This is a genomic window from Pseudosporangium ferrugineum (genome assembly GCF_003002065.1).
Lineage (GTDB): Bacteria > Actinomycetota > Actinomycetes > Mycobacteriales > Micromonosporaceae > Actinoplanes > Actinoplanes ferrugineus_A.
The window spans coordinates 287,794-343,840 of sequence record NZ_PVZG01000008.1 but is presented as its reverse complement, the minus strand read 5'-3'; the positions used below and the strand labels follow the sequence as shown (position 1 = coordinate 343,840).

The 56,047-nt window shown below is 71.9% G+C and carries 52 protein-coding genes and 3 pseudogenes (1 of these 55 cut by a window edge); 33 read left to right on the top strand and 22 right to left on the bottom strand.

Annotated elements, in window-relative coordinates; all coding sequences use genetic code 11:
• Positions 1 to 15: 15 nt before the first annotated feature.
• A complete protein-coding gene (gene phoU, locus CLV70_RS19445) occupies positions 16 to 666 on the bottom strand; it encodes a phosphate signaling complex protein PhoU (RefSeq protein WP_106127928.1) in 651 nt (216 codons plus the stop codon).
• Positions 667 to 1,023: 357 nt separating this feature from the next.
• Here phoU and CLV70_RS19440 point away from each other — a divergent pair, with 357 nt between their 5' ends.
• Together CLV70_RS19440 and CLV70_RS19435 are read left to right on the top strand one after the other, a co-directional pair.
• The gene (locus CLV70_RS19440) at positions 1,024 to 2,178 is read left to right on the top strand and encodes a sensor histidine kinase (RefSeq protein ID WP_425440186.1); all 1,155 of its coding nucleotides are present in this window, start codon (positions 1,024 to 1,026) and stop codon (positions 2,176 to 2,178) included.
• A 28-nt stretch (positions 2,179 to 2,206) separates the two neighbouring features.
• Positions 2,207 to 2,890 carry a response regulator transcription factor gene (locus CLV70_RS19435; protein ID WP_106127927.1) on the top strand — a complete coding sequence of 228 codons (684 nt, stop codon included), beginning with the start codon at positions 2,207 to 2,209 and terminating at the stop codon, positions 2,888 to 2,890.
• Between the two features lie 228 nt (positions 2,891 to 3,118).
• Here the strand turns inward: CLV70_RS19435 and CLV70_RS19430 are convergent, their stop codons facing one another.
• Entirely contained in the window at positions 3,119 to 3,961 is an 843-nt protein-coding gene (locus tag CLV70_RS19430; protein ID WP_106127926.1) for a DUF3109 family protein, read from the bottom strand.
• A 143-nt stretch (positions 3,962 to 4,104) separates the two neighbouring features.
• Between CLV70_RS19430 and CLV70_RS19425 the strand changes: the two genes are divergently transcribed.
• A complete protein-coding gene (locus CLV70_RS19425; RefSeq protein WP_106127925.1) occupies positions 4,105 to 4,926 on the top strand; it encodes a sugar phosphate isomerase/epimerase family protein in 822 nt (273 codons plus the stop codon).
• A gap of 116 nt (positions 4,927 to 5,042) precedes the next feature.
• Here the strand turns inward: CLV70_RS19425 and CLV70_RS19420 are convergent, their stop codons facing one another.
• Positions 5,043 to 5,579, bottom strand: a complete 537-nt coding sequence (locus CLV70_RS19420; protein WP_106127924.1) for a CGNR zinc finger domain-containing protein — start codon at positions 5,577 to 5,579, stop codon at positions 5,043 to 5,045.
• Between the two features lie 95 nt (positions 5,580 to 5,674).
• Between CLV70_RS19420 and CLV70_RS19415 the strand changes: the two genes are divergently transcribed.
• The 5 genes from CLV70_RS19415 (at position 5,675) to CLV70_RS19395 (ending at position 9,903) form a co-directional block, all read left to right on the top strand.
• Positions 5,675 to 6,595: a proline dehydrogenase family protein gene (locus CLV70_RS19415; RefSeq protein WP_106127923.1), complete on the top strand. Its 921-nt coding sequence runs from the start codon at positions 5,675 to 5,677 to the stop codon at positions 6,593 to 6,595.
• Positions 6,596 to 6,773: 178 nt separating this feature from the next.
• Positions 6,774 to 6,986 carry a helix-turn-helix domain-containing protein gene (locus tag CLV70_RS19410; RefSeq protein WP_106127922.1) on the top strand — a complete coding sequence of 71 codons (213 nt, stop codon included), beginning with the start codon at positions 6,774 to 6,776 and terminating at the stop codon, positions 6,984 to 6,986.
• Between the two features lie 203 nt (positions 6,987 to 7,189).
• The gene (locus tag CLV70_RS19405) at positions 7,190 to 7,291 is read left to right on the top strand and encodes a 30S ribosomal protein bS22 (protein ID WP_007465623.1); all 102 of its coding nucleotides are present in this window, start codon (positions 7,190 to 7,192) and stop codon (positions 7,289 to 7,291) included.
• Between the two features lie 72 nt (positions 7,292 to 7,363).
• Entirely contained in the window at positions 7,364 to 8,512 is a 1,149-nt protein-coding gene (locus CLV70_RS19400; protein ID WP_106127921.1) for an NAD-dependent epimerase/dehydratase family protein, read from the top strand.
• A gap of 398 nt (positions 8,513 to 8,910) precedes the next feature.
• Positions 8,911 to 9,903 (top strand): lysophospholipid acyltransferase family protein, encoded by a 993-nt coding sequence (locus CLV70_RS19395; protein WP_245908330.1) that lies wholly within the window; start codon positions 8,911 to 8,913, stop codon positions 9,901 to 9,903.
• A gap of 409 nt (positions 9,904 to 10,312) precedes the next feature.
• On the opposite strand, the pseudogene CLV70_RS19390 reads toward CLV70_RS19395, so the two are convergent.
• Both CLV70_RS19390 and CLV70_RS19385 read right to left on the bottom strand, forming a co-directional pair.
• Positions 10,313 to 11,167 (bottom strand): annotated as a pseudogene (locus CLV70_RS19390) (DUF5667 domain-containing protein); the annotation flags it as partial.
• A gap of 181 nt (positions 11,168 to 11,348) precedes the next feature.
• Positions 11,349 to 12,281 carry an ECF subfamily RNA polymerase sigma factor, BldN family gene (locus CLV70_RS19385; RefSeq protein ID WP_106127919.1) on the bottom strand — a complete coding sequence of 311 codons (933 nt, stop codon included), beginning with the start codon at positions 12,279 to 12,281 and terminating at the stop codon, positions 11,349 to 11,351.
• Between the two features lie 311 nt (positions 12,282 to 12,592).
• Here CLV70_RS19385 and CLV70_RS19380 point away from each other — a divergent pair, with 311 nt between their 5' ends.
• From CLV70_RS19380 to hemB, 8 genes are all read left to right on the top strand, one after another.
• The gene (locus CLV70_RS19380) at positions 12,593 to 14,110 is read left to right on the top strand and encodes an AMP-binding protein (RefSeq protein ID WP_245908319.1); all 1,518 of its coding nucleotides are present in this window, start codon (positions 12,593 to 12,595) and stop codon (positions 14,108 to 14,110) included.
• Complete coding sequence (locus CLV70_RS19375) at positions 14,107 to 14,355, top strand: glutaredoxin family protein (RefSeq protein ID WP_106127917.1); 249 nt, start codon at positions 14,107 to 14,109, stop codon at positions 14,353 to 14,355. Before CLV70_RS19380 ends, CLV70_RS19375 begins: the two co-directional genes overlap by 4 nt.
• Before the next feature lie 9 nt (positions 14,356 to 14,364).
• Positions 14,365 to 15,006 (top strand): HAD family hydrolase, encoded by a 642-nt coding sequence (locus CLV70_RS19370; RefSeq protein ID WP_106127916.1) that lies wholly within the window; start codon positions 14,365 to 14,367, stop codon positions 15,004 to 15,006.
• A gap of 245 nt (positions 15,007 to 15,251) precedes the next feature.
• Positions 15,252 to 15,992: a redox-sensing transcriptional repressor Rex gene (locus CLV70_RS19365; RefSeq protein ID WP_106127915.1), complete on the top strand. Its 741-nt coding sequence runs from the start codon at positions 15,252 to 15,254 to the stop codon at positions 15,990 to 15,992.
• A complete protein-coding gene (locus CLV70_RS19360) occupies positions 15,989 to 17,284 on the top strand; it encodes a glutamyl-tRNA reductase (RefSeq protein ID WP_106127914.1) in 1,296 nt (431 codons plus the stop codon). Before CLV70_RS19365 ends, CLV70_RS19360 begins: the two co-directional genes overlap by 4 nt.
• Positions 17,281 to 18,210, top strand: coding sequence for a hydroxymethylbilane synthase (gene hemC, locus CLV70_RS19355; protein ID WP_106127913.1), 930 nt, complete (start codon positions 17,281 to 17,283; stop codon positions 18,208 to 18,210). Before CLV70_RS19360 ends, hemC begins: the two co-directional genes overlap by 4 nt.
• Entirely contained in the window at positions 18,207 to 19,793 is a 1,587-nt protein-coding gene (locus CLV70_RS19350) for a bifunctional uroporphyrinogen-III C-methyltransferase/uroporphyrinogen-III synthase (RefSeq protein ID WP_106127912.1), read from the top strand. The genes hemC and CLV70_RS19350 overlap by 4 nt, the downstream gene beginning before the upstream one ends.
• Positions 19,794 to 19,866: 73 nt before the next feature.
• A complete protein-coding gene (hemB, locus tag CLV70_RS19345) occupies positions 19,867 to 20,856 on the top strand; it encodes a porphobilinogen synthase (RefSeq protein WP_106127911.1) in 990 nt (329 codons plus the stop codon).
• A 208-nt stretch (positions 20,857 to 21,064) separates the two neighbouring features.
• On the opposite strand, the pseudogene CLV70_RS19340 reads toward hemB, so the two are convergent.
• The 3 genes and pseudogenes from CLV70_RS19340 to CLV70_RS19330 form a co-directional block, all read right to left on the bottom strand.
• Positions 21,065 to 23,389, bottom strand: a pseudogene (locus tag CLV70_RS19340) (lamin tail domain-containing protein); the annotation flags it as partial.
• Positions 23,390 to 23,532: 143 nt separating this feature from the next.
• Positions 23,533 to 24,555 carry a GNAT family N-acetyltransferase gene (locus CLV70_RS19335; RefSeq protein WP_106127910.1) on the bottom strand — a complete coding sequence of 341 codons (1,023 nt, stop codon included), beginning with the start codon at positions 24,553 to 24,555 and terminating at the stop codon, positions 23,533 to 23,535.
• Between the two features lie 81 nt (positions 24,556 to 24,636).
• On the bottom strand, positions 24,637 to 25,932 hold the full coding sequence (locus CLV70_RS19330) for a lysozyme family protein (protein WP_106127909.1): 1,296 nt from the start codon (positions 25,930 to 25,932) through the stop codon (positions 24,637 to 24,639).
• 121 nt (positions 25,933 to 26,053) lie between these two features.
• Between CLV70_RS19330 and CLV70_RS19325 the strand changes: the two genes are divergently transcribed.
• The 3 genes and pseudogenes from CLV70_RS19325 to CLV70_RS41105 all read left to right on the top strand — a co-directional run bounded on the left by CLV70_RS19325 (position 26,054) and on the right by CLV70_RS41105 (position 30,468).
• Complete coding sequence (locus CLV70_RS19325; protein WP_106127966.1) at positions 26,054 to 26,287, top strand: FmdB family zinc ribbon protein; 234 nt, start codon at positions 26,054 to 26,056, stop codon at positions 26,285 to 26,287.
• A 599-nt stretch (positions 26,288 to 26,886) separates the two neighbouring features.
• Positions 26,887 to 27,318 (top strand): annotated as a pseudogene (locus CLV70_RS19320) (adenylate/guanylate cyclase domain-containing protein); the annotation flags it as partial.
• A 687-nt stretch (positions 27,319 to 28,005) separates the two neighbouring features.
• Positions 28,006 to 30,468 (top strand): ATP-binding protein, encoded by a 2,463-nt coding sequence (locus CLV70_RS41105; protein ID WP_245908329.1) that lies wholly within the window; start codon positions 28,006 to 28,008, stop codon positions 30,466 to 30,468.
• A gap of 270 nt (positions 30,469 to 30,738) precedes the next feature.
• Here CLV70_RS41105 and CLV70_RS19310 read toward each other — a convergent pair whose 3' ends face one another.
• Entirely contained in the window at positions 30,739 to 31,230 is a 492-nt protein-coding gene (locus CLV70_RS19310) for a phospholipase (RefSeq protein WP_106127908.1), read from the bottom strand.
• A 217-nt stretch (positions 31,231 to 31,447) separates the two neighbouring features.
• Between CLV70_RS19310 and CLV70_RS19305 the strand changes: the two genes are divergently transcribed.
• Positions 31,448 to 32,458, top strand: a complete 1,011-nt coding sequence (locus CLV70_RS19305) for a potassium channel family protein (RefSeq protein ID WP_106127907.1) — start codon at positions 31,448 to 31,450, stop codon at positions 32,456 to 32,458.
• On the opposite strand, the gene CLV70_RS19300 is transcribed toward CLV70_RS19305, so the two are convergent.
• The gene (locus CLV70_RS19300; protein WP_106127906.1) at positions 32,451 to 33,482 is read right to left on the bottom strand and encodes a 2-oxoacid:ferredoxin oxidoreductase subunit beta; all 1,032 of its coding nucleotides are present in this window, start codon (positions 33,480 to 33,482) and stop codon (positions 32,451 to 32,453) included. The genes CLV70_RS19305 and CLV70_RS19300 overlap by 8 nt on opposite strands.
• Positions 33,475 to 35,328 (bottom strand): 2-oxoacid:acceptor oxidoreductase subunit alpha, encoded by a 1,854-nt coding sequence (locus CLV70_RS19295; protein WP_106127905.1) that lies wholly within the window; start codon positions 35,326 to 35,328, stop codon positions 33,475 to 33,477. The genes CLV70_RS19300 and CLV70_RS19295 overlap by 8 nt, the downstream gene beginning before the upstream one ends.
• A gap of 200 nt (positions 35,329 to 35,528) precedes the next feature.
• On the opposite strand from CLV70_RS19295, the gene ndhC reads away from it, so the two are divergent.
• From ndhC to CLV70_RS19270, 5 genes are all read left to right on the top strand, one after another.
• Positions 35,529 to 35,906, top strand: a complete 378-nt coding sequence (gene ndhC / locus CLV70_RS19290; RefSeq protein ID WP_106127904.1) for an NADH-quinone oxidoreductase subunit A — start codon at positions 35,529 to 35,531, stop codon at positions 35,904 to 35,906.
• A 62-nt stretch (positions 35,907 to 35,968) separates the two neighbouring features.
• Positions 35,969 to 36,667, top strand: a complete 699-nt coding sequence (locus CLV70_RS19285) for a DivIVA domain-containing protein (protein WP_106127903.1) — start codon at positions 35,969 to 35,971, stop codon at positions 36,665 to 36,667.
• Positions 36,664 to 37,161 (top strand): SRPBCC family protein, encoded by a 498-nt coding sequence (locus tag CLV70_RS19280; RefSeq protein ID WP_106127902.1) that lies wholly within the window; start codon positions 36,664 to 36,666, stop codon positions 37,159 to 37,161. The genes CLV70_RS19285 and CLV70_RS19280 overlap by 4 nt, the downstream gene beginning before the upstream one ends.
• Before the next feature lie 37 nt (positions 37,162 to 37,198).
• Positions 37,199 to 37,813: a DNA-3-methyladenine glycosylase I gene (locus tag CLV70_RS19275; protein WP_106127901.1), complete on the top strand. Its 615-nt coding sequence runs from the start codon at positions 37,199 to 37,201 to the stop codon at positions 37,811 to 37,813.
• 49 nt (positions 37,814 to 37,862) lie between these two features.
• On the top strand, positions 37,863 to 38,423 hold the full coding sequence (locus CLV70_RS19270) for a hypothetical protein (RefSeq protein WP_106127900.1): 561 nt from the start codon (positions 37,863 to 37,865) through the stop codon (positions 38,421 to 38,423).
• Positions 38,424 to 38,492: 69 nt separating this feature from the next.
• Here the strand turns inward: CLV70_RS19270 and CLV70_RS19265 are convergent, their stop codons facing one another.
• The 3 genes from CLV70_RS19265 to CLV70_RS19255 form a co-directional block, all read right to left on the bottom strand.
• On the bottom strand, positions 38,493 to 39,290 hold the full coding sequence (locus CLV70_RS19265; protein WP_106127899.1) for a S1 family peptidase: 798 nt from the start codon (positions 39,288 to 39,290) through the stop codon (positions 38,493 to 38,495).
• 121 nt (positions 39,291 to 39,411) lie between these two features.
• Positions 39,412 to 40,245 carry an enoyl-CoA hydratase-related protein gene (locus CLV70_RS19260; RefSeq protein ID WP_106127898.1) on the bottom strand — a complete coding sequence of 278 codons (834 nt, stop codon included), beginning with the start codon at positions 40,243 to 40,245 and terminating at the stop codon, positions 39,412 to 39,414.
• Positions 40,242 to 41,054 (bottom strand): PaaX family transcriptional regulator, encoded by an 813-nt coding sequence (locus tag CLV70_RS19255; protein ID WP_106127897.1) that lies wholly within the window; start codon positions 41,052 to 41,054, stop codon positions 40,242 to 40,244. Before CLV70_RS19255 ends, CLV70_RS19260 begins: the two co-directional genes overlap by 4 nt.
• Positions 41,055 to 41,362: 308 nt before the next feature.
• Between CLV70_RS19255 and CLV70_RS19250 the strand changes: the two genes are divergently transcribed.
• Positions 41,363 to 41,530, top strand: a complete 168-nt coding sequence (locus tag CLV70_RS19250; RefSeq protein WP_015625691.1) for a DUF3117 domain-containing protein — start codon at positions 41,363 to 41,365, stop codon at positions 41,528 to 41,530.
• Between the two features lie 50 nt (positions 41,531 to 41,580).
• Positions 41,581 to 43,017, top strand: a complete 1,437-nt coding sequence (locus tag CLV70_RS19245) for a leucyl aminopeptidase family protein (RefSeq protein ID WP_170148634.1) — start codon at positions 41,581 to 41,583, stop codon at positions 43,015 to 43,017.
• A 67-nt stretch (positions 43,018 to 43,084) separates the two neighbouring features.
• On the opposite strand, the gene CLV70_RS19240 is transcribed toward CLV70_RS19245, so the two are convergent.
• Entirely contained in the window at positions 43,085 to 43,693 is a 609-nt protein-coding gene (locus CLV70_RS19240) for an O-methyltransferase (protein WP_106127895.1), read from the bottom strand.
• A gap of 256 nt (positions 43,694 to 43,949) precedes the next feature.
• Between CLV70_RS19240 and CLV70_RS19235 the strand changes: the two genes are divergently transcribed.
• Positions 43,950 to 45,215, top strand: a complete 1,266-nt coding sequence (locus CLV70_RS19235; RefSeq protein WP_245908318.1) for a S1C family serine protease — start codon at positions 43,950 to 43,952, stop codon at positions 45,213 to 45,215.
• A gap of 28 nt (positions 45,216 to 45,243) precedes the next feature.
• Complete coding sequence (locus CLV70_RS19230; RefSeq protein ID WP_106127893.1) at positions 45,244 to 45,660, top strand: twin-arginine translocase TatA/TatE family subunit; 417 nt, start codon at positions 45,244 to 45,246, stop codon at positions 45,658 to 45,660.
• A 419-nt stretch (positions 45,661 to 46,079) separates the two neighbouring features.
• Here the strand turns inward: CLV70_RS19230 and CLV70_RS19225 are convergent, their stop codons facing one another.
• Genes CLV70_RS19225 through CLV70_RS19215 form a run of 3 tightly spaced genes read right to left on the bottom strand, consistent with a single transcriptional unit; the run spans position 46,080 to position 49,062 of the window.
• Positions 46,080 to 47,228 (bottom strand): Mrp/NBP35 family ATP-binding protein, encoded by a 1,149-nt coding sequence (locus CLV70_RS19225; RefSeq protein WP_106127892.1) that lies wholly within the window; start codon positions 47,226 to 47,228, stop codon positions 46,080 to 46,082.
• A gap of 20 nt (positions 47,229 to 47,248) precedes the next feature.
• Positions 47,249 to 47,782, bottom strand: a complete 534-nt coding sequence (locus CLV70_RS19220) for a DUF1003 domain-containing protein (protein ID WP_106127891.1) — start codon at positions 47,780 to 47,782, stop codon at positions 47,249 to 47,251.
• Positions 47,782 to 49,062 (bottom strand): magnesium transporter MgtE N-terminal domain-containing protein, encoded by a 1,281-nt coding sequence (locus CLV70_RS19215; protein WP_106127890.1) that lies wholly within the window; start codon positions 49,060 to 49,062, stop codon positions 47,782 to 47,784. The genes CLV70_RS19220 and CLV70_RS19215 overlap by 1 nt, the downstream gene beginning before the upstream one ends.
• 69 nt (positions 49,063 to 49,131) lie before the next feature.
• Between CLV70_RS19215 and CLV70_RS19210 the strand changes: the two genes are divergently transcribed.
• Positions 49,132 to 50,010, top strand: a complete 879-nt coding sequence (locus CLV70_RS19210; RefSeq protein ID WP_106127889.1) for a PhzF family phenazine biosynthesis protein — start codon at positions 49,132 to 49,134, stop codon at positions 50,008 to 50,010.
• Positions 50,011 to 50,105: 95 nt separating this feature from the next.
• On the opposite strand, the gene CLV70_RS19205 is transcribed toward CLV70_RS19210, so the two are convergent.
• Both CLV70_RS19205 and CLV70_RS19200 read right to left on the bottom strand, forming a co-directional pair.
• A complete protein-coding gene (locus CLV70_RS19205) occupies positions 50,106 to 50,603 on the bottom strand; it encodes a hypothetical protein (protein WP_106127888.1) in 498 nt (165 codons plus the stop codon).
• 82 nt (positions 50,604 to 50,685) lie between these two features.
• Entirely contained in the window at positions 50,686 to 51,384 is a 699-nt protein-coding gene (locus CLV70_RS19200) for an HAD family hydrolase (protein ID WP_106127887.1), read from the bottom strand.
• Positions 51,385 to 51,510: 126 nt separating this feature from the next.
• Between CLV70_RS19200 and CLV70_RS19195 the strand changes: the two genes are divergently transcribed.
• Both CLV70_RS19195 and CLV70_RS19190 read left to right on the top strand, forming a co-directional pair.
• Entirely contained in the window at positions 51,511 to 52,650 is a 1,140-nt protein-coding gene (locus tag CLV70_RS19195) for a DMT family transporter (RefSeq protein WP_106127886.1), read from the top strand.
• Between the two features lie 212 nt (positions 52,651 to 52,862).
• The gene (locus CLV70_RS19190; protein WP_106127885.1) at positions 52,863 to 53,498 is read left to right on the top strand and encodes a hypothetical protein; all 636 of its coding nucleotides are present in this window, start codon (positions 52,863 to 52,865) and stop codon (positions 53,496 to 53,498) included.
• 308 nt (positions 53,499 to 53,806) lie between these two features.
• Here CLV70_RS19190 and CLV70_RS19185 read toward each other — a convergent pair whose 3' ends face one another.
• Complete coding sequence (locus tag CLV70_RS19185; protein ID WP_106127884.1) at positions 53,807 to 54,067, bottom strand: DUF4190 domain-containing protein; 261 nt, start codon at positions 54,065 to 54,067, stop codon at positions 53,807 to 53,809.
• 556 nt (positions 54,068 to 54,623) lie between these two features.
• Between CLV70_RS19185 and CLV70_RS19180 the strand changes: the two genes are divergently transcribed.
• On the top strand, positions 54,624 to 55,559 hold the full coding sequence (locus CLV70_RS19180) for an SDR family NAD(P)-dependent oxidoreductase (RefSeq protein ID WP_106127883.1): 936 nt from the start codon (positions 54,624 to 54,626) through the stop codon (positions 55,557 to 55,559).
• A 456-nt stretch (positions 55,560 to 56,015) separates the two neighbouring features.
• Here CLV70_RS19180 and CLV70_RS41740 read toward each other — a convergent pair whose 3' ends face one another.
• Positions 56,016 to 56,047 carry the final stretch of a DUF4190 domain-containing protein gene (locus tag CLV70_RS41740; protein WP_106127882.1) on the bottom strand. It continues 469 nt past the right edge of the window, so only the last 32 of its 501 coding nucleotides appear in the window; its start codon lies off the right edge, out of view — the gene reads right to left on this strand; its stop codon occupies positions 56,016 to 56,018.

Sequence of the window (56,047 nt, the reverse complement as noted above, 5' to 3'; positions counted from 1 at the left end):
TTCGATCGGTGTGGGTTAGTCCTGGGTTACGGGGTGGCCGGTGATCAGGTAGATCATCTGCTCGGCGGAGTTGACGGCGTGGTCGGCGTAGCGCTCGTAGAAGCGGCCGAGCAGGGCGCCGTCGATCGCGGTCTCGGCGCCGTAGGGCCAGTCGTCGTGGAGCAGCACCTTGAAGAGGTCGCGCTCCAGGTCGTCCATGGCGTCGTCGTCCTTCTCCAGCTCCGCCGCCAGATCGGCGTTCGGGCTGGCGAGAACCGTGGTGATCTTGTCGGCCATCCGGTCGGCGACCTCCGCCATCTGCCGGAAGACCGGCCGTAGCTCCGCCGGTACGGCCGGTGACGGGTGCCGCCGCAGCGCCGTCTTCGCCACGTGCTCGGCCAGGTCGCCCATCCGCTCCAGGTCGGCGGAGATGTGCAGGGCCGTGATCACCATCCGCAGGTCGGAGGCGACCGGCGCTTGCCGGGCGATGGTGTCGGCCACCTTCGTCTCCACCTGGCGGTAGATCTCGTCGACCTCCGCGTCGCGCGCCACCACCGACTCGGCGGCCTCGCGGTCGGCGGTCAGCAGTGCCGTCGTCGCCTTGCGCAACGCGGCGCGCACCGCCTCCGCCATCGTCACCAGCAGGCGACTGACCTCGTTGAGATCGGCCTGAAACTCCTCGCGCATGTTCTCGTCCTGAGGATTCATGGCTGACTCGACCGGGGGCCGGCAGCCGGGGTGAGCAGGGCTTGCAAGGGCCACGCTAGGAGGGTCCGGCGGCGCGGACATGAACGGCGGTGAACGACGCCGGGCCGGGTGGTGAACATTATTCGAAGCGCGCCGGATTTGTCCGGTTACCCGTACGGTCCAGGTAAACAATGACCCTACGATCGCTGCGTGGACACGGTGTACGGCCTCGCCTTCGTGATCATTGCGCTCGTGGTGGGCGTGGTGACGGGATGGCTGCTGTCCCGGGCCCGCACGCCCGGCGCGGCGGCGACGGCGGCGGAACACCCGGCCGGTCCGAGCGAGGGGGGACGAAAGATCGACATCGACGAGGAGCCGAGCGGTAAGCACGGCCTCAAGGGGCTGGGCCGCAAGAGCCTCGACTCGCTGCGGGTCGGCGTGGTCGTGCTCGACGCCGAGGACCACCCGGTGCTCGTCAACCCGGCGGCGCGGGCGATGGGGCTGCTGCGGTCCGGCGGCGCGCCGGGCACCATCGCGGCGCACCCCATCCTCCGTACGCTGGCAGGCCAGGTCCGTCGCACCGGCGTCCGCCGCGAGGTCGAGCTGGACCTGCCCCGGGGCCGCGCGGGCAACGCCCAGGCCCCGCTCGGCCTGCACCTGCGCGCGGTGGCGCTGAACTCGACCCACGTCGCGGTCGAGGCCGCCGACGTGACCGAGTCGCACCGCCTCGCCCGGGTCCGCCGCGACTTCGTGGCCAACGTCAGCCACGAGCTGAAGACCCCCATCGGCGCGCTGCAACTGCTCGCCGAGGCCCTGCTCGACGCCACCGAGCTGCCCGGGACGTCGCCGGAGGCGCAGTCGGAGGACCTGATCGCGGCGCGCCGGTTCGCCGAACGGATCCACCACGAGTCCGCCCGGATGGGCCGCCTCGTCAACGAGCTGCTCGAACTGACCCGGTTGCAGGGCGCCGAGCCGCTCCCCACGCCGGAGCCGGTCGCGCTGGACTGGGTCATCGCCGAGGTCATCGACCGCACCCGGACAACCGCGTCGGCGAAGCACATCGAGGTCGTCTACACCGGGCCCAAGGGCGCCACCGTGTACGGCAGCGACAGCCAGATGGCAACCGCCGTCACCAACCTCGTCGAGAACGCGATCGCCTACTCGGGGGAGAACACCCGGGTCGCCCTCACCATGCGTCACGACGAGGAGTGGATCGAGATCGACGTGACCGACCAGGGCATCGGCATCGCCCCGCACGACGTCGACCGCATCTTCGAACGCTTCTACCGGGCCGACCAGGCGCGCTCCCGCTCCACCGGCGGCACCGGCCTGGGCCTGGCCATCGTCAAGCACATCGCCACCAACCACGGCGGCCGGGTCGAGGTCTCCAGCACCCTCGGCGGTGGCTCGACGTTCACCCTGCGCCTACCGGCGCGACCCCCGGAGTCCCCGTTGCCGTTACCGGCTGCGATTGAGATCGAGTCCGGCGCGGCCGGGCTCCCCTCGGCCTGACGGCCGGCGGAGTAGGAAAGGAACCCCATTGGCTCGCGTGCTCGTGGTCGAGGATGAAGAGTCGTTCTCCGACGCCCTGTCGTACATGCTCCGCAAGGAGGGCTTCGAGGTCTCGGTCGCACCGACCGGCACCTCGGCGCTGACGCAGTTCGACCGGACCGGCGCCGACATCGTCCTGCTCGACCTCATGCTGCCCGAGATGTCCGGCACCGAGGTGTGCCGGCAACTGCGGCAGCGCTCGGCCGTACCGATCATCATGGTGACCGCCCGGGACAGCGAGATCGACAAGGTCGTCGGCCTCGAGATCGGCGCCGACGACTACGTCACCAAGCCGTACTCGCCGCGCGAACTCGTCGCCCGCATCCGGGCCGTGCTGCGGCGCCAGGGGGCGGAGGCGGCCGAGGTCTCCACCCCGACGCTGGCGGCCGGTCCGGTCCGGATGGACGTCGAACGGCACGTGGTGACGGTCGACGGCGCCGGCGTGCAGCTGCCGCTCAAGGAGTTCGAGCTGCTCGAGCTGCTGCTGCGCAACGCGGGGCGGGTGCTGACCCGGGGGCAGCTGATCGACCGGGTATGGGGCGCGGACTATGTCGGCGACACCAAGACGCTGGACGTGCACGTCAAGCGGTTGCGGTCCAAGGTTGAGCCTGAGCCCAGTGCTCCTCGGTACATCGTCACCGTCCGGGGGTTGGGGTACAAGTTCGAGCCCTGATCCTTTTTGGTCGCTGTGGGGGCTTCGGGGGCCGGGGATGGCCCACTCCGGGCGGTCAGGCTTGGTCCCTGCGTGGGCCATCCCCGGCCCCCGAAGCCGTTGTGGGCCGGCTGGTCGGGGTGGCTTCGGCTTGCGGGGGGGCCTGGTGTGGCTGGGCTGAGTGGGTGGGCTGCGGCTTGGGGCTTGGGCTGCGGCTTAGAGCTGGGGCTTGAGGGCTGGGGGTTGGGATCAGGTTCGGGGTGGGGTGGCGGGTTCGCGGCCTGGGCGCTTTTTGGGGGTTTGGGCTGCTTGGGCGGCCACGGTGGCGGGGTGGGGGGCGACCATGGCGGAGGCCAGGCGGTGGTCGCAGAGGCGGGTCAGTTCGGCGTACGCGTCCTGGCCGATGAGGGCGGCGAGTTCGGGGCCGTAGGACTTGTACATGGGTTCGGTGCCGACGTGGGCGTCCGGGGAGGACGTGCACCACCAGTCGAGGTCGTGACCGCCGGGACCCCAGCCGCGCCGGTCGAACTCGGTCAGGGTCGACAGCAGGTACTTCGTGCCGTCCGGGCGCTTGGTCCACTCCTGCTCGCGGCGTACGGGGAGCTGCCAGCAGACGTCCGGCTTGTACGTGAGCGGGTGCACGCCGTCGCGCAGGGCCTGGGCGTGCAGGGCGCACCCGCCGCCGCCCGCGAAGTCGGCGTCGTTCAGGAAGACGCACGGGCCGTCGCCCGCCTGGGTGGCCGTACGCCGGGCCGGCTTCGCCCCGTCGATGCTGTCCATCTCGGTGTAGTTCTTGAAGCCGCGCCGATAGTGCTGCCACGTCTCGGGGGTCAGCCGCGCCGCCGCGCGCTTCGTCCTGTTCTCGTCGTCGGCGTCGGTGAAGAAGGCGCCGTGCGAGCAGCAGCCTTCCTCCGCGCGCCCGGCGATGATGCCGTGGCAGGCCGACCCGAAGACGCACGTCCATCGGGAGAGCAGCCAGGTCAGGTCGGCGCGGACGACGTGCTGATCGTCGGCGGGGTCGGTGAACTCGATCCATTCGCGAGGGAAGTCGAGGTCGATCTCGCGGGCGCGGGCGGCGGCCGCGTCGTCCATCACGATACGAAGCTGGGTGCGGCGACTCACCTGCGACAGCGTACGCGCGCCCACCGGGAACCCGCGTGCAGCGGGCCGGGTTTGCCCCCATGTATACCGACCGAGGAAGTGGCGGGCGCGCCGGACGGGTCTACGCTTGACGCGTGACTTTCCGTGTCCCCGTACTCCTGTCCAGCTCCTCCGTCTTCCCCGAGCCGACCGCTGCCGCGTTCGAGATGGCGGCGACGGTGGGCTACGACGGTGTCGAGGTCATGGTCTGGACGGATGCCGTCAGCCAGGACGCCGGCGCCCTCGAGGGCCTGTCGAAACACTACGACGTGCCGGTGCTCTCCGTGCACGCGCCATGCCTGCTCGTCACCCAGCGGGTGTGGAGCCCGGACCCGTGGGAGCGGCTCTCCCGGGCGGCCCAGCTCGCCGAGACCCTGGGTGCGCCGACCGTGGTCGTGCACCCGCCTTTCACCTGGCAGCGTGACTACGCCCGCAACTTCGCCGCGGGGCTGGCCAAGATCCAGGCCCGTCACCCGGACACGGCCTTCGCGATCGAGAACATGTATCCCGTACGGATGGCCGGCCGCACCTTCGTGCCCTACGTGCCGGGCTGGGATCCGACCGAGGCGGGCTACGACGCGTACACGCTGGACATCTCGCACTGCGCGGCCTCCCGGACCGACTCGCTGGAGATGGCGGACCGGATGGGGTCCGCTCTGAAGCACGTCCACCTGGGCGACGGCACGGGCGAGGGCCGCGACGAACACCTCGTGCCGGGCCGCGGCAATCAGCCGTGCGCCGAGCTGCTGCGGTCGCTGTCCACCCGGGGCTTCCGGGGCTCGGTCGCGCTGGAGGTGTCGACCCGCAAGGTGACCAGCCGCGACGTGCGCGTGCAGGACCTGCGGGAGTCGCTGGAGTTCGCCCGGCGCCACCTCGCCCCGGCGGAGACCACGACCCCCGCGATCACGCGGGCGTAACTCGCGGACGCATCCCGATCTGCCTGCCGCGGCGCTCGGCCCGCGGCGCTCGGCCCGCGGCGCTCGGCCCGCGGCGCTCGGCCTGAGCCTGGCCTGGTCCGGCCTGGTCCGGCCTGTCAGGCGGGGGTGAGGGTGGCCGCGCGCTTGCGGGCACGGTGGGCGGCGACGTGGGAGCGGGTCGCGCAGCGTTCCGAGCAGAAGCGGCGGCAGTTGTTCGAGGACGTGTCGAGGTAGACGTTGCCGCAGCGTTCGTCGGCGCAGATGCCGAAGCGGGCGCTGCCGTACTCGCAGAGCCAGACCGACAGGCCCCAGACCGCGCCGGCGAGGAACTCCGCGCTGACCGAGGCGCCGCGGCTCGTCACGTGCATGTGCCAGTCGTTCGCGTCGTGGCCGGAGATGCGCGGCTGGACCGGGTAGGCCTCGAGGAGCGCGTTCAGCTCGGCGACGGCGTCGGCGTCGCGGCCGGAGGTGCCGTACTCGAAGACGTCACGCAGGCGGCGCTGCGCACGCCGGAACGGGGTGAGGTCCTTCTCGGTGACCTCCGCGCCCATCCAGGCGAGATCCTCGCCGAAGAGCGCCCGCAGCCCGTCGAGGTCGTCGAGGCCGGCGTTGACGAGCTGCACCGCCGTGCGCGCGTACGCATCGAAGTTCACCCGACAACCGTAGCCTCACCTGTCCCGCACGAACATGGTTCCGTGCCGGGCGGCTCTGTCGCGACGGCCCGCGGACCGGGCGATACGCTCGGCACATGCTCCGATCCGTCTTCCTCGCCGCCGCCGGGTCCGCCCGGATGGAGCGGCTCGTCTCCTCCGCCCCGGTCAGCAAGGGGATCGTCAAGCGGTTCGTCGCCGGCGCCAGTGTCGACGACGCGCTGCGCGCCAGCCGGGAGCTGGCCGACGACGGGCTGGGGATCAGCCTCGACCACCTCGGCGAGGACACCCTCACCACGGAGCAGGCGGTCGCCACCAAGGACCAGTACCTCACCCTTCTCGGCCGGCTCCGGGAGGCCGGGCTGACGCCGGCGGCCGAGGTCAGCCTCAAGCTCTCGGCGGTGGGGCAGAAGATCGACGAGCGGATGGCGTACGACCATGCGCACGCGATCTGTGCGGCGGCTGCCGAGGCGGGCACCACGGTGACGCTGGACGCCGAGGACCACACCACCACGGATTCGACCCTCGAGATCCTCGCCGAGCTGCGGAAGGACCACCCGGGCACGGGCGCGGTGCTACAGGCGTACCTGCGCCGCACCGAGGGGGACTGCCGGGAGCTGGCCGGCGCCGGGTCGCGGGTCAGGCTCTGCAAGGGCGCGTACGCGGAACCCGAGTCGGTCGCGTACCAGTCGGCGCTGGACGTCGACAAGGCGTACGTGCGCTGCCTCAACATCCTGATGTCCGGCGAGGGCTATCCGATGATCGCGACCCACGACCCGCGGCTGATCGCCATCGCCGAGGACCGGGCGCGCTGGTTCGACCGGCAGGCCGACGAGTTCGAGTTCCAGATGCTGTACGGCGTACGCCCGGAGGAGCAGGCCCGCCTGGCCGCCGCCGGGCACACCGTGCGGGTCTACGTCCCCTACGGCGACCAGTGGTACGGCTACCTGATGCGCCGCCTGGCCGAGCGCCCGGCGAACATCGCGTTCTTCGGCAAGGCCCTCACGAGCCGGAAGTAAGTCACCTTTCGGGATAAAACCCGCGTGTCGCCTTGACTTTTGTTGGCCATTTCACCGAACGCATCGCGCTGGTAACAGCTGTCTCGATACCGTACTGAAGACACGCGCGCCAGTCCGCCGCGGCGCAAGGCCTGTCCGGCCGCGGTGGTGGCGCCTGCGAAAGGATCGGTGCGAGGAGATGACGGGTCCAGCCCAAGCCGAGGAGCGCCTCTCCGAGGTGCGCTTTCTGACCGTGGCCGAGGTGGCCGCGCTCATGCGGGTCTCCAAGATGACCGTCTACCGGCTGGTGCACGGCGGCGAGCTGACCGCCGTACGGGTGGGCCGCTCGTTCCGGGTGCCCGAGCACGCGGTGCACGCCTACCTGCGGGGAGCCTTCTCGCAGACCGCCTGACGAGCTTCCGGACCGTTCGGAGCACTCCCGCGAGGGGCCGTGTTGGTCCCGCGCAGGCCGGGCCGCTACGCTGGAGCGGTTCGCCCCGTGATACCCGCGTGCGTTTTGGCGCCGCGGCCGAGGGGCAAACCGCTGTCAGTCCCGGTCGGCGTGGCAACGCGCGCGCATCGACCGGCTCCACATGGTTTCGAGAGGCATGACGTATGGGCTCCGTGGTCAAGAAGCGTCGCAAGCGTATGGCGAAGAAGAAGCACCGTAAGCTGCTGCGCAAGACCCGCGTCCAGCGTCGCCGTCTCGGCAAGTGACGCCCGGCCGGGTCACCGACCCGGCCCGCGTACTTGCCCTCCCCGAAGAAGCCGCACGTGAGAGGCGCGCCCGTGGTGTCGTCTGAAGTCGCGGCCCCACCGCGGGTCGTCGTGGTCACCGGGGTCAGCCGCTTCCTCGGCGCCCGGGTGGCGTCCCGGCTCGCCGCCGATCCCCGGATCGAGCGGGTCGTCGGCCTGGATCCCCACGATCCGCCGCCGGCCCTCGCGGGCCTGCTGACGGACGTCGAGCAGATCCGGGCCGACGCGCGTGCGGCGACCGCGGCCATCGCCGAGCTGAACGCCGAGGCGGTCGTCCACCTCGCGGTCACCAGCGCGCCCGACCCGCATCACGGCGGGCGGGCGGCGATGAAAGAGCAGAACGTCATCGGCACGATGCAGCTGCTCGCCGCCGCCCAGGGCGCCGGCCGGCTGCGCAAGCTCGTCGTGCGGTCGTCCACCGCCGCGTACGGCGCCTCGTTCCGGGACCCGGCCGTGTTCACCGAGGACACCGAGCCGCGTGCCGTGCCCCGCGGCTCCTTCGCGCGCGACATCCTCGACATCGAGGGGTACGTCCGCGGCTTCCGCCGGCGCCGCCCCGAGGTCTCGGCGACCGTGCTGCGGTTCGCGCCGTTCCTCAGCCAGACCGCCGAGACGACGCTGACCCGCTACTTCTCCCAGCCCGTGGTGCCGACGGTGCTCGGCCGCGACGCCCGCCTCCAGTTCGTGCACGTCGACGACGCGCTGGAGATCCTGCACCGCTCGGTCGTCGAGGACCACCCCGGCACCTTCAACGTGGCCGGGGCCGGTGTGCTCGCCCTCTCCCAGGCTGTGCGCAGGGCCGGGCGCATCTCCGTACCGTTGCCGGAGGGCACCCTGTCGACCGTCGCCGCCGTGGCCCGCAACATGGGCGTCGGCGAGATCGGGCTCGACCAGATCGACCTCTTCGTGCACGGGCGGGTGGTGGACACCGCCAAGCTCGTCAAGGAGTTCGGCTTCGCGCCGCGCAGCACAGCGGCCGTGTTCGACGACTTCATCCAGGGCCATCGCAACGGTTCGTCGCTGACCGCGGACCGGCTGGCCGCCGCGGAGCAGGCCATCCTCGACAGCATCCGCCGGGTACGCGCCGCCGCGGCCGGCTCCCCGGGCGACCCGGGCGACCCGAGCGGGTGGGCCGGTTCTCCGGGGGACCCGGCCGACGAGCGTGAGGCCGCCAAGTCATGAGTGAGGACGAGTACCACGCCGGCTTGCCGGGGCACGCCGACTTCATCCTGCCGCAGCCGGCCGCGCCGAAGCCCCTGAACGGCAAGCGGCCCATCCCGATGCCGGATCCGCCGCCCGCGGCCCGCCGTCCCCGCCGGCGTCCGCAGGCAGCCGCGGCGGCCCCGACCGAGAAGCACGAGGCGGCCGAGCCGGCGTCGGACGATTCCCACGACGGCCCGCCGCCCGCCCGCAAGCCCACCAACCGCCGCCGGGCCGCCTCGGGTGGCAGCGCCCGCACCCCGTCGACCCGCAAGCCGGCTGGCACTCCCGAGCCCGCACCCGCCGAGCCCGCACCCGCCGAGCCGGCCCGGTCCGACTCCGAAGCCGTTCCGGAATCCGCCCAGCCGGAGCCCGACGCCATCCGGCCCGAGCCGGCCCAGCCCGAGCCCGTCCAGCCGGAGGCCGTCCAGCCCGAGCCGGAGACCCGGCCCGAGACCGTTCAGGCGGAGCCCGGGGTCATTCGGCCCGAGCCGGCGGTGGTCGCGGAGCCGGGGGGCGAGCTGCACCCCGTCGACGTGTGGGATCAGCGGATCGCCCGGGGGCTCGCGTTCCTGCGTCGGCGGCTGGCCGGTGCGTACGAGGTGGACGAGTTCGGTTACGATCCCGAGCTGACCGCCGCCGTCTTCCACCCCATGCTGCGGGTGCTGTATCGGGACTGGTTCCGTACCGAGGTCTTCGGCATCGAGAACGTCGCGGACAGCGGCGGTGGGCTGGTCGTCGGGAACCATTCCGGCACGCTGGCCCTGGACGCGCTGATGCTCACCACCGCGCTGCGTGACCAGCATCCGCGCGAGCGGCATCTGCGGCTGCTCGGCGCCGATCTGGTGTTCCGCATGCCCGTGCTCTCCGAGCTGGCCCGCAAGGCCGGCGCGACCGTGGCCTGCAATCCCGACGCCGAGCGGTTGATGAGCGACGGCGAGCTGGTCGGCGTCTTCCCCGAGGGCTTCAAGGGCATCGGCAAGCGGTATTCGGAGCGGTACAAGCTTCAGCGCTTCGGCCGGGGTGGCTTCGTGTCGGCCGCGCTGCGCACCGGGACCCCGATCGTGCCGGTCGCGATCGTCGGCGCCGAGGAGATCTATCCGATCCTGGCCGACCTCAAGCCGCTCGCCCGGCTGCTCGGCATCCCGTACTTCCCGGTCACGCCGACGTTCCCGTGGCTGGGGCCGCTGGGCCTGGTGCCGCTGCCCAGCAAGTGGATGATCGAGTTCTGCCCGCCGATCCCGACGGCGCACCTCACCGAGTATGCGGACGACCCGCTGGTGGTCTACAACCTCGCCGACCAGGTCCGCGAGACGATCCAGGCGACGCTCTACTCACTTCTCGAGAAGCGGCCCGATCCGTTCGGCAGGTGAGAACCCCGTCGGAAAATGCGACAAAGAGCGCTACAGTACGCAGTGAGGGGCGGCCCCGACCTCAGTCGGCTCCGCCCCTCGCCATGTCCGCGGATGGTGCTCAGTCGCGGTTGAAGATCCCGTCGAGCAGGCCGCCGATGAGGCCCTTGTCCTCGCCGGTCGGCGGGTGCAGCGGGTCTTCCGAGATGAGCGGCGTCGGGTCCTTGGTGACCGGCGCCGAGGCGTCACCCGCGGCCGGTTCGACGGCGCTTCCGGTGGTCGCCGGTTCCGCGGCCGGGTCGGCGGAGGTGCTCGCCTTCGGCTCCGGGGACCTCTTCGTCCCGTTGGTGTCCTGCGACGACGCCGGCTTCTCGCCCTGCGCCTGGCCGTTCTGGCGCTCCAGCGACGACGTGTCGGAGGCGCCCGTACGGCATCCGCTCAGCTTGGGGCCGAGCGCGTCGGTGCCCGCCGGTGTGACGGTGTCGCAGGCCAGGCCGTCGCGGAGGTTCTCGGTCCGCTGGTGCACCGCGTCGAGCAGGCTCAGCGACTTCTCCGCGCGTGCCCGGTTCGCCGGGGTCAGCTTCTCGAGTGCCGGGTCCAGGACGCGGCGCTGGTTGTCGACGAACGAGTCGACGACGGTCAGACTGCTCGTCTCGCGGCGGGCGACCGCCGCGTTGTGCAGCAGCTTGACGCCCTGCTTGGTGTCGGCGTCCATGTCGTCGAGCGCGTCGCCGAGCTTGGTGCTGTCGCCGTCCATGGCGGCTGCCTCGGCGAGCCGGTTCCGGGCGAACGTCAGCGACAGCTGCCCGCGGGTGACGTCCGAGCCCGCCATGGCGAGCTGGGCGCGTTCGGTCGAGCGCTTCACGCCGTACAGGGCGTCGCCCGGTGCGGCGTTCTCGCTCGCGGCGGAGATGCCGGAGACGGCCATCGCTCCGGCCGCGACGCCGATGACGATGGCACCGCGGGCCCGGATGCGGCGGCCCGCCAGTCCGAACAGCTTGCGCGCGGGTTCGGCGGCGGACGGTTCGGGGTCGGGCGCTGAGGCCGTCGCGCCGATGCCGTCCCGCTCCGCCGTGGCGACGAGCATCGCTCGCAGCCCCATCCGGAACTCGGGGTCGACCTGCACACCGGACCGTGCCGCGGAGAGGCTGTGCCCGATGGCGACCAGCTCGGCGAGTTGTTCGTCGGCCTGGCCCCGGGCATGGTGGCGACGGCCGCCGTTGGTCTCGTCCAGAAGCTCCGCGAAGCGCTCGGCGCTCCGGCGATCGAAGAAGTCGAGATTCACCGTGGGCACCTCCCTTCGCTCGTGACTGGCTCGCCGGTGGCATTACCGGCGGGCGCGACGGATCCGGCGGAGTATCGGTCCGCCACTGGTCGCACCCGGACAAACGCTCGACGGGCGGGACCGGTTACGGGTGCGAGCAGGGCAACAGTGCGGTGAGAGATCGACATCGGGAAAATTGCCGTCACCACTGGAACCCTTCGGGCAGGAGCCGGGCGAGCGCCCGGACGGCCCGGTACTGGAGCGCCTTGATGGCACCCTCGTTCTTGCCCATGGTGCGGGCGGTCTCGGCCACGGAGAAGCCCTGCAGGAAGCGGAGCACGATGCACTCCTGCTGTTCCGGATTGAGCTGCTTGACCGCGGTCAGCAGGGCGACGTTGGTGATGTGGTCCACCACGGCGGCCTCGGGGCTGCCCTCGGGGCCTCGGTCCTCCCGGTCGGCGTCGAGGACGTCACCGGTGGTCACCTCGAGGCGGTAGCGCCCGGACTTGAAATGGTCGGCGACCAGGTTGCGGGCGATCGTGACGAGCCAGGCGCCGAGGTCGCGGCCCTGCCAGGTGAAGCTGCCGATGCGCTTGAGCGCCCGCAGGAAGGTGTCCGAGGTGAGGTCCTCGGCGAGCTGGCGGTTGCCGACGCGGAAGTAGACGAACCGGAAGACGGTGTCGACGTACCGGTCGTAGATCAGTCCGAAGGCCGCGGAGTCGCCGCCCTGTGCGCGCTCGACCAGGGCCCAGACCTCGGCCGCGGCGTCGCCGGGATCGGGGCGCGGCGGATATTTGGGCGGCTCGGCCTGGGCCGGGGGCCCGGTCGTGCTCTGACTCGGTACCACGACGTTCTGGTCGCCCTCGACCGCGCCGGCCCGGCGTTCGGCCCCGGGCTGCTGCGGCGGCTGGGGGCGGCCGGGCACGGCGACGCGTCCGCCCTTGACGTTCCCCGTCGGGGGGAGATGGCCCCGCGGCGACTCGTTGATGTGCGGCCGGTTCCGCGTCCGCTTCGGCCCGTCGCCGCGGATGGCTTCCGCGAGGCCTTCGCGCAGGGCGCTCAGCCCCTCGGGGAGGGTGGGGAAAGCCGCGAAATAGTCGCGGCCGTACGGGTCGCCGGCGTACACATGACTCACTGCGCCTCCTTGACCCGGCGGGCCGTCGATGAGGTGTGTCCGAAAGCCGGTCCACAACAAAACGGGGTGAAGCGGCCCGGTGGAGCAGGCCGACCTCACCCACGGATGTGGACTCCGTTACACAGACGGGAAGTATTGCGGACTGTGAACACACGGAGTCGCACACTGTGTGCGCTGCGCGAAATTATCCCGAAGTGGCGCAGACGCGACATGCAGAACTTCTGCCACCATGTAGGACACTCTCGAAACGGGTGCGGACAGGCTGTCCGGCACACCCCGTTCGGGTGGTTGGTGTGCCAGACTCGGGCGTCGTGGGAGATCTGACCGACGACCTGGCCCGTGATCCGGTGCGCGATGCCGCGCGAAGCCGGCCCGACAGCCCCGCTCTGATCGCCGGCGACACCGTGCTCACGTGGTCCGGCCTCGACGAACGCGTCGATCGGGCGGCCCGGGTGCTGGCCCGCGGCACCGCGCCGGGCGACCGCGTGGCGATCATTCTCGGCAACACCTTCGACTTCGCCGCGGCGTACTTCGGCGTGTTGCGCGCCGGGCGGGTCGCGGTGCCGCTCAATCCCGGCTACACGGCCGACGAGGTGACCTTCGCGCTGAGTGACAGCGGGGCGGTCCGGGTGGTCGCCGAGGAGGCGGTGCTGGGACGGCTGCGGTTGGGTGAGGGGGTGGCCGTACCGTCGCCTTCGCTTCTGACGGACGACGGTCCGGCGCTCGCGGCGCGGGGGCCGGCCGCGACGGACCTCGCGGTGTTGCTCTACACGTCCGGCACGAGCGGCCGGCCGAAGGGCGCCATGCTCACGCACCGTGCTCTCACTGCCAATCACGAGCAGTTGCAGCGGATCGAGCCGCCCGTGCTCGGCGCCGACGACGTGGTGCTGCTCGCGATCCCGTTCTTTCATGCGTACGGGTTGAACACCGGGCTCGGTGCGGTCGCCCACCACGGCGCCTGCGGCGTGCTCGTCGACCGGTTCGATCCCGCCGCGACGCTGGCCCTGATCAAGAAACACCAGGTCACTGCCGTGGTAGGGGTGCCTTCCATGTACGCGGCGTGGTCGCGGGAGGCGGCGCCGGACTTCGGTACGGTGCGCACCGCGGTGTGCGGGGCCGCGCCGCTGGACCCCGACGACGCGGCCCGCTTCACCGCCGCGACCGGGCGGACCATCCTGATCGGGTACGGCCTGACCGAGGCGGCCCCGGTCCTCACGACGACCGCGGTGAGTGACCGCGAGAAGGTCGCCTCCATCGGACGGCCACTCCCCGGAGTTTCGCTGCTGTTGCGCTCCGCGGAGGGCGCGGTGCTGTGGCACGACGGCACGACGTCCGAGGCGCACGCCGACGACCTGGAGATCGACCTCTCGGACGCCGACGGCACGGACCCGGGCGAGATCGTGGTGCGCGGCGAGAACCTGTTCTCCGGCTACTGGCCCGACGGGCGCGACGGCCCGGACGCCGACGGCTGGTGGCGCACCGGCGACATCGCGTACGCGGACGCCGCCGGCGATCTCGTGCTGGTCGACCGGATCGGCGAGCTCATCCTGGTGAACGGCTTCAACGTCTACCCGGCGGAGATCGAACGGGTGCTCGACGCGCACCCGGGGGTGGCCGAGTCCGCCGTGATCGCGGTGCCCGACCCGCAGACCGGTCAGGTGCCGTACGCGTACGTCGTCCCCGCCCGGAACCCGCCGCCTACCCCGGCCGAGCTGCAGGTCTTCTGCGCCGCGCACCTGGCCCGCTTCAAGCTGCCGTCCGGGATCGAGCTGGTGGCCGAGCTACCGCACTCGGCGATCGGCAAGGTACGCAAGGGAGAGCTGCGATGACCCGGGTGACCCTGATCAGCCGCACCGGCTGCCACCTGTGCGAGGAGGCGGAGGCGGTGCTGGACCGGATCGTCGCGGACGGGTGGACCCGGGTGGAGGTGTCCGATTCGATCGAGCTCGAGCGCGACTACGGCGACCGGGTGCCGGTGGTGCTGCTCGACGGCAAGGAACACGGCTACTGGCGGGTCGAGGAGGACCGGCTGCTGCGGGATATCGCTCGACCGCCGGGGGCCCCTCGGCTGTAGCCTCTCGCCGTGGCGCGTACTCATCTTGTCTGGGACTGGAACGGCACCCTCCTCGACGACCTCTCGCTCGTCGTCTCGTCCACCAATCAGACGTTCGCCGCGATCGGTGGCCGCAGCGTGGACTCGGACGAGCACCGGCGGCGCTTCCGGCGTCCGGTGTCGGAGTTCTACGCCGAGATCCTCGAGCGGGCGATCACCGAGGAGGAGTTCGAGGAGCTCGACCGGATCTTCCACGAGGCGTACCGGATGGGGCTGACCACCATCCCGCTCGCCGCCGACGCGGAGGCCGCGATCAGGTCCTGGCCGGGCTCCCAGTCGCTGCTGTCGATGTGGTTTCACGAGGAACTGGTCCCGGCGGTGGAGTCTCGGGGCCTCGCCGGGGTCTTCGCGCGCATCGACGGCCGGCCCACCGAGGTCGACGGCGGGCTCAAGGCGGCGCACCTCGCCCGGCACCTGTCGCAGCTCGACGTCCCGGGTGAGCAGGCGATTCTCATCGGCGACTCGATCGACGACGCCGACGCGGCGGCCTCGGTGGGCGCGCGTTGCGTGCTCTACACCGGCGGCTTCACCGACCCGGTCCGGCTGCGCGAATCCGGCGCCCCGGTCGCCGACAGCCTGATGGAAGCGGTCTCGTTGGCCAAGGCGTTGTGATACTCGTCGTCGGTATGCCGACGTAGGTGGTCGCGGGGGCGCGGAAGCGGTAATACTCGGACAGGTGTCGGCGTGCGATTACACGCTGACTCGATCTTTGTCCAGTTCCGCTATCAAGATCGCGATTTGTGCACGCCTTCACAAGCGCCTACTCTGTGACTCCGAAGAGCCCCGCTACCACAGCCGGTCCATCCAGGCCACAGAGGGCTCACCGCAGGTTCGCCACCTTGTCGGCACGGAGTCAGATGAGTCAGCAGCGTCATGGAAACACGCCCGGGAAAACCGGTGCGGTGCCCGCCTTCCCGGATCTGCCGGAAGCGACGATCGCGCGGCTACCGGAGTATCTGCGTGCCCTGCACAACCTCGCCGAGACCGGCGCGGACACGGTCTCCAGCGAGGGCCTCGCGGCCGCGGCGGGCGTCAACTCGGCCAAGCTCCGCAAGGACCTCTCGCACCTCGGGTCGTACGGCACCCGCGGCGTCGGCTACGACGTCGCCCTGCTGATCGACCAGATCGAATACATCCTCGGCCTCGACCAGCGCCGCGCCGTCGCGCTGGTCGGCGTCGGTAACCTCGGGCACGCGCTGGCCGGCTACGACGGCTTCGCGAGCCGGGGCTTCCGCATCGTCGCGCTCTTCGACGCCGACCCCGAGCGCGTGGGCAAGCCGATCAACGGCCTCCTGGTGCGCCACATCGACGAGCTCGGCCGCGCCGTCGTCGAGGAGGGCATCACCATCGGGGTCATCGCGACCCCGGCCGGCGCCGCGCAGGGCGTCGCCGACGAGCTGGTGACCGCGGGGGTCACCAGCATCCTCAACTTCGCGCCGTGCGTGCTCTCCGTGCCCGCCGGCGTCGACGTCCGCAAGGTCGACCTCGCCATCGAGCTGCAGATCCTCTCGTTCCACGAGCACCGGAAGGCCTCGCTCACCGCCCTCCCCGGCGGACGGGCGGAACAGGCCGGCAACCAGGAGGCGGTCGGGTCGTGAATCTGCTCAGCGTCGGCGCGTCGTACCGGACCGCCGGGGTCGGCACTCTCGAGCGTCTCACCATCGCCGGATCCGACATTCCCGGCGTGCTCCAGAAGCTCGTCGCCCAGCCGTACGTCGGCGAGGCGGTCGTCCTCTCCACCTGCAACCGGGTCGAGGTGTACGCGGCCGTCACCGGCTTCCACGGCGGCCTCGGCGACGTCTGCGGGGTGCTCGCCGAGCAGTCCGGGATCGGCGCCAGCGAGCTCGCCGGCCACCTGTACGTGCACTACGACGAGGCGGCCGTGCGCCACTCGTTCCGGGTCTCGTCCGGCCTCGACTCGATGGTCGTGGGCGAGGCGCAGATCCTCGGCCAGCTGCGCGACGCCTACCACGCGGCCACCGAGGCCGACTCGGCCGGCCGCCTCCTGCACGAGCTGATGCAGCAGGCGCTGCGGGTCGGCAAGCGCGCGCACGCCGAGACCGGCATCGACCGCGCCGGGCAGAGCGTCGTCACCGCCGCCCTGGACGTCGCGGCCGGCGCGTTCGGCGGCGACCTGGGCGGCCGTCCGGGCCTGGTGATCGGCGCGGGGGCGATGGGCGCGCTCTCCGTGGCGACCCTCACCCGCACCGGCGTCGGGCCGCTGCGGATCACCAACCGAGGCGCGGCCCGCGCGGCCCGGCTCGCCGAGGCGTACGGCGCCACCGCCGTGGACTTCGCCGACCTCGACACCGCCCTGCGTGACGCCGACGTGGTGGTCTGCGCCACCGCCTCCACCGAGCCCGTGCTCACCGCCGACCGGCTGGCCGGCCGTGACCGCCCGCTCGTGGTGCTGGACCTCGCGGTGCCCCGGGACGTCGCCCCGGAGGTCGCCGAGCTGCCCCACGTGACGGTCGTCGACATCGACGGGCTCGCCGCGAGCCGCCGTACGCTCCCCGCCGCCGCCGAGACCGCCGCCGTCGAGCAGATCGTCACCGCCGAGGTCGAGCACTTCCTGGCCTGGCTGCGCGGCACCGAGATCGCCCCGACGGTCGCCGCCCTGCGTACCCGCGCCGACGAGGTGGTCGCGGCGGAGCTGCGCAAGCTCTCCTCGCGCCGGCCGGAATTCACGGAGGAGCAGCGGGCCGACGTTTCGCGTACCCTCCACCGGGTCGTGCAGCAGCTGCTGCACTCACCCACCGTCCGGGTTCGCCAACTTGCGGCCGAGCCCGGCGGCGACCAGTATGCGGCCCTGTTGCGGGAGCTCTTCGACCTCGACGTTCCGCACGCCACCCAGGCCGACGCCGTGCCCGAGATCGGAGGACAAGCGTGAGGACCCCGCTGCGCCTCGGCACCCGGGGCAGCGCACTGGCGCTCGCCCAGTCCCAGATGGTCGCCGACGAGCTGACCGCCCGCACCGGCGTGCCGGTCGAGCTGGTCCGCATCGTGACCGCCGGAGACCGCTCCGCCGCCCCGGTGGCCCAGCTCGGCGTCGGCGTGTTCGTGTCCGCCCTGCGGGACGCGCTGCTGGCCGACGAGATCGACTTCGCCGTGCACTCGTACAAGGACCTGCCCACCGCGCAGCACCCGAGCCTGCACATCGCCGCCGTGCCGCAGCGGGAGGACCCCCGCGACGTGCTGATCGCCCGCGACCAGCAGACCCTCGCGGAGCTCGCCCCGGGGACCACCATCGGCACGGGCGCGGTGCGCCGAATCGCGCAAATCCATGCTTTGGGCCTACAGTTGCAGGTCACGCCGATCCGCGGCAACATCGACAGCCGGATCGCACGGGTGCTCGGTCCCGGGGCCGACCTCGACGCGATCGTTCTGGCGCGGGCCGGCGTGGTGCGTCTCGGCCGGGCCGCCGAGATCACGGAAACGCTGGACCCGATGCTCATGCTGCCCGCCCCTGCCCAGGGTGCGCTGGCGGTGGAGTGCCGGTCCGGCAACGCAGACCTGGTCGAGCTGCTGGGGGCGCTCGATCATGCACCGTCCCGCGCCGCCGTCACGGCGGAACGGGCGTTGCTCGCCACGCTCGAGGCCGGATGCTCCGCCCCGGTCGCGGCACACGCCGAACTCGCCGAAGGCGAGGACGGCGACGAGATCTACCTGCGCGGTGCGGTGATCAGCCCGGACGGGGCCCGAGCTGTCCGGCTGTCGCGCACCGGAACGCCCGCCGACGCGGCGGAGATCGGCAAGGCGCTCGCCGCCGATCTCCTCGAAGCCGGCGCCGACACCCTGATGGGGAGCACAGAATGACCACCCGCACCGCCCGCAAGAGCGCCGGACGCATCGCGTTCGTCGGCGCCGGACCCGGCGACCCGGGGCTGCTGACGCGCCGGGCCCACGACACCCTCGCCGACGCCGACCAGGTCGTCTACGACCGTGGCGTCCCCGAGTCGCTGCTCGCGGCGATCCGGGCGGAGGCCAAGGACGACACCCAGTTCAGCCCGGCCGAGGGGGCTCCCGGCGACGTCGCCAAGGTGCTGCTCTCCGCCGCCAAGTCCGGCCTCTCCGCCGTGCACCTGGTGGCCGGCGACCCGTTCGGCCACGACTCCGTGGTGCGCGAGGTCCAGGCCGTGGCCCGCACCGCCGTGCACTTCGAGGTGGTGCCCGGCCTGGGCCAGGCCGAGGGCGTCGCCACGTACGCGGGTGTCCCGCTGCCCGGCGTCCGCACGGTGGCCGACATCGACGACGTGACGGCGGTCGACTTCGACGCGCTCGCCGCGGCGGCCCAGAAGGGCTCCTTCGCGGTGGCGGTGGACGCGGGCGACCTCGCCGCGGTCCGCGACGGCCTCCTCGCCTCGGGCGTCGAGCCGGGCACCGCCGTCGGCGTCACCGGCGACGGCACCGGCGAGACCCAGTACACGACCACGTCGACGGTCGACAGCTTCGTCGCGGCGGCGCTCGGCTTCACCGGGCGCGTGGTGCTCACGGTCGGTGCGGAGGTCGCCGAGCGCGACAAGCTGAGCTGGTGGGAGAACCGCCCGCTGTACGGCTGGAAGGTCCTCGTCCCGCGCACCAAGGAGCAGGCGGGCGCCATGAGTGCCCGGCTGCGGGCGTACGGGGCCATCCCGTGCGAGGTCCCCACGATCGCCGTCGAGCCCCCGCGCACCCCGGCGCAGATGGAGCGCGCGGTCAAGGGCCTGGTCGACGGCCGGTACGCCTGGGTCGTCTTCACCTCGGTCAACGCGGTCCGCGCGGTCTGGGAGAAGTTCGCGGAGCACGGCCTCGACGCCCGCCACTTCGGCGGCGTGAAGATCGCCTGCATCGGCGAGGCGACGGCCGACGCGGTCCGCGCGTTCGGCATCCAGCCGGAGCTGATCCCCGCCGGCGACCAGTCCAGCGAGGGCCTGCTGGCGGAATTCTCGCCGCACGACGAGATCCTCGACCCGGTCGGCCGGGTGCTGCTGCCGCGCGCCGACATCGCGACCGAGACGCTGGCCGCCGGCCTCATCGAGCGCGGCTGGGAGGTCGACGACGTGACGGCGTACCGCACGGTCCGCGCCGCCCCGCCGCCGGCCGACATCCGCGACGCGATCAAGTCGGGTGGCTTCGACGCCGTCCTGTTCACGTCGTCCTCCACGGTCCGCAACCTGGTGGGCATCGCGGGCAAGCCGCACGCCCGCACGGTGGTCGCGGTGATCGGCCCCAAGACGGCCGAGACCGCGACGGAGTTCGGCCTGCGGGTCGACGTCCAGCCGCAGCACGCCTCGGTGCCCGACCTGGTCGAGGCGCTCGCGTCCTACGCGGTCGAGCTCCGCGAGAAGCTGGCCGCGATGCCGGCCAAGCAGCGCCGGGGCTCGAAGGTGCAGGGACCGACGGCGCTGCGGTTCCGCTAGTCGTTCCATCCGGGCCGGGAGCATCGCTTCCGGCCCGGCACGTTTCCCGGATCCGTCAGCTCAGGGAGTCAGCATGGCGTACCCCGATGTCCGCCCCCGCCGGCTGCGGCGCACGACCGCCATGCGACGGCTGGTCGAGGAGACCCGCGTGTCCCCGGCCGAGCTGGTGTTGCCGCTCTTCGTCAAGGAGGGGCTGACCGAACCCCGGCCGATCTCCTCCCTCCCGGGCGTCGTGCAGCACTCCCGCGAATCGCTGCGCAAGGCCGCCCACGAGGCGGTCCGGGCCGGCGTCGGCGGGCTCATGCTCTTCGGCGTACCCACGAACGAGCACAAGGACGAGACCGGATCGGGCGGTCTCGACCCCGACGGCATCCTCAACGTCGCCCTCCGGGACGTCGTCGCCGAGGTGGGCGACTCCACGGTCGTCATGGGCGACCTGTGTCTCGACGAGTTCACCTCCCACGGCCACTGCGGCGTCCTCGCCGCCGACGGCACGGTCGACAACGACGCCACGCTGGCCCTCTACGCGCGGATGGGCGTCGCCCAGGCCGAGGCGGGAGCCCACGTGGTCGGACCGTCGGGCATGATGGACGGCCAGGTCGGCGTCATCCGCCGGGCCCTCGACGAGGCCGGCCACCAGGATGTCGCGGTCCTCGCCTACGCGGCGAAGTTCGCCGGCGCCTTCTACGGCCCCTTCCGCGAGGCCGTCGAGTCGACCCTCCAGGGCGACCGCCGCACCTACCAGCAGAGCCCCGGCAACCTCCGCGAGGCGCTGCGTGAGGTCGACCTCGACGTGGCCGAGGGCGCGGACATGATCATGATCAAGCCGGCCCTGCCCTACCTCGACGTGGTGGCCGCCGTCCGTGAGCGCGTGGACGTGCCGGTCGCCGCCTACCAGGTGTCGGGCGAGTTCGCGATGGTCGAGGCGGCAGCGGCCAACGGCTGGATCGACCGCCAGGGCGTGATGCTGGAGACGCTGACGTCGATCAAGCGGGCCGGCGCGCAGATCATCCTGACCTACTGGGCGACCGAGGCCGCGCGGCTCCTCCGCGACCGTTACTGACCTTCACCGGGCTTGTCTGGCTCATGCCGGAAACCTACTCCGGCGTGGGGCTCCGGCTTGAGTTATCCACAATGCGGGGTTGTCCACAGGGCTGCCCGTGCCGGTCGGCCGATTCCGGCATCCTGGCCGCGTGCTCAAAGGCGTACCGGAAAAGAGAAGCGCCGGGCCCGCGCGTGGCGGACCCGGCAGTTCGTCACTCGTCGTTTCGTCAGTCGTCGTTCTTGATGGTGCCCGTCGCCGACGGGTCGCCCCGGCGGAGATCGCCGATGCCCGTGACCGCGAGCGTGAAGGTCTCGTCCGGCTCCCTCAGGCGGTCACCGCGCACCTTCACGGCGAAGGTCACGCCGGTCTCGCCCGCGGGGATCGTCTTGCAGCTCAGGTAGGCGGCGAAGTCGACGACCGGCCAGGCCGACCCGGGCACCGCGGTGGCGCAGACGGTGAGCGGCCGGCTCAGCGGCCGCGACAACGTCACCGGGAAGGCGAGCGCGGTCGTGCCGCTGTCGCCCTCGGCCACGGAGGCGTCGGCCACGGTCAGCGCCGCCTTCGACGCGAAGCGGGCGACCTGCGGGTCGTGGTCGCTCGACCCCTTCGAGCCGTTGGCCTCGTCCGCCGCCGCCCAGTCCGCGTTGATGTGCGCGGCCCGCATCTCGATCAGATCGCCGTGCAGCGCGTCGTTCACGAAGAGGTTGTCCAGCGTCTGCGCCTGGCCGTCGAAGACGTAGGAGTAGGCCGAGGCGGGCGCCTCCGCCACCAGGTCGTCCCACAGGTTGTCCAGGCCGGCGTCGTAGAGCGGGCCCAACTGGTCGCCCGGCTTCGCCGGCACCGGCTCGTCCGGGCGCGGGAAGACGTTCAGGTCGCCGCCGTAGGCGATGCGCGCGTGCTCGTCGCCCCGTTCGATGGCCGTGGCGATCGCGGCGCCGTAGGCCGCCTGCTCCCGGCGCTGGCCCACCCGGCTGTCCGGGCCGGAGCTGAAGTGGTTGCTGACCGCCCACAGCTGGAAGTGCTCGCTCGCTCCGGGCGCGGCCTTCACGTCGAAGAGCGCCACCTGCGGTGCCCGGGTGTAGACGTTGGTGCCGTCGACGCCCGTGGACCTGTCGACGTCGGCCGGGAGGACGGCGTTCAGCGTCTTCGGGTTCGACACCTCGGTGTTGCCGGCCAGCGGGGCGCCGCGGTATTCCACCTGCGGGGCGGCGCCCAGGACCGGGTCGTCCGCCGCCGGCGTGGCCAGCGACAACCGGTCGGTGCGATACAGGAACGCCGCCGTGATGCCGCGGGCGTCCGCGCCGGAACGGTCGTATGCCGCCGCGTAATCGGGGCCGCCCGCCTTCTTGATCGTCAGCGCCAGATCCTGCAGGGTGTCCGGCCGACCATCGGCGTTGTTGGTGTCACCGCAGCTCAGAACGGCACCCGAGACGGTGCAGATGTCCTGGTCCTCGGCCTCCTGGGCGAGGATGACGTCCGGCGAGTGCATGCTGTTCACGACCTGGTCGGCCAGGTTCCCCAGCTTCTCGAGGTATTCGGCCTCGTTCGCCGGCACGTAGTCGAACGGCGGGCTGACCCCCGGGCATCCGCTGTTGCCGGTGAAGTCGCAGCCGTCGAACGGGTCGTCCCGGAAGTCGTAGAGGTTCTCCACGTTGTAGGTGGACACCGCGAACTCGGCACCACGCTTGGCGGGCTTCGGCGGGCTGTTCTTCGACGGGTCGGCTCCGGGGGTGAAGGCCGCCGTGGACGGCTGGATGCCGTACTTGTTGAACGCGTAGTAGAGGCCGCCGACCGCGTCCCCCGACAGCGTGTCGAAGGTCTTCGCCGGCGGGAGCAGCGTGCTGTTGTCGCCCGCGGTGGCCTTCACGCCCATCGGGCCGAGCAGCATCCGGTTGCCGTTCCCGTTGTCGAAACGCGCCGGGTCGTCGTCGAGCGGGTGGGCGTCGCGGAAGACGCGCCGTGCGTACGGGTCGGCCCGGTCCAGCAGCGGGTCCTCGGCGTCCACGACCCAGATCTCGGCATCGGCCGTGTCGCTGAAGACGTTGCGCCCGGACACCACGCCGGAACCCGAGCGAACCCGCAGCTGCATGCCCTCGTGCCGCTCCCAGAACAGGTCCGCGGCGGCGGCGTCGACCGGCGGCGTGGCGTCGTCGGTCTGCACCTCGCTCAGCGGCACCTCCGAAGCGAGCTTGGTGACGAGCGACGCGCTGGACAGCTGCGTCATGGAGAAGTATTCGGAGACCCGCGCCCTGACCACGATCTCGTCGCCCACGGTGGGCACGTAGCCGCCGATCAGCGAGGTGAAGGTACCCATGAAGACGAAGATGCCGTCGGAGCTCGCCGGGTCGCCGTCCTCGGTGCCCCTGCGGCTCTGGAGGAAGAAGCCGTTCTGGTCGGCGCCCGCGGAGGTGCGCGCGAGGGTGCGCTGTGTAACCACGCCGCGCACCTCGTAGAGGGTGCTGCTGGTGCCGTTGCCCGACGCGTTCGCGAGCGGCGAGCGGTGGGTGCGCGGCGACGACGTGGTGCTGCCCTGCACCGCGCCGACGGTCAACGGGTCGTCGGCCGCCCGGGCGACGCCGGGGATCAGCACGGTCGTCAGCAGGGGGACAGTCAGAAAGGGCACTATGCGTCGGTAGCGCACGAAGCCTCCACAACGGATCGGGACAGGGGGTACGCCGACCCTAAAGCCCCAGGTCAGTCCGCGGGTTCGAGTCTCTGTACCAGTTGCGCAACGTCGGCGCCGTATTCGTACCAGTCACGGTCGGACTGGAAGCCCAACTCGGCGTTAACCTTCAACATCGACTCGTTGTGCTGGGCGTTCCACGTCTGCACCTCGCGCAGGTCGGGCTCGGCCCGGCGCAGCTCGAAGAGCATCCGGGCCTTGATCGCCCGGTCGATCCCGTAACCGCGATGCTCCCGCACGACGATGGTGTCGTACTGGTCGGCGCGTTCCGGGTGCTGCGCCGGCACCACGACCTCGGTGAGCCCGGCGACCGCGCCCGTCGCCTCGTGGATGGCCAGCACGATGTAGGGCTTCAGCCCGCGGCGGTGCAGCGTGTCGAGGCTGTCCTGGAGGCGCTGTGGGTCGGACGAACTCGGGCGCAGATCCAGGTCGTTGTCGTCGCCGTCCTGGCCCTCGAGCTTGGCCAGCGCGTACGCCTCCAGCAGCTCCGCCGGCGGCCCGCCCGGATGGAACTCCACCGTGTAACCGGAGCTGATGCCGCTCGCCATCGTGCCGAGGGCGTTCCAGTCCACGCCGGAGAGGTTGAGCACGCTGCGGGTCTCCACGAATTCCCGTTCGAAGCCGAGCGACTCGTAGAAGGGAATGGCGGGAGTGTCGCCGATCGCCTCGACCCCTATCGACGAAAAACCCTCCAGATACGACCGGCGGGCGGCGACCGCGACGAGTTGCTGGCCCAGCCCGCGACGGCGCAGATCGGGATGCACCAGCACCTCGAGGACGCCGATGTCGCCGAGCAGGAGCAGGGTGACATGCCCGAAAACCGTGCCCTCGCCCTCCGGGAGCCGGTCGTCCTCGGCGACCCAGCTGATCCGGCGCTCACCCGGCATGGTCTCGGCCAGATAGTCCCTGACCTGCACCTCCAGCCACGGTGGATCGTCCGGGAGGTCCGCCGCCAGCACCTGGTTCAGCGTCTCCACGAGCGATCGGATCTCCGCGTCCGACGCGGACCGGGGATCCCATTCACGCACCCTCACGCGTACAGCTTGCCGGTATTCCGACCTGCTGGGAAGTGCCGGGTGGGCAAATGTACGCGCTTCGTCACTGTGGGTTGTTTATCAAGCTCGGCTGCGCACGCCGTATTCGTTGGCCGCCTCATAGACCTTCTGCGCGTACGGGCGTACGGCGTTGTAGGACAGAATGGCGTCCCACCAGGCGTCCGGCTTGGACAGGTCCCGCCCGCCCTTGCACAGGTAGAGGGCCGTGGCGAGGGACGCGTCGTCGATGTCGTTCGGGTCCGAGACGCTGTTGTTGTCGGCGTCCACCGCGTTGCCTGCGGAGATCTCATTCCAGGTCTGCGGAATGAACTGGAGCGGGCCCATCGCGCGGTCGAACCGGGTGTCCTTGTCGAGCAGGCCCTGGTCGGTGTCGGCGATGAGCTGCCGGCCGCCCTTGCCGTCGAGCGGCAACCCGAGAATGGGCGGCGACACCGAACCGTCCGCGCCGAGCACCGCGCCGTTCGCGCTGCCGTGCGACGACTCGACCTTCGCGATGGCGGCGATGGTGGTCCAGCTCAGGTGGCAGGACGGGGCCGTCCTGGCGACGACGAGTTCGGCGTAGCCGTACGCCTGGACGGCGACGACCGGGATGCCGACCCGGGTGCCGGTCTGCTGCGCCCACCCGGACAGGGCATCGGCGGGTCGTGCGCCGGGTGCGCCCGTGGGCGGCGCCGTGGGCAGGGCCCCGCCGACCGTCGGGGCGGAACTCGTGCCGGGCAGGCCGGGCAGGCTCGGCTGGCCGCCGCCCAGGCTCGGCACCGGAGCCGGCGGGGCCTGCGCGTCAGCCCCGAAATACGGGTTCGCGCTGGGGGTCGGCACGGCCTCGAGAGCCTGCGGCACGAGATAGGCGCCAGCCGTCCCGGCGGCGCCGAGGAGAAGCACGGCGACGATCGCGGGCAGGATGAAACGGCCGGTCGGGCGCTTGGCCCAGTCGGAGGTGCTGCGGGCGACGCGCACGGGATTGGCGGCGCGGAGGGCGCGGGTGGTGCGGCTGCGGGAGGCGAGGGCTGCTACCGCGTCCGAGGGGGCCGGTTCTTCCGGGTCCTTCGGGGTGGCCTTCTTGCCGTCGGCCTGCTTGTCGGCTTCGGGTTTGGCGTCGCCTGGCTTGTCCTTCTTGTCGGCCGCTGGCTCGCTCGGCTTGTCCGCGGCCGGCTTTTCCGCAGTCGGCTTATCTGCGGCCGGCTTGTCTGTGGGCGGCTTGGCTTCGGGGGTTTTTTCCTGGGGGGACTGCTCGCCGGCGGCCTTGGCTTCGGCCGCGGGGGGCTTGTCTTCGGGGGCCGCACCCGAGCTGCCGAGCGGCCCGCCGTGATGCGGTGCCGCCGGACGCTTCGAGGGTGTTTCCTGCCCGTCAACCACCCGCAAGAGACTACCGGGCGGGGGCCACCCCTGAAGCTATGCATCCCGGCCTATGCCACTTGTCCACAACTACGCGCCTGCGATGCAGCGGATCAACCCGCCGAGCCCATACCCTGTGCTGATGCCGCGATACGACTTCCGATGCCGCGCATGTGGCGACACGTTCGAGCTGAACCGCCCGATGGCCGAGTCCTCGGCCCCGGCGAGCTGTCCGCAGGGCCATCTGGACACGGTCAAGCTGCTGTCCACGGTCGCAGTGACCGGCCGGGGTGGCGGCCTGCCGTCGATGCCCTCGGCCGGTGGTGGTGGCGGCGGGGGCGGAGGCGGTTGTTGCGGCGGTGCGTGCGGCTGCTGACTCGGCGGCTCCTACGCGGTGATGTCGCCGGGAATCCTCGCGGTGGCCTCGACGGCTTCCTGCGGTGGCGTTGACGGCTTGCTTGCGGTGGCCTCGACGGCTTCCTCGCCGTGGCCTCGACGGCTTGCTTGCGGTGACCTCGATGGGTTTCTCGCGGTGGTGTCGACGGCTTTGTCGCCGTGCCTTGACGGTTCCGCGCGGTGACCTGGGCAGGTTCCGCTCGCGTCTCCGGGGTGAGGGCCGATCGCGAGGTGACTCTGCGTCGAACTTGCGGGTCCAGGGATTGTCCAGTGAGGGCGGTCTCTGGTCGTGTTCGGGCAATCACTTCGCGGAGTCGCACTTGTCGTTGCGCCGGGTGACTTCGGGCGGGCGGTCCGTGTGGTTCGGCGGAAATGACCTTTCATGGCGTGACTCGAACGTGAACCGCGTCGTTACGTCACGCGTAGTGCCCTGCGTAAACGTTGACTACTCGTCCGGGGGTCGCCCTTCCGGGGTCGGTCGTGGCGGGTGGACGGTTACCGACCGTTTCTACGATGTGCCGCGGGAATGCGGTGCGGCACCATGGAGCGCGACTTCCCAAGGGGGCGGAGGTTCTTACCGTGTCGGGACGGACCGAGCTGCCCAGTGGGCTGGTGACCTTCATGTTCACCGACATCGAAGGCTCCACGCGGCTGGCCCAGCTGCTGGGTGAGAACTACGGCAGCGTGCTGAATGCTCATCGCGCTGTGGTTCGGCGTGCGCTGCGTAATCACTCCGGGGTAGAGCTTTTCACCGAGGGTGACTCCTTCTTCGTGGCGTTCGGGGACGCGGCCTCGGCCGTGGCGGCCTGCGTGGCGTCGCAGCGGGCGCTGGCGGACTACCCGTGGCCGAGCCCCGAGGTGGCGCCGCGCGTGCGGATGGGCCTCCACACCGGATGGGCCAGGCCGGTGGCCGGCGAATACACGAGCGCGGAGGTCCACCGCGCCGCCCGGGTCGCGTCCGCCGCGCACGGTGGACAGATCCTCTGCTCGGAGGCGACCGCCCTCGCCGCCACGACCCGGTCGTCCGCCACCCGACCCGTTTCTGCGCCCTCCGTCACGGACCTCTCCGCCACCCGACCCGTTACTGCGCCCCCCGCCACGGGGCCCTCTGCCACGGGGCCCTCTGCCACGGGGCCCTCTGCCACGGGGCCCTCTGCCACGGGGCCCTCTGCCACGGGTTCGTTTGCCACGGGGCACTCGGCCACGGAGCCCTTCGCCGCGGGGCGCTCCCCGGCGAGGCAGTCCGCGGCGGGGCACTCCGCCATGGGGCACTCTGCGGCGGCGCCCTCTATGACGGCGCCTTTCGCGGCGACGCCCGCCGCCGGGGACTTCTCGGGCGGGGCGCGGTCGTCCGGGACGGCGCGGTCCGCCGGGGGGCGGCGCCGGGCCGGTGGGGGCGGGCGTGGCGGGTTCGGGGTGGACGCGCCCACCGAGGCGATGGAGACGGTTGCCGGCGCCCGCGGCAGGGAGGGTGCCGGCGGCAGGGAGGGCGCCGGGAGCATGGACGGTGCCGGGAGCAGGGAGGGCGCTGGCGGCAGGGCCGGTGCCGGCGGCAGGGACGGTGTCGGGGGGAGGGACATGGGCTCCGCGTTCGTGTCCCGGGTGCAGAGCACGTTACGGAGCGAAGCCGCACGCTCCCACGGAGCGTCCACCAACGAGGCGTCACGGCGGGTGGGTGCCGGGCAGATGCCGCGGGACATGCCTTCCGACACGTGGGTCTTCGAGCTGCCGCGTACGGCCTCGAGGCGGGGCACCCTGGTGGCCGAGGCGCCGCGGTTCGTGCTGACGTCCGCTTCGGCCGATGACACGGCGGTCGACCTGCTGGATCTCGGGCTGCATCGGCTCCGGGGCTTCGACGACGCCGAGCGGCTGTTCCAGATCGTCGCGCCGGGGCTGGAGCGGAGTTTCCCGCACCCGCGTACGGCGGCGGCGCCCATGCACAATCTGCCGGCTCCGGTCACGTCCTTCGTGGGGCGGCTCGCCGAGGTGTCCGAGCTGCGGGGACTCGTCGGGCACAACCGCATCCTCACGGTGGCCGGCCCGGGCGGATCCGGCAAGACGCGGGTGGCTCATGTCGTGGCTGAGCAGGTGCTTCCGGCGTACCCGCAAGGGGTCTGGGTCGTCGATCTTGCGGAGGGCCGGCCCGAGGTGGCGCTGGCCGCCGCGATGGGTGTGCGGCCCGAGCCGGCCCGGCCGTTGATCGACTCCATCGTCGAGCGGTGCCGGAAGGGGCGGATGCTGCTCCTGCTCGACACGTGCGACGCGCTCCCGGTCGAGGTTCGGAAGTTCGTGCGGCGGTTGCTGTCCGCGTGCCCGCGGCTCGACGTGCTGGCCACGTCGCGGGCGCCGCTCGGGGTGCCGGGCGAGGTGGTGTGGCGGCTGCCGGCGATGGCGCCCGCGGATGCCTACTCGCTGCTCGCCGACCGGGTGGCGGCGGCGCGGGGTGGCCGGCCCCCGCGGGACGGTGAGGCGGCCGATCTGGGCCGGGTGGCGTCGAAGCTGGACGGTCATCCGCTCGCCATCGAGCTTGCGGCCGACCGGTTGCGGCTGCTCTCGGCGGCGCAGCTCGCGGCCAGGCTCGACGACCCGATCGCCGCCCTGGACGCCGGCCGCGAACCCGTCCGCCCGCCCGAGCCCGCCGTCCGCCCTCCGTCCGGCCCGTTCGACCCCGTCCGCCCTGCGTCGGGCCCGTTCGACGCCGTCCGCCCTCTGTCGGGCGCGGGCGGTGCTCCCGCTGGGCGGCCCGGTGCGGCGGCGAGCCCTTTCGACGACGGTCGTCCCGGCGCCGGGCGCGGCGGGGCGCATTCGCTGGAGGCCCTGGCCGGTGGCGGTTGGGATCGGCATCACAGCCTGACCCGCAACCTCGACTGGTCCTACCGTGGCCTGAGTGAGCACGCCGCGGCGCTGCTGCGCCGGCTTGCCGTCTTTGCCGGGCCGGTCGAGCTCGCCGCCGTCGAATGGTGCGGCGGCGACGCCTTCGGCGCGCTCACCGAGCTGGCCGACCGGTCGCTCGTCGAGGTCGTGTCCGGGCCGCGGTACCGGATGTCCGAGCAGGTCCGGGCGTACGCGACCCGCCGGCTGCTCGCGGCGGGGGAGGAACAGGCGGCCCGGGACAGCCACGTCGACTGGTCGCTGCACACCCTGGACGGGGTCGTGGTGGACACCGACGGTCAGCCTCGGACGGTGTCGCTCACGGAGCTCTCGCCGTACGTGAAGGAGTGGGAGACCGCCCTCCGCTGGTGCGTGACGGGCGGCGATCCGCGCGCCGGCCTGCGGCTGGTGGGTGCGCTGGACCCGTGGTGGCGGGAGCACAGCGGCGCGCGGCAGGGCCGTGACCTGCTGTACCGGCTCTACGGCCGGCTCGACGGGCTGCCGGTGGCCAACGCCGAGATGGCCTCCGCCTATCTCGTGCACGCCGGGCTGTGCCCCGATCGCGACGAGCGGGAACGGTTCCTGGACCGGGCCGAGGCCGCCGCGCGTGCCGCCGGGGATTCCGCGATGGTGGTGCGCGCGCTCGCCGGTCACCGCGTCTCGCTCATCGAGGCCGGGCGCACCGCCGAGGCCGAGCAGGTGTGCCGGGAGGTCATCGCCGCGGCCGACCGTACCGGGGCGCCGACCGCCGCGCTGCCGACGATCATCGCGCTGGCCGAGCTGCTGTGGCGCCGGGACGCCCTGGACGAGGCCGCGGAGCTGCTCGGCGGGGCCCGGCTGGTCGAGGCGGGGCGGCCGGAGGACCGGGGTCGCCGTACGGTGGACTGGTTGCTCGGGATGGTCGCCCTGCGCCGCGGTGACCTGGTCGCCGCGCACGACCATCTCGTGGTCGCCCTGCGGTCCCGGCTGCGGCACGGTTTCCGGGGGGCCGCGGCCGACGCCGTCGCGGCCATCGCGGTGCGGTGCGCGCTCGGCGACGATCCGGGTACGGCGGCGATGCTGTTCGGCGGCGCCGAGTCGGTCCAGGGCGCCCGGCGCGCGACCCAGTTCGGCGCGTTCTGGGCGGCGCAGCAGGCGATGTTGCGGCGGCGGCTGGGGGATACGGCCTTCGACGCGGCGTATGCGAGGGGCGCCGAGATGGGCTTCAGCCGGGCGGTGGCGGCGGCGCTGGCGGTCGAGCACCCCGACCTGGAGTTCGGCTCGGCGAGATTCGCCCACACCCTGGCCTGAGACCGGCGCGACGCCGGCGCCCGACCCCCGGCCCCGGGCGTGGCGCGGCTTGACGCTGGCCCCGGGCGCGGCGCGGCGCGGCGCTGGCCCCGGGCGCGGCGCCGGCCCCGAGCATGGAGCTGGAACCCGAGCATGGAGCTGGAACCCGAGCATGGAGCTGGAACCCGAGCATGGAGCTGGAACCCGAGCATGGAGCTGGAACCCGAGCACGGAGCTGGTCCCGAGCACGGAGTTGGTCCCGGCAGGGCGCCGGGACCAGCGAGGTCCGGTCTAGGGCAGGAGCGTGCCCGCCCGGCCCACGTCCGACGGGTTCACCGCCTCCAGCGACCCGAAGATGCTTACCGCCTGGTAGTACGTCCACGCGAGGCTGTAGCAGGCCGGCTGCGTGATCGTGCTGTACGTCGCGCACTTGCGCTTGAGGTCCGCGTAGAACATGGAGTCGAGCCGGGACTTGTTCGCCGAGAAGGTGCCCAGGTCCTTGTAGTTGCGGTAGCCGAAGTCGTGGTGCCAGCAGGACAGGGTGAAGTCGAAGCCGAGCGGGTTGTCCGGGCTCGACGAGCAGTAGTCGGTCGACCAGTCGAAGTCGTACGAAGCCCAGGGTTCGCGGTCGAGGCGGGCCGTGTTCCAGGCGTTCGTGCTGGCCACGGTGGTCTGCGTCCAGCTCGACAGGACCTCGGCCTTGGTCGCCGCGGCGTTGGCGGCGACCGGGGGTGCGAGCAGGGCGGCGGTGGCGGTGAGGACGACGAGGGTACGGCGGAGCATCCGGTGCATCGAGACCTCCAGCGGTGGGGCCCCTCGTGGGGGCCGCTGCGCGTCAGTCTTGAATCGACAGATGTATTCATACAAGCGGATCAATGGAGTTTTCCTTAACGACGCCTCAACTTACCCGTGGGTATTCCGCGGCCGGGCCTTCCCGTGATGTCCTGGAAAATGGCGTGGGATCAGGCCGCTATGGTGTGAACGTGCAGGCGGACGTTCAGTGATCCATCTACCGCTGGTCCGGCAGGGGCCGCTGCGGGCGCTCGCCGTGCGGGTCGTCGCCGCGGTGGTCCTCGTGCTGCTCACCGTGTCGGTGATCTACGCCGACCGGGACGGCTACCGGGACCTCAACGAGGACGGCCTCACCCTGCTCGACTGCTTCTACTACGCGGTCGTGTCGCTCTCGACCACCGGCTACGGCGACATCACCCCGGTGACCTCGCAGGCCCGCCTGGTCAACATCGTGTTCATCACGCCGGCGCGCGTGCTCTTCCTGATCATCCTGGTCGGCACGACCCTCGAGGTGCTGACCGACCAGTACCGGAACAGCCTGCGGGTGAACCGGTGGAGGCGAAAGTTGAAAGACCACATCATCGTCTGCGGCTACGGCACCAAGGGCCGCGCGGCGATCAGCGCCCTGCTCGAGACCGGCTACGACAAGTCGCGCATCATCGTCGTGGAGAACCGCGAGATCGCGCTCCGGCAGGCCACGGCCAACGGGCTGGTCACGATCGAGGGCAACGCCACCCGTTCGTCCGTCCTGCTGGAAGCCGACGTCAAGAACTGCAAGGCCGTCATCATCGCCACCGACAGCGATGAGGCGTCGGTGCTCATCACCCTGACCGTGCGGCAGTTGACCGCCGGCCAGGTGCGCATCATCGCGGCGGTCCGGGAACAGGAGAACGCCGCCCTGCTGAAGCAGAGCGGCGCCCACCACGTCATCGTGTCCTCGTCGACCGCGGGCCGGCTGCTCGGCCTGACCACCACCACGCCCCCGCTCATCGACGTGGTCGAGGACCTGCTCACGCCGGGGCAGGGCATGGCGCTGGCGATGCGCTCGGCCGAACGCAGCGAGGTCGGCAGCAACCCGCGCGAGCTCCAGACGCTGGTGGTGGCCCTGATCCGGCGCGGCAAGGTGGTCGCGCTGGGCGGGGAGCATGCCGAGACGATCGAGACCGGCGACATGCTCATCTACATCCGCGACGAGGAGAAGAGCCTCCCCGTTACATGATCGTCCAGGTGTCCCCGGCGCTGAGCAGGTCGCCGAGCATCTCCTCCGGAGTGCCGGTGGACTGGGCCCGGGCGTCCTGCAGCTGCTTCTGCACCAGCTCGTCGTAGGACGGCCGCCGGACGTTGCGGAAGACCCCGATCGGCGTCGTGTTGAGGTCCGACCCCGAGAGACGGGACAGGGCGAAGGCGTACGCCGGGTCGTCGACGGTCGCGTCGTGCACCAGCGGGGTGCCGCCCTCCTGCACCTGAAGGCCGAAGCTGCCCTCGGGGTGCACGACGGAGAAGCGGTTGTCCGTACCGAAGGTGATCGGCTGGCCCTGCTCCAGGCGGATGAGGTGCTCGTCGCGGGTGGACGCGTCCTTGATCAGCTCGAAGGCGCCGTCGTTGAAGATGTTGCAGTTCTGGTAGATCTCCACGAACGCCGAGCCCTCGTGCTCCGCCGCGGCGCGCAGCACCGACTGGAGGTGCTTGCGGTCCGAGTCGATGGTCCGCGCCACGAAGGTGGCCTCGGCGCCCAGCGCCAGCGACAGCGGGTTGAACGGGGCGTCGTTCGAGCCCACCGGGGTCGACTTGGTGATCTTGCCGAGCTCGGAGGTCGGGCTGTACTGGCCCTTGGTCAGCCCGTAGATCCGGTTGTTGAAGAGCAGGATCTTGAGGTTGACGTTGCGGCGCAGCGCGTGGATCAGGTGGTTGCCGCCGATCGAGAGCGCGTCGCCGTCACCCGTGACGACCCACACCGAGAGGTCGGGACGGGACGCGGACAGGCCGGTCGCGATCGCCGGGGCGCGGCCGTGGATCGAGTGCATACCGTACGTGTTCATGTAGTACGGGAAGCGCGACGAGCACCCGATGCCGGAGACGAACACGATGTTCTCGCGCGGGATGCCGAGCTCGGGCATGAAGCCCTGCACGGCCGCGAGGATCGCGTAGTCGCCGCAGCCCGGGCACCAGCGGACCTCCTGGTCCGACTTGAAGTCCTTGGCGGTCAGGTTGACCGGTGTCAGCGGAATAGTCGGGCTAGCCATTCTTGACCACGTCCTCGAGCATGTTCTCCAGCGTGGCGGCCGTGAACGGCAGGCCGCTGACCTGGTTGAAGGGAACGGCGTCGACCAGGTACTTCGCGCGGATCACGTGGGCCAGCTGGCCCAGGTTCATCTCCGGCACGATCACCTTGTCGTACGCCTTGAGCACCTCACCGAGATTGGCCGGCAGCGGCGCCAGGTGCCGCAGGTGCGCCTGGGCGATCGGCAGGCCGCGCTGGCGCAGGGCCCGGCAGGCGGCACCGATCGGCCCGTACGTCGAGCCCCATCCGAGCACGAGCACGCGCGCGTTCTCGTCCGGGTCCTCGACCTCGACGTCGGGAACGGGGATCTGCTCGATCCGCGCCGCCCGGGTGCGGACCATGAACTCGTGGTTGGCCGGGTCGTACGAGATGTCGCCGGTCTTGTCGGCCTTCTCCAGGCCGCCGATCCGGTGCTCGAGGCCGGGCGTGCCGGGGATCGCCCACGGCCGGGCCATCGTCTGCGGATCCCGCAGGTACGGCAGGAAGCGCCCGTCCTCGCCGTTCGGCTCGGCGGCGAAGCTGACCTGTAGATCCGGCAGCTCCGAGACCTCGGGCAGCAGCCACGGCTCGGAGCCGTTGGCCACGTAGTTGTCCGAGAGCAGGATCACCGGCGTGCGGTAGGTCAGCGCGATCCGCGCCGCCTCGATCGCGGCGTGGAAGCAGTCCGACGGCGACTTCGGCGCGATCACGGCCAGCGGCGCCTCGCCGTGGCGGCCGTACAGGGCCATGTTGAGGTCGGCCTGCTCGGTCTTGGTCGGCATGCCCGTCGACGGCCCGGCCCGCTGCACGTCGACGATGACCAGCGGCAGCTCCAGCGCGATGGCCAGGGAGATGGTCTCGCCCTTGAGGGCCACGCCCGGTCCCGAGGTGGTGGTGACGCCGAGCGCGCCGCCGTACGAGGCGCCGAGGGCGGCACCGATGGCGGCGATCTCGTCCTCGGCCTGCATGGTGGTGATGCCGAACCGCTTGTGCTTGCTCAGCTCGTGCAGGATGTCCGAGGCGGGGGTGATCGGATAGGCGCCCAGGAACACCGGCAGCTTCGCGCGCACACCGGCGGCCACCAGCCCGAGGGCCAGCGCGGCGTTGCCGGTGATGTTCCGGTAGGTGCCCGCGGCCATCTTCGCCGGCTTCACCTCGTACCGGACGGAGAAGGTCTCGGTCGTCTCGCCGAAGTTCCACCCCGCCTGGAAGGCGGCCTTGTTGGCCGCCACCAGCTCGGGCCGCTTCGCGAACTTGCGTTCGAGGAAGCGCAGCGTCGACTCGAACGGCCGCGAATACATCCAGCTCAGCAGGCCGAGGGCGAACATGTTCTTGGCCCGCTCGGCGTCCTTCTTCGGTACGCCGGAACCCGCGAGCGCCGCCACCGTCATCGAGGTCAGCGCGACCGGGTGCACCGACCACTCGGACAGCGAGCCGTCCTCGAGCGGGCTCACCGCATAGCCGACCTTGGCGAGGTTGCGCTTGGAGAACTCGTCGGTGTTGACGATGATGTCGGCGCCCGCCGGCAGATCGACGAGGTTGGCCTTCAGCGCGGCCGGGTTCATCGCCACCAGCACGTTCGGGGCATCGCCCGGGGTGAGGATGTCGTAGTCGGCGAAGTGCACCTGGAAGCTCGACACGCCGGGCAGGGTGCCCGCGGGCGCGCGGATCTCCGCCGGGAAGTTCGGCAGCGTCGAGATGTCGTTGCCGAGCTGGGCGGTCTCCGAGGTGAACCGATCGCCGGTGAGCTGCATGCCGTCACCGGAGTCACCGGCGAACCGGATGACCACGCGATCGAGCTGCTCGACACGCTTCGCGAGAGCGGCCACTTTCCAACCTCCTGAGGCAGCCGGCCGGCGGGTACGCACGTCGATGAGCCGGCCCGCAATAGTCACTTCCAGCCTACGTCGGCACCCCTTACCGCTGCCGGTAAGGGTTCCTGTCCGATGACGGACCGACGACCACAGTAGCCAGGCAAGGCTTGCCTGAGCCAATCAAGTTCACTGGGTGGTTCGCTAGGCTGACGCCCGTGGACGGGTATCTGGGTACGTACGCCACGCTGGGCCTGGTGCTGGCGGCCGGCGTCCTCGTCTTCGTCGGTGCGTTCGGGGCGAACAAGCTGCTCAGCCCCGCGCACCCGGCCGAGCCCCCGGGCAAGCGGATCGCCTACGAGAGCGGCATCGACCCGGTCGGCGGCGATTGGGCCCAGGCCCAGATCCGCTATTACGTGTACGCCTACCTCTACGTTCTCTTCGCCGTCGAGGCGGTCTTCCTCTTCCCCTGGGCGGTGATCTTCGACCGGCCCGGCTTCGGCGTCGTGACCGTGGCGGAGATGGGCATCTTCGTGGCGGTCCTCGCGCTCGGGATCCTGTACGCCTGGCGCAAGAAGATCCTCACCTGGACCTGACCCGCTCCGGAGGCGGGGTGGCGGGCTCGCCACGCCGCAGCGCTCGTGCCACGATCGTGCCCATGGGTCAGCTTCTCCTCTTTGTCGTGGTGGCACTCGTGGTCGCGGCGATCGTCTTCGGCGTGACCGTCATGGTGAGCGGCGGCGACTCCGGATTGACGCCGGTCGAACCCGACGGCAGGGCGCTCCCGCTGCCGACGGACCGGCCGCTGGGTGAGGAGGATCTCTTCCGGACCCGCTTCGACACGGCGTTCCGCGGCTACCGGATGGCCCAGGTCGACCAGGCGCTGCAGCGTGCCGCCTACGACATCGGCTACAAGACCGAGCTGATCGGCGTGCTGGAGGCGGAGGTCACCGCGCTGCGCGAGGGCCGTACGGCGGACGCCGACGTGCTGCGGCGGGCCCGGGAGGCGGCTGTCGCGCCGCCTCCGCCCCCGGTTCCGGCGGAAGTCGCGGCCGAGGCAGGCGCCACGCTCGCGCCGGGCCCCTCCAAGCCGGTCAAGGCCGCCACCGAGCCCGCTGAGGCCGCCGCCGAGCCTGTTGAGGCCGCCTCCGCGAAGCCCGCTTCGGCGGGCGCCTCCGGGCCGGTCAAGGCTGCCGCCGAGCCGGTCAAGGCCGCCTCAGAGCCGGTCAAGGCCGCCTCCGATTCGCCGGGAGGCGGCGCCGCGGCGGCCGGCGTCGACCGGAACGGTGACCGGAAGAACGACCGGGAGGGTGAATCCGTGAAGCGGACCGACGAAGAGCCGGCGGAGCGCCGATGAGCGAAACGGGCGCGGCCGGCGGGCTCGGCGACGCCGCGAGGCCTGGCACGGGGGAGGTCACCGCGACCGTCATCGTCAACGCGCCGGCACCCCGCGTCTTCGCCGCCTTCCTCAACTGGGAGCGCCAGGGTGAGTGGATCCCCTTCACCAGGGTGCGCGTGGTCGAGGGCGACGGCGGCGAGGGCAGCCTGATCGAGGCCGTCACCGCGCTGGGCCCGGCATCCCTGCGCGACGAGATGCGGGTGGTCCGGGTGGACGCGCCGTACGAGCTGAAGGTCGTGCACTGCGGCAAGGTCCTGCGCGGTCCGGGGTCCATGCGCTGCACGGCCATGGGCGGTGACCGTACGCAGGTGGTCATGCACGAGTGGTTCCACCTGCCCGGCGGCGCGGCCAGCAAGCTGGCCTGGCCCGTGCTGTGGCCCGGCTCGAAGCTCAGCCTCAAGGGCGCGCTGCGCAAGTTCGGCCGGCTGGTGGAGGACGGCAGGCTGTCCTGACCCGTTTTTGTCGGTGGGTCTCCCTACGCTCGTCGCCATGACGGATGACATCTCCCCGCTCGGTGCGGCCGCGCTCGCCGACGGCCTGGTGCTCGGCGAGGACGGGCGGGCCCGCTGCTTCTGGGGCGGCAGCACGCCCGACTACGTCGCCTACCACGACACTGAGTGGGGCAGACCGGTCCACGGCGACGACGCCCTCTTCGAGCGGCTGTGCCTGGAGGCGTTCCAGTCCGGGCTGGCGTGGATCACGATCCTGCGCAAGCGTCCCGCGTTCCGGCAGGCGTTCTCGGGCTTCTCCATCGAGGCGGTGGCCGCCTTCGACGCCAAGGACGCCGACCGGCTCATGGCCGACCCCGGCATCGTGCGCAACCGCATGAAGGTGGACGCCGCCCTGCACAACGCCCGGGTGGCCGCCGGCCTGCCGGACGGGCTGTCGGAGCTGCTGTGGTCCTTCGCGCCACCCGCCCGGCCGCGCCCGGCCACCCGTGCGGACGTGCCGGCGGTCACCCCGGAGTCCACGGCCATGGCCAAGGCGCTGAAGAAACGGGGCTTCAAGTTCGTCGGCCCCACGACGGCGTACGCGCTCATGCAGGCCACCGGGATGGTCGACGACCACGTGGCGGGCTGCTTCGTCCCGCCGGCCGGGGGCTGACGCGACAGCGGTTGCCGGGGTCCGCCGGGGGCGTGATGTCATAGAGCGCATGGCTCAATGGGTGGTGACCATTCCGGCGGATCGATGGGCGACCGAGCGGCTCTTCCATCACGACACCCTGTCGGTGGCGGGGGCGGCCGGCGTGCTGCCGGCCGCAGGCGAGGACGTGCTGCTCCTGGCCGGTGAGGGCAGCAGCCCCCTCCTGGTCGGGCTCGGTGTCGTGGCGGGGCAGGAACGGGGGCGGCGCGGGGCGCACGGCGTGCCGGAGGTCGAGATCGCGTACACCCGGCGGGCGTTCGACGAGCCCGTGCCGGCCGAGGGCGTCAAGCTCGACGAGCCGATCGCCGAGGTCGACGCCGACGTGTTCCGGAGCCTCGCCGACCGGCTCACCGGGGCCCGGGACAAGCAGACCTGGCTGGTCAGCCTGGACCTGCCGATCGAGGCGGCCACCCCGGCGGAGGCGGTGCGCCAGTTCTGGTCGTACGTGGTGGAGCTCGGGCCCGCCGAACTGCCCACGTTCGTCTCGCCGTCCGGTGACGAACTGGCGATGCAGGCCTTCGTGCTCGGCGAGGAGGCCAACCTGGACCCGGAAGAGGACGACGAGGACTGAGGCCGGGCGCCACGACGACGCGGGCCCCGGAGCATCGGCTCCGGGGCCCGCTGGGTGTCGTGCCTGCCGTCAGCCGCCCAGGCTGGCCGCCGCCGAGGCGATCGCCGAGGAGAAGTAGCTGACCTGGGTGTAGACGCCCGGCTTGTTCGGGCGGGCGCAGCCCTCACCCCAGCTCACGATGCCGACCTGGATCCAGGCGTTGGCCGCGTCCCGGCGGAACATCGGGCCGCCCGAGTCGCCCTGGCAGGTGTCGGTGCCGCCCGCGGCGTAGCCCGCGCAGATCTCCTCCGCGGCGATCACGTCGCCGCCGTAGTTGCTCGCGGAGTTGCAGGTGGTGTCGCTGACGAACGGCACCGTGGCCTTGAGCAGGTAGCGCTGCTGGGCGCCGCCCTCGCGCGCCGCACCCCAGCCGGCGATCGTGAACGTACCCGTGTCGTACGTCGAGTTCGTCGCGATCGGCAGCGTGGCCAGGCCGGTCACCGGGCTGGACAGACGGATCAGCGCCCAGTCCTTGCCGCTGCCGTTGTAGCCGGGGGCGCGGTAGACGTAGTTGGACCTGCGGGTGATCGCGCTGCTCGACTGCAGGTCGGTGACCCCGAGCGTCGCGGTGATCGACGACGTGGCGCCCGTACGGTTGACGCAGTGCGCCGCCGTGAGCACCAGCGTCGGGCTGTAGAGCGCGCCGCCGCAGCCCATCGACAGCCGGACCATGAACGGGAATTCACCGTCGCTGGCCCGGGTGCCACCGACGACCTGCTGCGGGCCGGGATCGGCGGCCGCCGCCGGCGTCGTCTGCATCACCGTGCCCATCGCGGCCACCGTCAGTGCGGCCGCCATCCCGCCCAGAACCCTGCGCAACCTGACCATCCGGACCTCCCCAACGAAAGCGATGCGGAGAGTCAAACATTCATCGGCATAAATTCGACTATCCCGAAAGACTCATACCGTCGACAGGGGTTCGCCGGAAGAATCACGGTGCGCGACGGCGTCAGCGTCCCTCGAAGACCGGCTTCCGCTTCGCCACGAACGCCGTCACCGCCTGCTGGTGATCGGTGGTCGCACCGCAGATCGCCTGGGCCTGCGCCTCCGCCGCCAGGGCGTCGGAGAGCGTTCCCGCCGTACCGATGGACAGCTCGCGCTTGATCGCCGCGTAGGCGACCGTCGGCCCCGCCGCCAGCCGGGCGGCGAACTCCTGCGCCCTCGGCAGCACCTTCTCGTCGTCGTCCACGAGCTCGGTCAGCAGGCCGTAGTCGTGGCACTGCTGGGCCCGCACCGGCTGGGCCAGCAGGAGCAGCTCCAGGGCCCGCGCCCGGCCCACGATGTGCGGCAGCGACCACGAGATGCCGGTGTCGCCGGCCAGCCCGACGTTGGCGAACGCCATCAGGAACGTGGTGCCCGGGCCGCCGATCCGGAAGTCCGCGAGCAGGGCCAGCGACGCGCCGGCGCCCGCGGCCGTGCCCCGCACCGCCGCCACGACCGGCTTGGGCAGGCTCGCCAGGCGCTGCGCGATGGGGTTGTAGTGGGCGCGCACCGTGTCCAGGTCCGTCGACCCCTGCCCCAGGGTGGACGCGTGCTCGCGCAGGTCCTGGCCGACGCCGAAGGCCTTGCCCGCACCCGTCAGCACCACCGCGCGCACCGACCTGTCCGCCTCGAGCTGCGCCAGCGTGTCGCGCAGAGCCTCCTTGAGGTCCACGTCGAAGGCGTTGAGGGCGTCGGGGCGGTTGAAGGTCAGGGTGACGACCGCATCGGTGCGGTCGACCAGGAGCGCGGAGTCTGCCTTCAGTTCGCTCGTGGGCGGCGGGTGGGGCGGTTGGATGGTCATGGTTCAGAGAATCCCACACGTCCCGCCCGGGAGGCGGCCGCGAGGCAGCGCTCGACGAAGCGGTCGGCCGCCGGGCGGAGGCGGGCCGCGTGCCGGTCGAAGAAGCTCGCCGCGGTCGTTCCCGGCCAGCGGGGTGGCAGCAGCGACGGCGGCAGCTGCGGATCCCGGAAGAGGAACGAGCGCCACGCGTGCACGAGGTGGAAGCGGGCCGCGTACGCGTCCTGGTCCGAGCTGCGGGCGTTGATCGCGGTCACCACCGGCCGCTGGATCGCCACGAACTCCTCGTACGCCTGCCCGATCGCGGCCAGGTCCCAGGCCCGCCCCACCACGTCGACGGCGCCCGGCGAGCCTCCCGCGTGGGCGGCGCTGAACCGCTCGTACGCCACCCCGGCCTCCCGCAGCAGGGTGTCGGTGTCGTCGGCGGGACGCGGCGCGACCCACGTGCGGTCGTCGAGCATGCCGTACCCGAGGAAGCTCAGCTGTTGCGCCTCCCGGCGGCCGACCGGCGCGCCGAGCAGGACCAGATCGAAGCGGCCGTCCCAGCTGGGTCGCCCGGTCCGGTAGATCCGGGCGGACGCCTCGTCGAGTTTGCGGGCCGCCTTCGGGGTGAGCAGATAGCCTGGCCCGGACACCAGTCGCAGCGGGTGCAGCCAGCCCTGACGCACCATCCGGGAGACCGCCGTACGCACCGCGGGCGGCGCGATCCCGAGCGGTGCGAGCAGTTTGACGAGGGCGGCGACCGGCGCCCGGCCGCCTCTCGGGCGAAGGTAGTCGCCGTAGAGGTCGAAGAGTGCCGACCGCGCCTGCATGACCGCACATTGTGACAGCAGGAAAGGCTATATGCTAGACGCTGTCACATCAGCCCGGGTTGGGTTTGGGTTCGCCGGTGTTCATCAGGGAAAATGTTTGATCGGCACGGTGGGCCGCGCCGCGTGACCTTTGTGACGGGCCCGCAGCGCTGCGGTCTCGGGTCGGTCCAGCGAGGGCGATCCCGGCGGTCGGAACGAGGTACGGCGCATCGTGGGGCTGAGCGCGAGGCGTCGTTGCCGAGCTGTTCGAAGTGCAAGTGGCTGTGGGGTAACCCACCGACCCTGATGTAGGTCTGAGGGGAGACAAGATGGCGGCGATGAAGCCGCGGACGGGCGATGGTCCGCTGGAGGTCACCAAGGAAGGGCGCGGCATCGTGATGCGCGTCCCGCTGGAGGGTGGTGGCCGTCTCGTCGTTGAGATGACTCCGGACGAGGCCAACGCGCTGGGTGACGCGTTGAAGGCGATCGCCGGCTGACGTTTCACGTGGCCCGCCGGTACGGTACCTGCCGCACCGGCGGGCTTTCCATGTCTTCGTGGAAGGGTCATCCTCCAGTGTTCGGGATTCGCCTGGCAGACACGCCCGCTACCGGCACCTTTGTGCTCCCGGCGGACGCTTCCGGAGTGCTCGCGGGCGGCGACGACGAGACCGCCGTGCTGCATCGGGAGTCCGACGAGCCGGGCCGCGCCGGCTCCGTGCTCGTGGTGCCGCGCCCGCTGCGTACCCCCGCCAAGATCGTGATCGTCGGGGTCGGCGACGGGGACGAGGCGGGCTGGCGCGACGCCGGTGCCGCCGCGATCCGCGCCGTGCCCACCGGCGAGGCGCTGCACGTCGTCCTGCCCGCGGGGATCGACCCGGCCGCCGTGCGCGGCCTGGCCGAGGGCATCTGGTTCGCGGCCTACCGGTTCCGCGAGGCCGTCCAGCCGCCCCGGTCCGTCGAGGTCACCCTCGGGACCACCGACCCCGATGCGTACGCCGGAAGCCTCGCGGAAGCCCGGGTGACCGCCGCGGCGACCTGGCTGGCCCGCGACCTGACCAACATGCCGTCCTCGGTGAAGAACCCGGACTGGTTCGCCGGTCAGGTCCGCGCCGAGGCCGCGACACGCCCGGGCGTCTCCGTGACCGTACGGGGAACCGACCGGCTGCGGGCCGAGGGCTTCGGCGGGCTCCTGGCCGTCGGCGGCGGCTCCGCGACCCCGCCGTGCCTGGTCGAGCTCGCCTGGCGGCCGGAGGGCGCGACCCGCCACGTGGTGCTGGTCGGCAAGGGCATCACCTTCGACACCGGCGGCATCTCGATCAAGACGCGCGACGGCATGAAGCTGATGAAGAAGGACATGGGCGGGGGCGCGGCCGTCGTCGCCGCCACACTGGGCGCGGCGGATCTGGACCTTCCGGTACGCGTGACCGCCCTCGTGCCGCTGGCCGAGAACGCGGTCAGCGGTTCCGCGTTCCGCCCCGGTGATGTGATCACCCAGTGGGACGGCAGCACCACCGAGACCACCAACTCCGACGCGGAGGGCCGGCTCGTGCTCGCCGACGCGCTCGCGTACGCGGTGGCCGAGCTGGAGCCGGACGTCGTCATCGACCTGGCCACGCTGACCGGCGCCAACTCGGTGGCCCTCGGCAAGCGCACCGCCGCCCTCTACAGCCACGACGACGAGCTCGCCGGCGCGCTGGAGGCCGCCGGGCGCGCCGCGGGCGAACGGATGTGGCGGCTGCCGCTGCCGGACGACTACGCCGACTATCTGCACAGCGACATCGCCGACCGGCACAGTTCCCCGGCCCAGGGCGCGGGCTCGGTCGTGGCCGCCCTCTTCCTGCGGGAGTTCCTGGGCGACCGCGCCGACCGCTGGGCGCACCTGGACATGTCCGCACCGAGCTGGGCCGAGAAGCACGAGGCCGACCTGACCAAGGGCGCGACCGGCTGGGGCGCGCGTACGCTCCTGCGCTACCTCAGCTCCTGACGGCTGCTCAGCTCTTGACGGCTCAGCTCCTGACGGCTCAGCTCCTGACGGCTCAGCTCTTGACGGCTCAGCTCCTGACGGCGGCCAGCAGCCCCGCGCCCGCCGGGATCAGGGCCGGGATCCAGTCCTCGGACTCGCGGATCGCCTTGACCGTCTCCCGGATGGTGATCGTGTCCGCGTCCCGGGCCGCCGGGTCGCTGATCCGGCCGCCCGCCAGCGCCCCGTTCACGATCAGGATGCCGCCGGGGCGCAGCAGCCGCAGGGCCGCCTCCGCGCAGGCGCCGAACTCGGTCGCGTCCGCGTCGACGAACACCAGGTCGTAGACGCCGTCGGCGAGCCGGGGCAGGACGTCGAGCGCGCGTCCCGTGATGATGCGGGTGCGCGACGCCGCGTAACCCGCCTCCTGGAAGATGCGCCGGGCGATGCGCTGGTGCTCGTTCTCCACGTCGATCGTGGTCAGGACCCCGTCCGCACGCATGCCGCGCAGCAGCCAGACGCCGCTGACGCCCGTACCCGTGCCGATCTCGACGACCGCCTTCGCGCTGCCCGCCGCGGCGAGCAGACTGAGCACGGACCCCGCGCCGGGGGTCACGCAGGCGAGACCGACCTCGCGGGCGAGGCTCCGGGCGGTCTGCAGCACGATGTCCTCCGCGGCGTACGCCTCGGTGAACTGCATCGACTGCGCGCTGGGGATGCCCAGCTGGCGGGCTGCGGTGACGATGACGACCTCCGTATGGATGCGCGGAAGGAGAACCGGTGCACATCGGGTATGAGCGTAGAGCGATGCTCACCCTTCGCGCACCGGGACTTCGGCGGCGGAAAGCGGCGAGTGGATCGTCCGGGGCGGGCACTGGACGGATGATCCACGCCGATCCGTGTCATCCTGGATGCGGAGCCCGAGGGTTCCGCCGACGACGAGTGGAGGCACCGACGTGACCGACGGCTGGAACTGGCGCCAGCCTCAAACTCCGCCGGCCGCGACGCCCCCGGCGTCGGATGGTTCACCGTGGTGGTCCGATGCGCTGGCCGATCCCTGGCGCGACCCGTACGCGCCGTCCGCCGTCGTGGTGCCCAGCGCCCCGACCAGCACCGGTCCGGAGCCCGAGCCTGTCACCGACCCCGACGCGCCGCGCCGCTCCCTCGCCCCGATCCTGATGATCTGCCTGGTCACGGCCCTGCTGGCGGGCGGCCTGGGCGGCACGCTCGGGTACGTCTTCGCGACCCGCAGCGGCGTCGGGGGCGGCGGCACGCAGCTCGGCGGCACCCCGCTGGCGGCGCCGAGCGCGGCCCAGCGGGCCCCCGAATCCCTCGCGGGCGTGGCCAAGCAGGTCATGCCCAGCGTGGTCACCGTCCGGGTCACCGGCGCCATCGGCTCCGGCTTCGTCGCGACCAAGGACGGCTACGTGATCACCAACGACCACGTCGTCGAGGGCGCGGACGACAAGATGTCGGTGCTGTTCAGCGACGGCTCGTCGGCGGGCGCCAAACTCGTCGGGCGCGACCCCGAGTCCGACATCGCAGTGATCAAGGTCTCCAAGGGGAATCTGCCCGCGGTGCAGTTCGGCGACTCCGACTCGATCGCCGTCGGCGACCCGGTGCTGGCCTTCGGCTCGCCGCTCGCGCTCGTGAACACGGTGACGTACGGCATCGTCAGCGCCCTGGACCGGACGATCCAGGCGGGCGAGCCGGGCGGCACGACGCGCTACTACGCGGCCGTCCAGACCGACGCGGCCGTCAACCAGGGCAACTCCGGCGGCCCACTGGTCGACGCCGGGGGCCGGGTCATCGGGGTCAACTCGGTGATCCGCTCGCTGGGCGGCGCCGAGGGCGAGGCGGGAAACATCGGCCTGGCCTTCGCCATCCCGATCAACCAGGCCAAGCGGGTCGCCCAGGACATCATCGACACCGGCAGGGCCCGGCGTACGGTGATCGGCGCGGAGGTCTCCGCGGGCGGCTCCCGGGCCTCCACCTCCACCGGCGCGCGGCTGCGCTCGGTCCAGCCGGCCGGACCGGCGGCCACCGCCGGCCTGAAGTCGGGCGACGTCGTAACCAAGATCAACGGGCACGTGCTGGAGGGCGGCACCGACCTGATCGCCCTGGTCCGCAAGTACGCCCCGGGCTCGACCGTCTCGGTGGAGTACCGCCGGGGCACCAATACCCAGACAGCGTCAGTAACCTTGGCAGCCGACGCGAAGTGAGAGGCCCTCACGGGCAGGGGAGGCCGCCGTGTTCGAGAACCTGAACTGGTGGGAGATCGGTGCGCTGCTCATGCTCGCCCTACTGATCTTCGGCGAGCGGCTGCCCAAGGTGATCGGCGACGGCCTGCGCATGCTCCGCGGCCTGCGCGCGATGGCCCAGAACGCGACCAGCGACCTGAGCCGCGAGCTGGGCACCGACATCCAGCTCCAGGACCTGCACCCCAAGGCGTTCATCCGCAAACACCTCCTCAGCGAGGAGGACGAGGCAGCGATCCGCAAGCCGCTCCAGGGCCTCTTCGAGGACGTCAAGACAGACCTCAACGGCGTGAAATCCGACCTCGACGAGGTAGCAGCCGCCGCTGACCTCAAATCCCGCCCGACCACCCCACCCGCGGGCACCCCCGCCGTGAAGCCCGCCACCACCTACGACCTGGACGCCACCTAACCCCGAGGCACCGCTAACCGACGACCCCCCACCAGCCAACCGCAGGCCGCACCGGGCCGGGCCGTGAGGCCGCCCAGGGCCGCTCGGGCACATTCTGCGTGGGAAACGGACTGCTGCCGCCGGGACGCCGGCCCGCAGACCGCGCCGGGCCACTGACCGCGCGGCGCCACTGACCGCGCGGCGCCACTGGGCACGCGGCGCCGCTGGGCCCGCCAGGCTGCGCCGGGTCGCGGGTCTTCTGAGACGAGGCCTGTCGTGGCGCCGGCGCCCGAGCCGATGGCAAGTGGCCAAGCTCTCGGGAAACCCGAGCCAAGACCGTTGGCAGCTCCGGGACCACAACGGCTTCGGGGGCGGGGATCGCCTCACGCAGGGATCAAGCCTGACCGCCCGGAGTGAGGCGATCCCCGCCCCCGAAGCCCCTACCGCCGAGCGTTAACCGTCAAACCGAGCGGCTTCCCCACCAGAGACTCCCGCCGAACAGCAAGCCGATCGGCCACAGCGTCAAGGGCCTGAGCCGCCGCAGCGGAAGGCTCAGCGAGCACGATCGGCGTCCCGGCGTCCCCGGCCTCGCGGACCCGGGTGTCCAACGGCACCTGACCGAGCAGCGGCACGGAAGCCCCCACCGTCTTGGTCAGCGAATCCGCCACCGTCTGCCCGCCGCCGGAGCCGAAGACCTCCATGCGGGACCCATCCGGAAGCTCCAGCCACGACATGTTCTCCACCACGCCGAGCAGGCGCTGGTGGGTCTGGAGCGCGATGGCGCCGGCCCGTTCCGCCACCTCGGCCGCCGCCGTCTGCGGTGTGGTGACGACCAGGATCTCCGCGTTGGGCAGGAGCTGCGCCAGCGAGATGGCCACGTCGCCGGTGCCGGGCGGCAGGTCGAGGAGGAGCACGTCGAGGTCGCCCCAGAACACGTCGGCGAGGAACTGCTGGAGCGCGCGGTGCAGCATCGGGCCGCGCCACACGACGGCGGCGTTGCCCGCGGTGAACATGCCGATGGAGATGACCTTCACGCCGTGCGACTGCGGCGGCATGATCATGTCTTCGACGCGGGTGGGCCGGCCGTCGACGCCGAGCATGCGGGGCACCGAGTGGCCGTAGATGTCCGCGTCGATGACGCCGACCGACAGGCCGCGCTTGGCGAGCGCCGCGGCGAGGTTGACGGTGACGCTGGACTTGCCGACGCCGCCCTTGCCGCTGGCCACCGCGTACACCCGGGTCTTGGAGCCCGGCTGCGCGAAGGGGATGACCGGTTCCGCGCTCTGGCCGCCGCCGCGCAGCGTGGCTTGCAGGGCCTTGCGCTGTTCCTCGGTCATCACGCCGAAGTCGATCTCCACCGACTCGATGCCCTCGATGCGGGTCACCGCGGCGGTGATGTCGGTGGTCAGCTTGTCCCGCAGCGGGCAGCCGGCGACCGTCAGCAGCAGCTCGACGGTGACCTTCCCGGCGGCGACGGTGAAGCCTTTGACCATGCCGAGCTCGGTGATCGGCCGGCGGATCTCGGGGTCGTCGACCGTGGCGAGGGCGGCCTGGACGGCTTCCTCGATGGTGGGGGCGGGTGCGGACATGACGCCAGCTTACGTCGGTGTCAGGAGTGCTCTTCCTCCCACTCCTTGCGTTCGCGCTTCTGCCGCCGGTGGGCGGCTTCGTCCAGCTCATCGGCCATCCGGGAGAGCTCGGAGCGGAGGAAGTCGCGGGTGGCCACCTCACCCAGGGCGATCCGCAGCGAGGCGATCTCGCGGGCGAGGAACTCCGTGTCGGCCTTCTGCATGGCGGCCCGGCGGCGGTCCTCCTCCATCGCGAGGCGGTCCCGGTCGGTCTGCCGGTTCTGCGCGAGCAGGATCAGCGGCGCCGCGTAGGAGGCCTGCAAGGACAGGATCAAGGTCAGGAACGTGAACGTGTACGGGTCGAAGCGCAGGTCCCGGGGCGCCAACGTGTTCCACGCGAACCACGCCCCGATGACGATGGTCATGTAGACGATGAATTTGGCCGTACCCATGTAGCGGGCGATGTTCTCGGACCACTGCCCGAAGGCCTCCGGGTCGAAGCGGGGCAGCCGGACGCGCCCCGGCTCCACCGGCTGGTCCAGGCGATCCGAGCGGTCCCTGCGGGCGTCCGTCATCAGATGCCTTCCTCGAGCGCCGCATCCGGCACGTCGCGGTCACGCCAGTCTCGGGGCAGCGAGTGGTCGAGCACGTCGTCGACGGTGACGGCGCCCACCAGCCGGTAGGCGCTGTCCACCACCGGCATCGCGACCATGTCGTAGGTCGCCATCCGCCGGGTGATCTCAGTGAGGTTCGTCTCAGGGTGCAGGGGGTCGATGTCGGTCTCGATGAGGCCGCCCAGGATCGCGGACGGCGGCTCCCGCAGCAGCCGCTGGAAGTGGACCATGCCGAGGTATTTCCCGCTCGGTGTCGCGGACGGCGCCCGCGCCACGAAGACCTGCGCGGCGACCACCGGGGAGAGCTCCGGCTCGCGGATCCGGGCCAGCGCTTCCGCGACCGTGGCGTCCGGCGGCAGGATCACCGGTTCCGAGGTCATCACCGAGCCGGCCGTGCCGGGCGTGTAGTTCATGAGCTGGCGGACCGGCGCCGCCTCCTCGGGCTCCATGAGGTCCAGCAGGATGGTCTGTTCGGCCTTGGGCAGCTCGGCGAGCAGGTCGGCGGCGTCGTCGGGGTCCATCCGTTCGAGCACGTCGGCGGCCCGTTCCCGATCGAGGCGGATGAGGATCTCGACCTGATCGTGCTCGGGCAGCTCCTCGAGCACATCGGCGAGCGTACGGTCGCTGAGCGCCGCGGCCACCTCGTTGCGCCGCGCGTCGGAGAGGTCCTGGATGGCGTTGGCCATGTCGGCCGGCCGCATCTGCTCGAGCAACGCCACCAGGTTGGCGCTGCCCTGCGTGTCGGTCGGCCCGAGCAGCCCGCGGACCCGGTCGTAGTCCACCTGGTACAGATGTCCGCGCCGGGTGAGCCGGCCGGTGTGCTGGCGTACGGCGACCCGGGTGATCAGCCACTCGTCGTTGCGGTTGAGCTCCATGCCGAGGTCGACGACCGTGCCGGTGTGCCGCGGGCCGTCCTCGGTCTCCGGGTCGATGGTGACCCGCCGGTCCAGCAGGTCCTCCAGCACGAGCAGCTCGTTGGGCCGTTTCTCGAACCGGCGCAGGTTGAGGGTGCCGGTGCTGAGCACGACGGCCTCGGCGTCCATCGAGGTGACCCGGCCGATCGGCAGGAAGATGCGCCTGCGCAGCGCCATCTCGGCGACCAGCCCGACGACCTGCGGCGGCCGGTTGGTGGTCCGCAGTCGCACCACGGCGTCCCGCACCCGCCCCACCCGGTCGCCGTTGGGGTCGAACACGGGCAGAGCGGCGAGCCGCGCCAGATAAACCCTCGTCCCCAATGTCACGCAACCAGCCTAGGGCCTCCCCGGTCGGGCATGACGGGCATGGCGTACGCCCTGGGTTAGCGTCGTGCCATGTCAACCGTGCCGTACGAGATCGTGGACGTCTTCACCGACCGCCCGTTCGCGGGCAATCCGCTCGCCGTCGTCTTCGGCGCGGAGGCCCTGGGCGGTGACCAGATGCAGGCGCTGGCGCGCGAGTTCAACCTCTCGGAGACGGTGTTCGTGCTCCCGCCGACCGACATCGAGGCCACCTACCGGGCCCGGATCTTCACCCCGGAGACGGAGCTGCGGTTCGCCGGTCACCCGAGCGTCGGCGCGGCGGTGACATCGGTACGCCGGGGACTGGCGGCACCGGGGCGTCTCGTGCAGGAGTGCGGGGCGGGACTGCTGCCCATCGTGGTCACCGGCACGGGCGTGGCCACCCTGACCGGCGGCGAGCCCACGCTGGGCGCCGAGTTCACGCCCGCGGCGCTGCTGGAGCTGACCGGGCTCGCCGCCGACGACTTCGCCGGCGGCGCGGCCACCCCGTCCGCGGCGGGCTGTGGCCTCGAGTTCGTGTACCTCCCGGTCGAGCGCCGCGCGCTGGATCGCGCCTGGGCGGACCCGGGGCGCGCGGCGACCGCCGGGGTGTCGCAGATCAGCGTCTTCAGCTGGGACACCGACACCCGCACGGCGTACGCCCGCGTCTTCTGCCCGGGGGTGGCGGTGCCGGAGGACCCGGCGACCGGTTCGGCGGCGCTGGGGCTGGGGGTGTGGCTGGTCGCCAACGGGTGGCTGCCGGCCGACGGGACCACGGGCTACACCGTTCACCAGGGCCTGGAGATGCACCGGCCCTCGCTGCTGGAGTGCACGGTGACCGCGGAGTCGGGCGCTGCCGTGTCGGCGACGGTCGCGGGGCACGTGGTGGCGGTCGCGAAGGGGGAGATCTCGGTGCCGCCGTTCATCGGCTAGCCCTTTCGCGTACGTCCGGCGCTTATCGGCGTACGGTCAGCCCTTTTGCGTACGTCCGGCGCTTATCGGCGTACGGTCAGCGCTTTTGCGTACGGTCAGCGCTTCTTGCGTACGCGATGAAGGCGGAAGGGGCGACGGACCGGGACCGACGCCGGGGTTTCCCGTGGCGGAGCCGCGCCCGAGACCGCGGGCAAATCGGGCGCGGCCACCGGCGGGGTCTCCGCCGGGGTGAGCCGGACGACCGCACAGCCGGTCCCGGCCCACCTGGCCACCAGTTCCTCCGCGGTGCCGGAGGCGTTCAGGCGCTTGCCGGCCAGCTGCGGGGCGATCTCGTTCCAGGCGTCGGTGCCCGGCGCCAGCCGCTCCACCACCGCATCCACGATCACGATCAGTCCGCCGTTGTCGCCGCGCAGGCGGACCTGGGCGGTGGAGGCCTCGGCGAGCCCGGGCGCGGCCTGCTCGCCCGGGCCGCTGACGACGACGAGGGCGCCGTCCAGCGGCATGACCCACAGGCCGACGGCGGGCCGGTCGCCGACGCTGATCCAGGCGATGCCGGCCTTCTTGATCGCCTCGGTTACGAGCTCGGTCGTCACCCGGCCATCTTTGCAGCTGTGGGCCGGGGTTCCCGGTTCGGCCTCGCGTTCCGTCCGCCGGCTTCTCGGGCCGCGGCCCGCCTCAGTTGAGGGACGGGACGCGGTCGAGGAGGTCGACGATCGCCGACAGGGAGGACACGCTCGGGCCGGCGAAGTCCTCGTCGCGGTTGAACACGAGGTGGTCTGCGAGGTCGGGGGCGCTGAGGCGTACCGGGGTCATGCCGACCGCGGCCGCCCCGGTGAGTTCGCGGCTGCCGCCGTCGCCCACGTAGAGGCAGTCCTCCGGGGCCACCCGCAGGCGCCAGCAGGCCTCCAGGTACATCAGCGGGTCGGGCTTGCAGCGGCCGACCTCGACCGAGAACACGCTGACGTCCAGCAGCGGCGCGATCGGCATGCTCGGCAGGAAGGCGGGCAGCTCGTGAGTGCAGTCACTGATCACGGCCGTACGCAGCCCGCGGCGCTTCACCGCCGAGAGAACGCTCTCCGCGTCGGCCCGCAGCTGCGTGTCGGCCCGCAGGGCATCGACCCGCGCCGGTACGGCGGCCTGCAACTGAGCAGGTCGCGGGCTGCCTCCGGCCTGCTCGGTGACCCATCGTAGGGTGGCCTCGGCGGAGCCGAACTGGCCGCGGGCGCGCACCTCGAAGGTCCGGTCGAGGACGCTCAGGACGGCGTCGGGATCGCACCCGAGCGCCCGGGCGATCTCGGCATGCTGCGGCCCGCGCTTGACGGACCGCGTCAAAGTGCCGAAAAAGTCGAACAGCACCGCTTGGTACGCGGGCATGAAAAACCACTCTCCAGGGGCATTGACCGATGAACAACGGCGGTGAGCGTAACGACCGCCTCACTTTCCGCTCAACTGGGGTTCACAAACTGTGACGTGTTCATATGCAAGAAGCGACGGCGAGGGATGAATATGCGCTCAACACCCGCATACCTCGTCATCGGCGCCCTGGTCGTGGCAGTTGTGGCGGTTTCGTCCTCGGCCCCGCTGATCGCCTTCGCGGCGGCACCGGCCCTGGCGGTGGCGTTCTGGCGGAACGGGCTGGCGTTCGTCGCCCTGACCCCGATCAGCGCCGGCCCGCGCCGAGCCGAGGTCCGCACCCTCGCGAGCGTGGACGGCCTGTACTGCGTGCTGGCGGGCGTGGCGCTGGCAGCCCACTTCGCCACGTGGATGCCGAGCGTGCAGCTGGGCTCGGTGGCCACGGCCACGGCCCTGGTGGCGACGCAGCCGGTATGGCAGGGGCTGATCGCGGCGGCTTCGAGCCGGCTCCAGCGCGTACGGGCCGCGGCCGGTGTCTCCGGGGGTCAGGGGCTGTCGGCCCCGGCCGCTTCTTCCCGGGGCCAGGGACCGTCGGGCCTGCCAGGTGCCCCGGCCGGTTCTTCCGGGGTGACCGGGGCTGCGGCCGGTTCTTCCGAGGTGCCCAGGGATGTGGTCGGTTCTTCCGGGTCGTCGAACGGCGGCCGGTCGAGTCCGTCGCGGCTCGGGTGGGTGGGCATAGCGCTGGCCGTCGCCGGTGTCGGCTGGGCCACCGGGGTGGACATCGGCGTCTCGGCCCAAGCCGTGCTGGCGGACATCCTGGCGTTGCTGGGCGCGATGGCCGCCGCGGTCTACACCGCCTTCGGGGAACGGGCGCGCACCCGTTTCAGCACGACCACGTACACCTGGACCTGCTACGGAACCTGCGCGATCATCCTGCTGGTGGTGTGCCTGGCCGCCGGCGTACGCATGACGGGCTACGACGGCCGCACCTGGGCCGCGATCCTCGCCCTGGTGGTGGGCGCCCAACTCCTCGGCCACTCGATGTTCAACTACGCCCTCCACCACGTCTCGGCGACGACGGTGAGCGTGCTGATCCTGCTCGAGGTGCCGGGAGCGGCGCTGCTGGCCTGGGCATGGCTGGGCCAGACCCCCCGGCCGGCGGCCCTGCCGGGACTCGCGGTGCTGGTGGCGGGGGTCGCCGTGGTGATCCTGGCCAGCGCCCGCAACCGCACGAGCGGCACAACATCCGCATCGCTGGCGGACGCGGCCGACCCCGCTCCGAGCTGACGCCCTTTGGTCGGCCCTGCTCCGCGCTGACGTTATTGGCCTACCCCGCTCCGGGCTGATGCTCTCGGCTGTCCCCGGCCGTAGCTGACGCCTATCCGATCCGGAGGCCGCTGTTCCGATCCTGGGTCCGTTGTCGGACGGCGTCGGGCCCGGGCGCGCCTCGTTGAACCCTTGGCGAACTGCCGCCACGCGCGGTAGAGAGGGGGGATGCGATGCGCCGCTTTCGATGTCTGCTCGGTGGACTGCTGCTCGGGGCGGTGCTCATGACCGGCGCCTGCGACGAACCCGAGGTGACCACGGTCGGCCTCGTCGGCGGGTGGACCACGGCCGGATGTGAGTTTTCGCGTACGCCGGAAACCATGGACGTCGGCGACCGCACCCTGCCCGTGACCCCCGCACCGCTGGCCGCGGCGATGGCTCGCATCGACGCCGGAGGGCGCGCCGACCACGCCGCCAGCTATGCCGGCCTCGAGGTCGACCAGGAACGCGTACGCGCCATCGTCTACCGCGTTCCGTCCGCCGCGTTCGACGACTTCATCCGTCAGGCGGCCGACAACACCTGCATCTTCGTCCGCGACGCCGTTCACAGCCTCAAGGACCTCACCGCCTGGCAGGACCGCATCACCGCCGACCTCCCCGCCTGGCGCGCCCGAGACGTACGAATCTCCAGCATCTCGGCCCGCCACGACGGCGTGGGCGTCGAGGTCGGCACCCAGGACCTGGACCGAGCCCGCCGGCAACTACCCCGCCAGTACGGCCGCACCGCGCCGCTGATCTTCGTGGAGGAGGGCCCGGTGATCCCGATCCAGACCCCGGGCATCCCCACAGCCCCTCAGCCCGGCGGCTGACAGACCCGCCAGACGTTCGGCCACCGCTCAAGGACACCTGCCAGGCGTTCGGCCACCGCCCGATGACACCCGCCGAGCGTTCGGCCATCGCTCGATGACACCCGCCAGGCGTTTCGGTCACCGTTCGATGACACCCGCCAGGCGTTTCGGCCACCGCTCGAAGTTACCTGCCCCTGCGGTGGCCACGCCCAAGGCCTCGCGACCGGGATTGCTGTGCCCTCAGCTCCTCGCGTGCTCAAGACCCTCGCGCTCTAGCTGATCTCTCCTGCTCGGAGTGCTCGCAGTCAGATCCCTCGCGATCGTCCCGGTCAGAAGGTGCTGGTGCCCGAGTCGTCCGCGGCCAGGATCGCGACGAACACGATGGCGCCGATGATCGCTATTGCCGAGACCACCCAGCCGATGATGATTCCCGCCAGCGCCATTCCTCCGCCGCCCGTGCCCGAGCGTTTGATGCGCCGCCGGGCGACGTGGCCGAAGATCGCGCCGAGCACGCCGAGCAGGCCGCCGATCCACCAGCCGCAGAGGCCCGGGATCGCGATGAGGGAGATGACCAGGGACGCGACTGCCATGCCCTCGTTCGGGCGCGCTCCCGGCGGATACGGCGAATAGCCGTACGGGCTGCCGGGATTGCCGTAGTCGTATTGCGGTTGTGGGGGCGCGTACCCGTACGGATCAGGGGAGTTTGCGCTGTAGGGAAGTTGGGGTGCGTAGGGGTCCTGGGCCGGCGGCAGGGGATAGGCCTGAGGCGGTGCGTAAGCCTGAGGTGGCGCGTAGGGCTGGGGCGGGGAGTAGGCCTGCGGAGGCTGGTAGGCCTGCACGGGCGGATCGGGAGGGGGCGGCTGGCTGCCGTCCGGTCCGGGCGTCGGTGGATAGGTCAAGGGGGTCGCCTCCGTCCGGCGCATCTCGGTGAGCACCCAGGATAGAAGCCCGAGTCACCAGCCGTTGCCCCGCTGTGGACAACGAACCGCGCCGTTCGGCCGGTTGTGGACAACGCCTGGGGCGGGACCGGACGGCTGGGAAGAATGATCGGGACGAGTCGGCCGGACGGAGAAAGGAGACTCACGGAAATGCGCCACGTCTGAGTCGATGTTTGCCCCCCTGCGCGCGAACGGGCAGGATCGCCGCATGGTCTTCGACGCCCGTTCCGCCAGTGGTAGCCGGTCGAGGCGGGACGCCACGCGCCCCGCTGCGGGACGCCGGCCCCGGTCTGCCGCGCCCTCCGCCGAGTCTGAGCCGCTCACGGCGGATTCCGCGCCGGTGCCGATCGAGGATGCGGCGCCCGAGGGCGACGAGGCCCCCGTCACCCTGCGCCTGGACGGGAAGGTCGCCCTGGTCACGGGCGCGGGCAGCCCGGACGGCATCGGGTACGCGACCGCGCGCCGGCTGCGTGACCTCGGCGCCCGTGTGGCGATCGTCTCCACGACGCGGCGCATCCACGAACGGGCGACAGAGCTCGGCGTGACCGGCTTCGTCGCGGACCTCACCGACGAGGCGGAGGTCGGTGCCCTGGCCGACGCGATCGCGGACCAGCTCGGCGACGTCGAGGTCCTGGTCAACAACGCCGGCCTGGCGAGCCGCACCAGCCCGGAGGTGCTCCGGCCGGTCGCCCAGCTCACGTACGACGAATGGCGAGCGGAGATCGACCGGAACCTGAGCACGGCCTTCCTGTGCAGCCGGGCGTTCGTCGGCGGCATGTCGGAGCAGGGCTGGGGCCGCATCGTCAACCTCGCGGCGACGGCTGGCCCGATCAACGCCCTCCCGACCGAGGCGGCGTACGCCGCGGCGAAGGCGGGCGTGGTCGGCCTGACCCGCGCCCTCGCCATGGAGCTGGTGGCGGACGGCATCAACGTCAACTGTGTGGCCCCGGGAACGATCTACACGGCGGCGTCGACGGTGACCGAGATCAAGCAGGGCCTGGGTACGCCGATCGGCCGCCCCGGTACCCCGGACGAGGTGGCGGCGGCCATCGCCTTCCTGTGCTCGCCGGCTGCGTCGTACATCACGGGCCAGATGCTCGTGGTCGACGGCGGCAACAGCGTCCGCGAGGCCGAGTTCCGCTGACCCGCCGGCTCCGACCGGCGCTGCCGGTTCCGGTCGCACGGGTCGGCGCTGCCGGTCCCGGCCGCCCGGCTGGCGCTGCCGGTCCCGGCCGCCCGGCTGGCGCTGCCGGTCCCGGCCGCCCGGCTGGCGCTGCCGGTCCCGGCCGCCCGCCTGGCGCTGCCGATCCTGGCGGTCCGCCTGGCGCCGCTGGTCTCGGCCCGCCCGCCTGGCGCCGCTGGTCCTGGCGGTCCGACCTGGCGCCGCTGGGCTTGGCCGCGCGCCTGGCACCGTTGGTCCTGGCCGCGCGCCTGGCGCCGTTCGTTCGGGCCGCGCGGGCCGGACGGGAACTCCTGAGTTGATTGAGTTGCCGCACCCCTCACCCGGGGTGACCAGCGCGGCTTGTCGGCGAACCAGCCTCAGCCGCTGACGGCTGGCAGCCCGTGCCCGGTGGATCGGACGTCCACCGGGCGCCGTGCCTCAGTACGTCGTGGTGCCGCTGCTCGAGCCGA

Coding starts and splice junctions, on each gene's coding strand:
- CLV70_RS19190 (WP_106127885.1), top strand. CDS start 52,863: ATGCGCCGCTTTCGATGTCTGCTCGGTGGACTGCTGCTCGGGGCGGTG.
- CLV70_RS19260 (WP_106127898.1), bottom strand. CDS start 40,245: ATGACCATCCAACCGCCCCACCCGCCGCCCACGAGCGAACTGAAGGCA.
- CLV70_RS19250 (WP_015625691.1), top strand. CDS start 41,363: ATGGCGGCGATGAAGCCGCGGACGGGCGATGGTCCGCTGGAGGTCACC.
- CLV70_RS19310 (WP_106127908.1), bottom strand. CDS start 31,230: ATGCTCCGCCGTACCCTCGTCGTCCTCACCGCCACCGCCGCCCTGCTC.
- CLV70_RS19220 (WP_106127891.1), bottom strand. CDS start 47,782: ATGACGGACGCCCGCAGGGACCGCTCGGATCGCCTGGACCAGCCGGTG.
- CLV70_RS19245 (WP_170148634.1), top strand. CDS start 41,581: ATGTCTTCGTGGAAGGGTCATCCTCCAGTGTTCGGGATTCGCCTGGCA.
- CLV70_RS19275 (WP_106127901.1), top strand. CDS start 37,199: ATGACGGATGACATCTCCCCGCTCGGTGCGGCCGCGCTCGCCGACGGC.
- CLV70_RS19375 (WP_106127917.1), top strand. CDS start 14,107: ATGACCCGGGTGACCCTGATCAGCCGCACCGGCTGCCACCTGTGCGAG.
- CLV70_RS19200 (WP_106127887.1), bottom strand. CDS start 51,384: ATGCCCGCGTACCAAGCGGTGCTGTTCGACTTTTTCGGCACTTTGACG.
- CLV70_RS19265 (WP_106127899.1), bottom strand. CDS start 39,290: ATGGTCAGGTTGCGCAGGGTTCTGGGCGGGATGGCGGCCGCACTGACG.
- CLV70_RS19410 (WP_106127922.1), top strand. CDS start 6,774: ATGACGGGTCCAGCCCAAGCCGAGGAGCGCCTCTCCGAGGTGCGCTTT.
- CLV70_RS19180 (WP_106127883.1), top strand. CDS start 54,624: ATGGTCTTCGACGCCCGTTCCGCCAGTGGTAGCCGGTCGAGGCGGGAC.
- CLV70_RS19185 (WP_106127884.1), bottom strand. CDS start 54,067: ATGGCAGTCGCGTCCCTGGTCATCTCCCTCATCGCGATCCCGGGCCTC.
- CLV70_RS19225 (WP_106127892.1), bottom strand. CDS start 47,228: ATGTCCGCACCCGCCCCCACCATCGAGGAAGCCGTCCAGGCCGCCCTC.
- hemB (WP_106127911.1), top strand. CDS start 19,867: ATGGCGTACCCCGATGTCCGCCCCCGCCGGCTGCGGCGCACGACCGCC.
- CLV70_RS19240 (WP_106127895.1), bottom strand. CDS start 43,693: ATGCAGTTCACCGAGGCGTACGCCGCGGAGGACATCGTGCTGCAGACC.
- CLV70_RS19285 (WP_106127903.1), top strand. CDS start 35,969: ATGGGTCAGCTTCTCCTCTTTGTCGTGGTGGCACTCGTGGTCGCGGCG.
- CLV70_RS19430 (WP_106127926.1), bottom strand. CDS start 3,961: ATGGACGACGCGGCCGCCGCCCGCGCCCGCGAGATCGACCTCGACTTC.
- CLV70_RS19405 (WP_007465623.1), top strand. CDS start 7,190: ATGGGCTCCGTGGTCAAGAAGCGTCGCAAGCGTATGGCGAAGAAGAAG.
- CLV70_RS19255 (WP_106127897.1), bottom strand. CDS start 41,054: ATGCAGGCGCGGTCGGCACTCTTCGACCTCTACGGCGACTACCTTCGC.
- CLV70_RS19365 (WP_106127915.1), top strand. CDS start 15,252: ATGAGTCAGCAGCGTCATGGAAACACGCCCGGGAAAACCGGTGCGGTG.
- CLV70_RS19280 (WP_106127902.1), top strand. CDS start 36,664: ATGAGCGAAACGGGCGCGGCCGGCGGGCTCGGCGACGCCGCGAGGCCT.
- CLV70_RS19195 (WP_106127886.1), top strand. CDS start 51,511: ATGAATATGCGCTCAACACCCGCATACCTCGTCATCGGCGCCCTGGTC.
- CLV70_RS19270 (WP_106127900.1), top strand. CDS start 37,863: ATGGCTCAATGGGTGGTGACCATTCCGGCGGATCGATGGGCGACCGAG.
- CLV70_RS19350 (WP_106127912.1), top strand. CDS start 18,207: ATGACCACCCGCACCGCCCGCAAGAGCGCCGGACGCATCGCGTTCGTC.
- CLV70_RS19210 (WP_106127889.1), top strand. CDS start 49,132: ATGTCAACCGTGCCGTACGAGATCGTGGACGTCTTCACCGACCGCCCG.
- CLV70_RS19415 (WP_106127923.1), top strand. CDS start 5,675: ATGCTCCGATCCGTCTTCCTCGCCGCCGCCGGGTCCGCCCGGATGGAG.
- CLV70_RS19325 (WP_106127966.1), top strand. CDS start 26,054: ATGCCGCGATACGACTTCCGATGCCGCGCATGTGGCGACACGTTCGAG.
- phoU (WP_106127928.1), bottom strand. CDS start 666: ATGCGCGAGGAGTTTCAGGCCGATCTCAACGAGGTCAGTCGCCTGCTG.
- CLV70_RS41105 (WP_245908329.1), top strand. CDS start 28,006: ATGCCTTCCGACACGTGGGTCTTCGAGCTGCCGCGTACGGCCTCGAGG.
- CLV70_RS19300 (WP_106127906.1), bottom strand. CDS start 33,482: ATGGCTAGCCCGACTATTCCGCTGACACCGGTCAACCTGACCGCCAAG.